Raw genomic sequence first — 57671 nt, forward strand, 5'->3', positions numbered from 1 at the left:
GTACCATTGGGTTTCAAATGCTTTACAGAAATCATCTACATGGCAAAACAAAGCATCTAAACTGAACATAGGGCAGGTTGCTGGATTTAACGCTATTTTCAGCTTACTACCTGTCTCTTTCCTTATCCCGAACTCAGGTTATTTACTGTTTCTGCTACAGTAATCCTAAAATTAATTGTGAGGAAATACGGGAATAATGAATAGGTGCAATTAAAACTAAATACAGAGTGTATCAATGTGGATACTATCGCTATGAGAGTTCATTGAAAACAGCCAAGACAAGCGTGAATTTTGATGGGCAATTGCAGCCAAAAAGCTTCTTGAAGGATATACTCATGTTGCCATTCAATTAATATTGGGTGTTTCATAGAGAGCATCCCAATTTTGCAAAAATTCTGGAGAAGTGAAAAGATAGGGTTGCAATTGAAGTAGCTTGTTGGATATACAGGCTGCTTGCAAAGTTTTGCGCTGGAATTGTGGTGTGGTCTAAGTTTGAGCAAATATGAAGTTCCAAGTGAATAGACTAAATATCTTTAATGTAGGAAATCATAGTGTAGAGCTTATGAAAGCCAACAGATTCGTAAAGCTGCAAAGCACCATTGGGATTATTTAAATCGACTGACAGCTTTATTATATCCATGCCAGCAGCTTGTAACTGGCGCATTCCGGAAAGCAACATCGCACGTCCAAGACCTATGCGGCGAAAACCACGTCTTGTACCAAGTTTTAAGATCCAACCTTGGTTGCGTCCAGTATGGGTATTATTCTCTAGGTTGATTTTGCACTCGCAGAACGCTGCAAAAGTACCATCAGGAGCGATTGCTACCAGATCCAAATCAGGTCTGTATGTGTGGTTACTCCAATGGTTTTTGTAATGTTCGACTTCTAAATCACGGTGATTAGGATGGTCAATAAACGACTGGTTGTACATCTCTACCCAAGCTTTGGCATCCTGTCCAGTTTTTACTTGGCGGAGAGTGAAACTAGTTGGTAACTGCGGTTCTGGGATGGATTCTTTAAGTGTTCGCCTCATTGTTAGCACATAACGATCGGACTTGAAACCACTACTTTCTAACGGAGCAATAAAATTTGCATTTTGATCATGAGCAGACGCACACAGTGTAGCATTCAAGCCCCGCTCCTGCTTAACCTCGCGCATGCGCTCCTTACCCCAGGTGATGATATGTCTTTCCAGATTCTCATTGCGGGCTCTAGGAGCAACATGGCACGATAAGAAGCCATTAATGACCTTACCTGATGTGGGAATCCATAAATGACCGATGCCAATTAGCTTGCCGTTGGCGTCTTCCCACAGACGGATATCACGCATTTTATCCAGGGATGGGTCATCAGATATTTGTCGCAGTTCGGAGACGGATACCCCTTGATCGAGTTGATCAACAGCTTCACATGCGTTCAGCAACTCAGAGATCGCTTGTAAATCAGTTTCGCCTTTATAAAGGCGGGTTGTTAGACTAATCATGGATTAAAGTCAGATATACAATTTAGAAAGTTTTTAAATTAAGTAAGCAAACAAAACTAAAGTACAATTTTTTAGATCAAAACTATCATCAGCTTAATAACGAATTTACGAATGCATAAAATTTTTATTACTGATGTTATATAAAGTTGTGAAAATTATCAATTTTCACATGTTAATGAGGTAAAAATCCTGCTTTCCTCACTTCCTCAACACTATCCTGAACAGCCCAAATTACACGTCTTATATCTTCATCTGTATGAGCTGTAGATAAAAAACCTCCCTGTCCTCGTAGCATAATTCCCCTATCAAGTAGGTGATAATATAACAAATCAAAAACTATAGAAGGTTGGGAATCTTCCGCAGCTTCATCACTTTTTGAAAAAGCAGATCCAAAAACTGAACCAAAATTCACCATTTGAATAGGTAATTCTTCTTTTTTAAAGTAAGTATTTAGTGTTTCAATAAACTGCAATGTCTTTTGATTCAACTTTTCTTGCAGAGTAACACCTTGAGTTTTTAAATGTTGAAGTACTGCTTTAGCAGCAGCTATAGCTAAAGGATGTTTACAAAAAGTACCTGCAAAAAAGGTAGTTTTTCCTTGAGGATAGGATGTATCACCATAATTCCACATTCCCCCGTCAATTCCATCCATGTAATTAGCTTTGCCAGCTATAATGCCAATCGGCATACCACCTCCGACTATCTTACCGTAGGTTGCAATGTCAGCTTCAACGCCAAACCACGCCTGTGCACCACCAGGATGAATTCGGAAACCAGTAACCATTTCATCAAAGATTAATATGATTCCTGATTCTTTGGTTAATTGCTTTAATTCTTGAAGCAATACTTGAGGTTGTAAGTCAAGTCGTCTGGTTTGTACGGGTTCAACTAAAACAGCAGCTAATTCTTGAGCATGGTGTTTTATCAACTCTAAAGATTGAGGATTGCCATAATTTAAAACTAAAACATCTTCAACAAAGTTTTGCAGTATTCCTGGAGCAATGGGTACTGTTTGTAGATTTCCATTTATCATTTTAACTTGAGCTAATGTGCCATCATAATGTCCGTGATAAGAGTCAGAAAATAAGGCGATTTTACTGCGTCCTGTTGCTGTCCTTGCCAAGCGAATCGCGGTCATTACAGCTTCTGTACCTGTATTACTAAAGGCTACCCGCTCCATTCCTGTAAATTCATAAATTAACTTGGCAACCTCACCAATAAATTCTGCTTGAGGGCCAATTTGTATACCTTGCTCTAGTTGTGCTATTAAAGCTTCTTTAATAAACTGTGGATTGTGACCAAACAAGTTTATGCCAAATCCCATGATGAAATCTATATATTCGTTACCATCAACATCCCATATTTTTGAGCCGAGAGAGGATTTAGCAACAATAGGATAGAATACTTCCTTGAGAGTAAGATTGAAGTTAACGAAGGACTTGTTATCAGCTAGAAACTGACGATAAGTTTGAGCAATCTGTTTTGATGTTTTAGTTCGCTGATTGTAGCGTTCAATCAATGTTTCTAAATACTGCTTTTGGCGTAAAATTAGGTTTTCTGCGGCTTGATTTTGGATAGTTCGCATTGTACTACCTTGAGGTAAGGATGGCTAGAATATTAAGCAAAAAACTGCTATGACTTAATAAGTGTTGGTGTACACAACTGCTTTTTTTCAAAAAAACATTTTATTCAGCTATTGTTTATCCAAAAAACCACTACGAATTAGGTATAAGAAGTAGGTACTCAATAATTTGCTATCGAGTGGCGGGCAGGTTATTGAAAATCCAGTGATAGTATTTTGGCAGTCGTACTGGTAGGTTGTTGAATCCTCAGTAGTTGTTTGCTCGGCAGATTTGCTTTCAGAAAAAATTGCTATCAACGGATACAGTGCATTATCAGTTGACATTAGAGTTGCATTGATAAGCTCCTCTTGCCACTCTTCATAGGGAATTTGCCGCAGTGGATAACCAAATGACTGAATACATTTGACAAACTCACTCCAATGGAGAGGCTGAGGATTGAGAATGTGAAAAACTTTCCCTAAAGAAGATTTTTGTTGCGATAAATGAACGATCGCTTTACTCATATAATCTACAGGGATTAAGTTTACCATTGTGTCATGATTAGGGACGCTTCCAAGTTGGATACAGCCTCGAATCATTCTGAAAGTGTGGTCGTTAACATTGCAAACACCTGTTTGGCTATGTCCTGAAATACGCCCCGGTCTGTAAATAGATACAGGAACTCCCCGCTCACGAGCAATTGTGACTAACTTTTCTGATACCCATTTACTTTGTGTGTAGCCGTTAGCGATCGCTTTCCAATGCTCTGGGTTATCCTGTTCCCGTATATGCAATCCAGAACTTACAGCAGCAGCTACACCAATCGTAGAAATGAAATGCACTGGCTTGACTTTTATTTGAGTAGCTAATCTCAACACTTCTTGAGTTCCTAAAACATTTGCAGCTTTGAGTGCAGAGTAAGGATAAGTAAAATTAACTAGCGCACCATTATGATAGATAAGATCGATTTGACTGGCTAGCAAACGAAACTCCTCATCTGACAATCCCAAAAGTGGTTGAGATAAATCTCCAACAACTGGGACAATCCTTTTAGCGAAACTGTCATTCCAAAGTAAATAAGTTTCCAAGCTGTCTTGCAGGCGCTGTTTGGCATCTGCTGCTGTTTGGGCACGTACCAAACAGTAAATATCCGAGTCAGGCGTTTGTTGCAGCAGTTCGGAGAGTAAAAAGGCTCCTAAAAAACCAGTTGCACCAGTCAATAAGATAGAGCGTGGTTCACTTTGATGTTCTATAGGTACAGTTGGAGGATGAATTGCCGGATCTAAGACGGCTTCTGCGTTGAGCTTAACACTCGTAGCGTGAACACTTAAATCTACTTTTTGTTTCTTCTCGATTGTCTTAGCTAAATTGGCTATGGTAGGGGTATCAAAGAAATTACGCAAAGGCAACTCCACCTGAAAAGCTTTTCGCACCTTTGCAAGCAATTGGGTGACTAGCAGCGAGTGTCCCCCCAAGTCAAAGAAGCTATCGTGGATACCCACCTGTTCCAAATCTAAAATTGTTGTCCAAATTTCAGCTAGCTGTTTTTCTATTAGGGTGCGTGGTGCCACATAAAGCTGTTCTAACTCAGGACGAGTGTGTTCAGGTGCGGGTAGTGCTTGGCGATTAACCTTGCCATTAGCTGTCAATGGTAGCGCTTTCAAGAACACGAAAACTGAAGGAATCATGTACTCAGGTAGTTTCTGCAAACAAAAGCTGCGTAGTTCACTTATAAGTGTTGAGTGAAGATTTTGTCTGAGGACTTGGAACTTAGAAGTGAGAACTATATATGCTACTAAGCTCTTGCCATCGAGAGCCTCTTCTGTTGCTAAGACTACAACTTCTTGGACTGCTGAATGTTGCTGTAGTGTTACCTCAATTTCTCCCAATTCGATACGGAAGCCGCGAATTTTTACCTGGTCGTCAACTCGTCCAATAAATTCTAGGTTTTTATCGTCTAAGTAGCGCACCTTATCCCCAGTTTTGTACAGCCGTGCCCCATGTTTCTGACTAAAAGGATTTGTTATGAACTTTTCTGCTGTTAATTCAGGACGATTTAGATACCCCCGCGTTAAGCCTGCACCGCCAATGTAAAGTTCACCAGGTATGCCAATGGGTACTGGTCGCAACCGCTCATCTAGCACGTAGATTTGTGTATTGGCTAAAGGATGTCCTAGTGGAACTGTCGAGGATTTGAGATTTTGGATTTGAGATTTGGTAGAAAGCTCAACCAGATAAGTTAAAACACCTACAGTAGTTTCTGTTGGCCCGTAATGGTTAAGAATCTGACAATTTGGTTTTTGTCGTTGGATAGTCTCAATCAAATTCCAGCTTAACGCTTCACCACCAAGGATGAGGCATTGGCGCGGCAAAATAGACTTTTCTGGAGAAGATGCTAGAAGAGCGGTAAGGTGAGAGGGAACAATCTTGAGACAGTCGATAGGATGGCGTTGAAAGTACTCCGCAAGTGCTTCTGGGTCAGATGCGCGCTCCTGAGATATTATATGAAGGCATCCTCCTGTAGATAAGGCAGGAAAAATCGCCGTGTTACCTAAGTCTGCTGCAAAGGTAGAAACAGTAGCGAAATTGACACCATTCTGCAGATTTAATTTCTGTAAGATGCCGTGCAAGTAATTGACGAGTTGCCAATGCTCAACGGCAACACCTTTGGGTTGACCTGTAGAGCCAGAGGTAAAAATCACGTAGATTAAGTTTTCACTTGTTACCTCGCTAGTCGGATTGGTATCGCTCTTTTGCACATTCGCTTGCCAATCTGTGTCTAAGCACAATACCTGCACACTTGTATTAGGCAGCGTTTCTATCAGCGAGTGTTGTGTCAACAGTATTGGTGCTTGGACATCTTGCAATCGAAAGGCTAAAGCATCTTTTGGTAGCGCTGGATCTAATGGTACGTATGCTCCACCTGCTTTGAGAATACCAAGCATAGCGATGATTGTATTTAGCGATCGCTCTACACATATCCCCACTAACACTTCTGGCCCCACACCAAGAGCCTGTAAGTAATGAGCTAATTTATTTGCACGAGTATTTAGCTGGCGGTAGGTCAGTTGCTGGTCTTCAAAGACAACAGCAATGTTGTTGGGTGTTTGCTCTACTTGTTCCTCAAATAGCTGGTGAATGCATTTGTCTTGTGGGTAGTCGGTCTGCGTGTTGTTAACTTCAACTAACAGTTGTTGTCGTTGGCGATCGCTGAGAATCTCTAACTCGCTGACTGTAGCTTCTGCGTTGTTAGCGGCACTTTCTACCAAAGTCTGAAACTGTTCTGCCAAGTATTCAATATCTTCTACTGAGAATAAGTTGGCATCGTAGTGAAATTCTGCTCTGAGAGAGTCTTCTGTTCGCACGCAGGAGAGTTTTACTTTAAATCGGTCAAAACAGATATACTGCTTGTACGGGGAAAATAAAACTCCACCAGCGCAAAATTTTGCAGGCCATTCCTCAAATTCAAAACTTATGGGGAAGTTGACAACATTGACAGCCGTTTCTGTACTTTCTTCCCAAATGAAGTATTCTTGCCATTTGTGATTATTGCGTAAAGCTTCGCTATTGTGCGACAAAATTTCACTGAATTTAAAATCATCCTGAAAAGTACAGTTAGTGGGTAGCCACTTGGCGAACAGCCCCATCGCTGTATGCAGTTCTTCATACTTCCTGCCACTATAGACAGTGCTGATGATAATATCCGATCTTCTTAATATCCGATAAAATAGTGTCTGCCAACAGGCAAGGAGAAATTCAGCAATTGTAGTGTTATGTAGAGGTGCGATCGCTTCTAACTTTGCTACTAAATCTGAATCTATTATTAAAGTGTGAACATCAGGAGAAAATTTTGTTTGTTCGTTGAACTTGCTTTCAAAAGGAAGGTTCAGAGCTGGAATTGACCAGAAGTTTTGCTGATGCCAGTATGCTCTTCCAGTTTCTGCATCCTCTTCTTCTAAAAGTTCGTTCTGCCATTCAGAAAATTGGATGTATTGTACTGGTTCATTAGATAATTCTTCACCTTTTAAGTATACGGCATAGCCATCACTAATTTCTTGAACCAGATTTTTGAGCGACCAACTATCCGTACATAACGATGGCAAAGTAATAAGTAAAATATACTGGGTTTCTGACAAAGTCAGTAGGGATAAACGCAAGAGTGAACCTTGCTCAAAATTGTAACTAAATTGCTTTTCTGCTTGAAATGCTTGCTCGATTCTGGCTGACTGTTCTTCAATAGATAAATCGCTCAGATCAATATTATTACATAAAATTGTGCTACTTTTAACTATTACTTGAATAGGAATTTTTACTCCCGGTCTTTTAATAAAATTTGTGCGAAGAATTTCATGGCTATTAACGACTTTATGGAAAGCTTCTTTTAAAACTTTTGTATCAAGTTTACCCTCAATACAAATGGCATATTGGGCGCGATAAGCAAAACTATCTTTTTGTAATAAGCAGAGATGCTTTTGCTGTGGTGAAAGCTGAAACCCTTCAATAGCGTAATTTTGCATAGATTGTTCAAATTATTGAAATATCTTTAAATGTCTTGACTACGAATCATTTCACCCATCGCTACGACAATTTTGCGTGAACCCTCATAGGGATTGCGTCCATGTGCGGTCAACATATTGTCTAGCATTAATACGTCCCCTTTCTGCCAAGGGAAACTGATTGTGGCTTGCTGATATACTGTCCCGATTTCTTCCATAACCGAGTCTTCAATAGCAGAGCCATCACCATAATAGACATTACGCGGCAGTCTTTCCTCACCAAACATTGACAACAAAGATTCACGGACACTTGACTCCAAACATGATATGTGGTGCAATTGCACTTGATTAAAAAACACTAATTCCCCCGTTTTCGGATGCTTAGAAACTGCTGGTCGAACTTTGCGAGTTACCAAATCATTGCCTGAGAGCCACTCAAAATCTATTCCAGCTTGACGGCAATAATCTTCAACAACTGTTTTGTCAGTAGTGTGAAAAAAATCTTGCCAACTTACATCTAGACCTTCAGTGTAATTGCGGAGGTACATTAATTGCTTTTGCTCAAATCTTGCTCGCAGTTTTGGGTCGAGTAGTTGGTAAACTCTTCGACAGTCCACAATTGGTGTTTCACCGCCAAACTTAGCTGGTTGTATGCAGAAAAACCAGATTTTTAAGGGCCAGCAGTGCATATGGGAACTTTCGTTATGAAATAGAATAGCTTGGTCGGGTGGATAAGGGGTGGAACCATAAACTTTATCGCCGATCCCAACTCTAGGCAAATCCCCATACTCACCAAACAAACTGGGACAAATAGCTTGAGCCAGATTTTCAAATGCTGACACGGAATCTAAATTGAAGCCTCTCAAGAGGATAGCACCATGCTTAAGCAACTTAGTTTCTATGAATTCCCGATTGCTTTGAACCCAATCTATTAAATCGAAATCGTTGAGTTCGGGTTTGAGTACTAAAGGGAGCGTTTCTCCAGGATGCAAATAATCTATCTTGATTAATTGTCCTTGTGGTAACTTCACCGCTTTGGGTTTGAAGTTTTTGAAATTTTTGAAGCTCTTTTCCTGTTTGACTTCTGTCTCTATTTGTTGCTTCTTTTCAGCTTTAGTAAGCATTTCTAAATTGTTAATCCGAGTATCAGGCTGTGCCACAATACTGTTTAGTAGTGCTTCAAAATGCCCGGACATACGTGTGATGGTGGTGGCATCAAAAAGGTCAGCATTGTAGCGCCAGTTTCCCTTGATTCCCTGCTCTGTTTCTGTCAAAAATAGCGATAAATCAAACCTTGCCGTATTGTTTCCCCAAACAAAGTCGCTAAGGGTCAGTCCTGGCAATTCTAGGCTAAGTTTCTCAGTATTTTGGAGGACAAATAACACCTGAAATAGCGGTGTGTGGCTGGAATTGCGTGCAGGTGCGAGAACCTCTACTAATTTCTCGAAGGGCAAGTCCTGATGCTCGTAGGCTTCTAACGTTATCTTCCGCACTTGTTTAAGCAACTCTCTAAAAGTTGGATTACCTCCAAGGTAAGTGCGTAAGACTAGCAGATTGACAAAAAAACCAATTAGTAACTCTGTTTCAGGCTGGTTACGGTTAGCAACATCAGTACCAACAACTATATCATCCTGGTTTGTGTAGCGCTGTAGCAGGATTTGAAAGGCTGCCAGTAAAGTCATGAACAGAGTCACATCTTCCTGGCGCGAGAGCAATTGGATATTTTTGGAAAGATTTGCAGGAATGACGAAGGAATTAGTTGCCCCTCGGTTGGTTGTAACTGCCTCTCGTGGACGAACTGTTGGTAACTTTAGCACAGGGAGGTTAGTACTTAGTTGTCGCTTCCAGTAGGTTAGTTTTTGTTCTAGCACTTCTCCTTGCAGCCAATGTTTTTGCCAGACAGAAAAGTCTGCGTACTGGATAGGAAGTTGTGGGAGTGGAGAGGGTTTTCCAGCACAAAAGGCTTCGTACAGTGCTGCCAATTCACGTACAAAAACACCCATTGACCAGCCATCTGAAACAATGTGGTGTGTTGTTATTAATACTACGTTCTCTTTCTCGCCAAGGTGCAACAGAGACACTCGCAGTAACGGTTTCCGTGCCAGATCGAAGGGTAATTGTGCTTCTTGTTGAGCTAACCGTTGAACAAGAGCTTCCTGCTCAACTTCTGGTAAATCGCGCAAGTCTACTATTGGTAATTTTACACTTACAGTTGGGGCGATCGCCTGAACGGGGTATCCATCTACTGTGGGGAAAGTGGTACGAAAAACTTCGTGACGACGCACGATTTCAACAAAGCTCTGTTCCAGTGCGGCGACATTGAGTTCCCCAACAAAGCGTAAGGCAGCTGGCTCGTTGTATGTGAAGCTTCCAGGATATAGTTGCTCTAATAACCACAATCGTTGCTGGGAAAAAGACAGGGGAAAACAGTTGGACTCTCGACTTTGAAACTTTATTTGTTCTTTTGAGAAAATGTCCCCCTTGCTTTTGTTAAGCCTTTGCAGAAAAAGCTCGCGTTTCTTAGGGGAAAGATTGGCGATCCGTTGCGAAAGGTCACTCATTTTAATCTCCTGCTTCAACCAATTGCTCTTTTGAGACAAGTATTGTCTGTGCTTCATCCTCTGAAAGGTTCTCTATTTCTGCTAGCATTTGAGCCTGCTGTTCTCGATCTGTCTGCTCGGCTAGTATTCGTGCAATAACCTCAGCTAGATCGGCCACAGTAGGTTTGTCAAAGAAGGCTTTGTAAGGTAGTTCGATCTTGAAGGTTTTGCGTAGCCGAGAAAGCACAATAGTCGCAAGTAAAGAGTCTCCTCCTAACTCAAAAAAGTTATCGTCAATACTTACCTGTTCAATCCCAAAGGTTTCTTGCCAGATGTCAGCGAGAGTAAGCTCGATTTCGTTACGTGGAGGAATATATGCATTACCTAAGTTAGGGCGCTTGTGAGTTGGTTTAACTCGACCAACTTTACTAAATTCCTCTGACAAAGAATTGATGGTATCTTTCAGATTAATCAAGTTCCGATTAATCAAGTTGTTCAAATCGCTATTTGAAACAACAACTTGAGGCACTGTGCTACTAGACAAAATACGCCTAAACGCTTCCATACCCTCTTCAGGCGTTAATGCTGCTTCTTCAAGTGTTAATCCTGACGCACCCTCTATATTTGTTTTAGCTATCCATTCTGAAGTCTTCCATCTATTCCAGTTCATAGCTCTAATGAACTTACCATGTTTAAGGTTACTGTAGCGAGCGAATGCGTCAATAAAAGCACACCTAGCAGTGTATTCTACTTGTCCGATTCCACCTGTGATTGAAGCTTGTGATGAAGTCAGTACAAAGAAATCCAAATCGGTGTCTTTGAAGAGATCGTGGAGTATTGACGTTCCTATGACTTTAGGTGTAAAAACAATTCCTTTTAAAAGCGTATTTTGTGCAATTAATTCTTGTTTATTTTCTGATGCATTATGGATTACTCCATGAATTGAACCAAATCGATTTTTTGCCTGAGCGATCGCTGCTTTCATGTGTTCTAAATTAATCACATCAGCGTTAATTACTAGAACCTCTGCACCCAAAGTCTCTAATTCTTGTAATTTCCGAATTTTATGGCTGACGCTATCTTGTTCATCATGAGTTGACAACCACTCTGACCACTCGTCTTTTTCGGGAAAAGCCGAACGTCCTATTAGTAATAGTTTGGCGCGTACAGTCTTTGCCAAATATTCTGCATTCAATAGACCAACGCCTCCCAATCCACCTGTAATCAGATAAACTCCCTCTTCCCTGAAGCGTGGTTTTCCTTCGACGGATTCATCCAATCGGACGGGTTCAAAGGTTTGCACCCAGCGATGATGTCCACGGTAAGCTACAACCCGGTCAGACGTTTGAGTATGTAGCTCGTCCAGCAACCGATCTATAAGTTTATCCTCTTGCCAACTTTCTGAAACGGGAATCACAACATCAATGCTACGACAGATTATGTTCGGGTATTCTTGGGAAATGACCTTACAAGGCCCAAGCACCATCGCCTTTTCAGGACACAGCATCTCTTCACCTGTTACGTCCTGCATATTATCTGAGACAATTACAATTTCAAGCGAATGTGTCTGGTGATTTTCACCGAGTGCTTGTGCCAGAAACACCAGGCTGTAAAAGCCTAAGTATTGAGACTTTTCAAGGGACTCAATTGATAATTCTGCATGATGGTTTGATGTAACACTCCATAGATGAACAATCGTTTTTGGGATCTTGTTCAGTGAAAGAAGTTCTTTGAAGAGTGCGTCGTAATCATCCGGCTGTCGAGGGTTAATGGTATATACCTGTTGCGGTGAATTGTTCTCCCTAGCAAATCGCTCTCCAACCTTGACTATAATCACATCGTGATCAGCAAGTTCGAGTTGTTGCACCATTTTCTCACCTAAGCCGCACTCATCAGCAAACACTAACCAGCATCTTTGCTGAGTTGTTTGCACTTTTGAGTTAAAAGGCTGTGGTGCCATTGAGCGTTTCCATGATGGAATGTAGAACCAATCGGCAATGTCGGGCTTTTTATCTAATGATACTTGACGCGTCTTGCTAGGATCTTTTTGCTCCAAGGTTGTGGTAAATGCTGAAGCTGATTGTAGTGCTGTTGACGAAGCTGCTTGAGCCAGCAAAATATGCTGCCCCAAAGCTTCAGTTTCAGGGAAAGCTGCTACCTCAACAAATCCATGAGTACGAAGTGCTTCACACCATTGCTGCTTTGATAAAAATGGATTACCTCGGCTGCGTTCATCATCCTCCAGGGGATTCATCAGCAAACCCCAGCTAATATCGAAAGCTGGTTCGGGTTGAGTTGACTCCCAGATTAGGAGCAAGCCTTCGGGAGCCAGTAGAGAGCGAATATGCTGGAGAGTTTTTCCTATGCTCTGGGTTACATGCAGCACATTGTAAGCTATGACTACATCAAAGTTATGGCTCTTGTACCCCTGCTCTTGAGGTGGCTGCTCAATATCTAGCAAGCGATATTCAATAAACGGATAGGCATTAAACTTTTGTTGGGCTTCATCCAAGAACAAAACACCTACGTCAGTGAAAGTGTAATTGGTTTGCTCGGACGGCAACACAGGTAACAATTCTGCAGTAGCGAGTCCCTGTCCAGCCCCAATTTCTAAAATTTTTAGGTTCACTTCTGATGACACTAACCTCACTACCTGTTGCAGAATAGTCTGCATGATTTCCTTGTAGTACTTATCCAAACTAAATTTTGGATTTGAATTTTCTGATTCCTTGTTTCTCAGAGCAACAAACAACTCCAATGGTTGTTTTTTACCAATCATTACATCTGCCAGATTTTCACCACAGATTTGGAGTTGATCTATGACCTGGGGTGTGTCTGCCCATCTGACTCTAACTTCTTGTGCAAGAACATTTATAGAGTCTGTTGAACATGGAAGCAGGTTTGTAAAGATCTCTTTATCTTGCTGTAAGTGACCTTGCTCTAACAGTACATCTAACCAGCGATATAACAATTGTCGGTACTGAGGAATAATCTGGCATTGCTCAAATAATTCCTCAATAGAATACTTTTGGTCTGGATTTTTAAAAGCTCCTAAACGCCTGAGCGTCAGATTTATGTAACCAGCACATAAACGATCCAACCACTGTTTGTTCGCTAGATAAGTTTGACGATCAAATCCCTTAATTCCGTCAGTTTCTTGTATGAGAGCAGTTTCTACTAGAGATTTCCAAAGCTCTGATGCTTTTAACTTTGGCTTGAACTGTCTTTCGGAAGGTGCTAGCTTTTGTGGTTCAATCCAGTACTTTTGTCGCTCAAAAGGATAAGTAGGTAAAGGCAGACGATGACGCCGTTCATGAGTATAGAATCCTGACCAATCAATATCTACACCAAAAAGCCACAACCGACTTAAAGTCTGCAACAACCAAGCAACATCCGATTCTTGTTCTTTAACATGGCGTAACGAAGTCAGTATCAGTTGTTTGGCACTTCTATCTAAATGCTGTTTTATTAGTGTGCTTAAAGTTTGTCCTGGCCCAACTTCCAGAAAAACGCCTTCAAACTGCTCTAACAGTTGCGATATTCCATCTGAAAATCTCACAGTTTGGCGCAAATGTTGACACCAATAATCAGGATCTGTAGTTTGTTCTTGAGTAATCCAACTACCAGTTACATTGGAAATAAAGCGAATGCGTGGTGAATTCAATTTCACCTTTTTCACCAACTGCACAAACTCTTCCAATATTGGTGACATCATCTGTGAATGGAACGCATGAGATGTATGCAACAGCCGACATTCAATTTCTTGAGAGGACAATCGCTCCTGGAAGGCTGCGATCGCCTCACAGTTACCAGAAACCACACAGGAAGATGGGCTATTAATGGCCGCTATTTGCACAGATGTCTCATCAACCAACAGCGATCGTACATTTTCTGCTGGCAATGGAATTGCTAACATACTACCTGTAGGCAATTGCTGCATTAATCGTCCCCTAATGGCGACCACAGCTAAAGCATCTTCTAGGGAAAATACACCAGCAATGGTTGCAGCCACATATTCCCCGATGCTGTGACCAATCATTGCCTCTGGATGTACTCCCCATTCCATCCATAATTGAGCAAGGGCGTATTCAATGACAAACAATGCTGGTTGGGTGATGGCGGTTTGTTGCAGTTGTTGGCTAGCTGTTTTCGGGTCTTGAGAGAAGAGTATCTGGCGGATGTCAAAATTCAGGTGGGGTTCGAGAATCTGAGCGCAAGTATCTACATGTTGACGAAATGTCGGTTCAACTTCGTACAGTTCCCATGCCATATTCACATATTGCGCCCCTTGTCCAGAAAACATGAATACGACTGGACAATGTCTGGATTTGTGGTGGTGAGTTAAAACGCGTTGTGGATTTTGACTACTCAACACCTCCACAGCATCATTTAGGTCACGGCATACTACTAGACGACGATGTTCAAATGCTTGGCGACCGATTTGTAGGGTGTAGGCAACATCCGCTAGGTTAATTTGAGGATGTTGTTGGAGATGAGTTAGTAGGTTGGCTGTGGCTGTTTCTAAAGCCGTGCTAGTTTTGGCAGACAGTAGTAACAATTGATACTTTCTTCCCTGCTCCCCTGCTTTCCTGCTCCCCTGACCCAAACCAGGGGCTTGTTCTAAAATGACATGGGCGTTTGTGCCGCCAATTCCGAAGGAGCTGACTCCAGCGCGGCGTGGTGTGCCGTTGGTTTGCCACGGTGATAGTTTAGTGTTGATGTAAAAGGGGCTGTTAGCGAAGTCTATTTCTGGGTTGGGTTTTTCAAAGTGCAGGCTGGGGGGTATTTGTTGATTTTTCAGAGCAAGAACTGTTTTGATTAATCCTGTGACTCCTGCTGCTGTGTTCAAATGTCCGATGTTGGTTTTTACTGATGCGATCGCACAAAAGTTTTTTTTGTTTGTGCTAGTACGAAAAGCCTGTGTCAGAGCCTTGATTTCAATGGGATCGCCTAACGCCGTTCCAGTACCATGTGTTTCTACATATGCGATCGTCTCAGGTTCGACTCCTGCTAAGGCAAGGGCTTCTAAAATGACTTCCCTTTGACCATCAATACTGGGAGCTGTATATCCAACCTTTAAAGAACCATCGTTATTGACAGCTGAACCTTTGATTACCGCATAAATCAAGTCACCATCAGCAATGGCATCCTCTAATCTTTTCAAAACTACTACACCCAAACCATTGCTACCAACAGTTCCTTTAGCTTTGGCATCAAAAGCTCGGCAGTGTCCGTCAGGAGAATGAATTCCCCCTTCTTGATATTGATAAGCAAATTTTTGTGGTAATAGTATGGAAACGCCACCAGCCAAAGCCATATCACTTTCACCATTGAGTAAACTTTGGCAGGCTAAATGGACAGCAACCAATGATGTGGAACAGGCAGTCTGAACATTGATGCTTGGCCCTTTCAAGTTTAATTTGTAAGAAACTTGTGTAGGCAGAAAATCCTTATCGTTTGCAATCAAAAGTTGGAAATTGTCTACTGATTCCATCAATTTCCGGTTGGGATATAAGTTAGAAAGCAGATAGTTACTTGCAGCGACACCAGCGAAAAGACCAATTTGACCATCATAAATTTGAGGATTATAGCCAGCGTTTTCTAAAGCTTCCCAAACACATTCTAAGAAAAGACGGTGTTGTGGATCTGTAATTTCGGCTTCTTTAGGTAGAAAGCCAAAAAATGAAGCATCAAATAACTCTATATCTTCTAGTACACCACCTGCTTTGACGTAACTAGTTTGATTTAGCAATACTGGATCTATCCCTGTTGATACTAATTCTTCATCAGTGAAAAAAGAAATAGACTCTACACCATCTCGAATATTTTGCCAAAAAATATCAACGTTTTTAGCTCCGGGAAAACGCCCTGCCATCCCGATTACAGCTATTTGATTTTGCTCATTTAAGTTGTGATGATTATTTAACATATTTATCAAAAAACCTTTTTGAATTGAACTTTTTGCAGCAATTTTAACTGTTAATTAAATCTATGTTTTTGTTTATTATTGTGTTGAAACACCCTTATACTTTTTTGCAGAGCGATGTTCTTTCCTAGCTTGTTTGCGTTGCTTTACTGAAGCGATTCTGCTTTCAGGGCGTTGAGAATGTTGTGTAAATGGTTGTTCGCTTGACTCTTGAATCAGATATTTAGCTAAATGGTTAATGGTAGGATACTGAAACATTTCAATCATAGAAAAGTCTCGCTGAAATGTTTTTTGCAATTTGCTATGAACTTGAACTAAAAGCAATGAATGACCGCCGAGTTCAAAGAAGTTATCATGAATTCCTATGTCTTCAACTTGAAGCACTCTTTGCCAAATATCAGCAATAGTTTGTTCTACTTCAGTTTGGGGTGGTTGATAAATTGCTTGCAATTGGGGACGTACTGTATCAGGCGCTCTTAATGCTTTGCGATCGACCTTACCATTAGGTGTTAGTGGTAGTGCTTCTAACATCATAAAAGCTGTTGGCAGCATATAGTTTGGTAACTTCGGCTCTAAAAAGCCCCAGAGTTCAGTAATCGTCAGTGTTTGTTCTGCGTGCGGAACTACATAAGCTACTAAACTTTGAGCATCTGCTGTCGCAACTACTTCACGCACTGCTGGATGTTGACTAATAGATGCTTCTATTTCTCCAAGTTCGATGCGGAAACCACGAATCTTCACCTGATAATCAATACGTCCCAGGTATTCAATCTCTCCATTGGGTAAATAGCGTGTCAAATCGCCTGTTTTGTACAAACGTGTCCCAGGTTGTTCGCTAAAGGGATTGGGGATAAATTTCTCAACAGTCAGTTCTGGGCGATTCAAATAGCCTCGTGCTAGTCCTTCGCCACCTATATGCAATTCGCCTATTACACCTATAGGAACTAACTGATTATATTGATCTAGAATGTAAAGTTGCGTGTTAGCGATTGGGTGACTAATGGGTATGAGTTTGCTATCAGTTTCTATCTGAGATGCCGCTGACCAAATGGTGGTTTCGGTGGGGCCGTACATATTCCATAATGAGCAAGACCGTTGCCGTAATTGATTGGCTAGGTGTGCGGGTAAGGCTTCGCCACCACAGAGGATTTTTAATTGATGATTACCACCCCAACCTGCAATTAGAAGTAACTGCCATGTCGCTGGTGTGGCTTGCATGACTGTAGCTTTTGAATTAGCCAGTGTTACTGCTAACTGCATTCCATCCGAGGCTACTTCCCTACTGACAATTACTAAGCGACCACCTACTATAATTGGCAGGAAAAGCTCTAATACCGCAATATCAAAGGAATAGGTAGTGATTGCTAGTAAGGTATCCTCCTTGGTTAATCCTGGGCTTTGCTTCATTGCAAACAAAAAGTTGCTTAAAGCACTGTGAGGAATTTGTACGCCTTTTGGTTGGCCTGTGGAACCAGAAGTATAGATGATGTAAGCCAGGTTTTCAGTATTTAGCTTACAGAATAAATTTTCTTTGCTTTGTTGTGCGATCGCCTGCCACTCAGTATCCAAACAAGTGACTTGGGCTTTGTGTTGGGTCATTGCTTCCAAGAGCGAGGCTTGAGTCAGCAATAACGGCACTTGAGCGTCTTCTAGTATGAAAGCTAATCGTTCTTTGGGATATGCTGGATCGAAGGGTATATATGCGCCACCTGCTTTGAGGATGGCTAATAGTCCGATTATCATAGAGAGCGATCGCTCTACACAAATCCCCACCAATACCTCTGGTTTTACTCCCAAGGAACGCAAATAATGGGCTAATTTATTAGCTCTGTTGTTGAGTTCACAGTAGGTCAAGTGTTCATCTTCAAACACAACTGCTACAGCATCAGGTGTGCGTTCTACTTGCGCTTCAAACAATTCGTGGATGGATGTTTGTGGATACTCAGTTTGCGTGTTGTTCCATTGGGCAAGCTGTGCTTTCTCGGTGGTCGTTAACAGTGGTAATTCTGATAAACGCTGCTGTGGATTGGCAACAATGCCTGCCAGCAACGTCTCTAAATGACGCAACGTTCTACTAATAGTATCACTATCAAAGCGACGGATATCATATGAAATGGATAAATTCAAGAAATCTGATTTAGGCATTACCCCCACAGTCAAAGGATAGTTTGTCCAGTTAAAAAATGACTTAGATTCCCCTAACAACTGAGACTGAACAATTCCTATATTTTGAGCCAGCGTTTCTTGATTGTAATCTACTAATTCATTATCAAAAACTAAAATACTATCAAATAGTTGTAAACCACGGGGTATCTCACTCCATTGTTGAATTTTGAGCAACGGGCTATATTCATATTCACGCATCTCAACTTCTTGGGCTTGCAGATTTTGCAGCCAAGGTATGAGAAAAGCGTTACTATCCACTTGTACTCTTAGGGGCAGTGTGTTGATAAAGAGTCCAATCATAGACTCTGCATCTGCTAGCGCCGTCGGTCGCCCTGAAGATGTAGATCCAAAAACTATATCTGACTCTTGACTAGAACGACTTAAAAGTAAAGCCCAAGCTCCTTTAATTAAGATATTTAAGGTCAGATAATATTTTCGTGCCAAGGATTTTAAGGCAGTTGTTAAATTTGCTGAAAATAAGACTTCTTGCCTTTGATAATCTTCTTTTTGCTCAGAAAACTTAGCAGAAGTATTACCTATAATTATTGGTGTTGGTGATGTAAAACCTTTAAGTTTCTGCCGCCAAAAAGCCTCTGCTTTATCCAAGTCTTGTTGCTGTAACCAAGCAATATATTCTCTATATGGACGGGGACGCTCTAGATGTAAATCTTGTCCTTGACAAAAAGCATTATAAAACTCATAAAATTCCTTCCATAACCAGTTTACAGACCATCCTTCCATTAATATATGGTGAAAGCTGAAAACAAATTCATAAGTGTCATCAGTCACTTGAATTAATGTCAGGCGGATTAATGGAGCTTGAGAAAGTTCAAAGCCGCGATCGCCATCTGCTTTTAAGAAAGCTTTTAGTTGCTTTTGTTGCTCTGGAAAAGATAATTTCCGCCAGTCTTGAAATTCCCAAGGTAAGTTTACTTGCTGATGAACAACCTGATAAGGTTTATCAAGATTATCCCAATAAAAAGAGGTACGCAAAATTGGATGGCGATCTACAACTCGCTGCCAAGCTTTCTGAAAGGCTGAGACATTAATTTGAGTTTGCAAGCTGAAGCAAACCTGCTCGAAATATACCACCGAATCGGGTGCAGCCAGTTTATGAAAAAGCATACCCTGCTGCATGGGAGAAAGTTCATAGATATCTTCAATATTATTTTGTTTCATAGGGATTAGGGATTGGGGATTAGGGATTGGGGATTAGGGATTGGGGATTGGGGATTGGGGATTGGTAAACTATATTTTTCTTCCCCATTACCTATTACCCAGTCCCTAGTCCCCTACCTGATTGACCAATCTGAGCCAGCAAGTTACTCAAATTTTCTTGATTAATATTTGCTGCTGCAAAATCTGAAGGGGTGTACTCTACAGTTTCCAAAGACTGACAATAGGCGATAATCGACTTGAGGGATTTGATAAACTTATCTGATAATTTTTCTATTGTCTCTAGGCGATGGACATTCTTGCTGTAGTACCAATCCAGTTGCAATTGACCTTCAACAACTGAGACAATCAAATGTAACTTATGAGGACGAGTGGCTTGGAGGCTGTTAGTTGCTTCTGGGAATGATTCACTCAATTGGAACAAAGAATCTTGGGGCAGACTTTTAGCTAGTTGACCGACATAAAGGAACGCTACTTCTGCTGAGGGAAGCGATGTCTTGCGACAAGCCGCTACGCGTCTACGCATTTTGTCTTGAACTACTGCATCTTTATTGAGATAACGTAGCACTCCATAATCAATACCCTGACCAGAGATGCTACGCAGTTGCTCCTTAACAACTTTCAATGCATCACCTGGATTGTCAGCTTTCTCTAATTCTAAAAGTACGGGATAGGTAGTAGTAATCCAACCTACAGTTCTTGATATATCAACATTATCTATACCACTAGTACTGACTTCCCGGCCATTTTCTTCGAGGTCAACTAAAAGTAAATTCTCTCCTGTCCATTGGGCAAAAGCCTGGGCAAAAGCAGTGAGGAGAACTTCTTGGGTATTAATGCGAAAAGTTGCTGGAACTTCGTGTAGCAGGGCTTGAGTATCTTGGGCATTCAGTGTGACTGAAACAATTTGTTCTGATGCCACATTATTAATACTATCAGAATAATCTATTGGCAGTGGAGAAACTTGCTGATAGCGATTGCTTAACCAATAATTTTGGGCTTTTTGTAAATTGGCTGAACGTGCATATTCTTCTAAGCGCAAAGCCCATTGTTTGTAAGAAGTTGTTTTTGGTGGTAGTTCAACTGGTTTACCTTGACAGATTTGCTGATAGGCTGTTTGCAAATCCTCTATCAAGACTCGCCAAGAACCGGGATCTGTGCCTAAGTGGTGGACAACGATCAACAAGCGGTTGAATTTATTTGCACCCAAGTGAAACAGCGCCACCCGGATAATCGGTCCTGCTGATAGGTCGAGACTAGCTTGTAGTTGCGCCGTATTTGTCTTAATTGCCAGTTCTTGATCTGCTGCTGACAATGCCGATAAATCTATATGTGTAAAAGATATATCTTCATACCCAGCATTCTTTGCTTGCCAACCAGATTCCGAGGGAATGAATCGCAGACGCAGGGCATCATGATGTAATAGTAATTGCTGCCACGCTTGTTTCAACGCTGCTGGATCGATAGTTGCTGGGGCTGCTAAAAAAATCGACTGGTTCCAGTGGTGCGGTTCTGATATATTCCGTTCAAAGAACCTGTGCTGAATTGGTGTCAGAGGTAGCGAACCAGTTACTAAGCCTTGTTCAGCTTGGACTACTTGGGTTGTGTTTACCACCTCTGCTAATTTGGCAATTGTCTGATGTTCAAATAATTGCTGAGGAGTTAACCTAAAACCTGCCTTAGCAGCTCTAGCGCTGACTTGAATACCCAGTACAGAGTCGCCACCCAATTCAAAAAAGCTATCGTGAATACCTATTTGCCCAATACCAAGGAGTTTTTGCCAGATATTGGCGATCGCTTGCTCGACTTCACTTCTCGGAGCAACATAAGCATGATCTAAATTCGGTCTTAAATAAGTTGCAGCACCACTGGTTTTGGGTGTGACTTGCGAATTTTGCCGAAATTCCAGATTAATCCATCTGTTGATGCTAGTTTGCAAGTCTACAGTTGATGTCACAATCTGAGTCAACTGACTTGCACATAAGGCACGTTGAAAAACTTCTAGCCCTTCTTGTCCTGTCATCACAGAATCTGCACCTTTTAATATATCGGCTGATTCTACGGATTCCTGCGTAATCCAATCACCATAATTGATACTCAACCAAGGAACAAGACTTGTTTGATTTTGTTTGTGTACAAAAGCATCTGTGAATACATGGGCTGATGAATAAGCAGCCATACCCATTACACCTAAAACCGATGCTAACGATGAAATGACTACGCAGAAATCAAGCTGTTTTCCTTGTAATATTTTTTCTAAAACTAATAAACCATGTCCTGTCGAGTGTAATTGAGTTGCACACTCAGGTTTACTGATCTGTTGGACAGTGTTGTACACTCTCACAGTTGCAGCATGAATCACACCATGAATCTCACCAAAGCATTTTGATGCTTGAGTTATGACTGCTTGCATTTGTTCGAGGTTGCCAACATCGGCGCGGCAAAGCAAAACTTCTGCACCCAATGCTTCTAAAGCTTGTACTTTTTGAATTTTGCGGCTGATGTCATCGTTTTGCTCGTGAGTTGCTAACCATTGCAACCACTCTTGTTTTGCTGGCAAACCGGAACGCCCTGTGAGAATGAGCTTGACACCGGCTGTTTGAGCGAGATATTCTGCCAACACTAAACCAACATTGCCCAAACCACCAGTAATTAAATATACTCCATTCTCTCTGATGGGAATTGTTTCGCGATTTGGCTCCTCAAGTTGTATTGGTTCAAAAGTTTGCACCCAACGATGTTTACCACGGTAAGCAACGATGTTCTCAGATGTTGTTTGCGTAAGTTCTGTTACAAGTTGGTCTACGAGTCGATTTTCTTGAGGTGTCCCTGATTCGGGAATGACTACATCAATGCAACGACAAGTGATGTTGGGGTATTCTTGGGGAATCACCTTACAGATTCCCATAACAGTTGCCTTTTGGGGGCATAAATTTTCGTCGCCGTTGACTTCTTGGACATTGTTGGTAACTACCAAAATTTGGACATCGTTAACTTCTTGTTTGCCCAATGCCTGCGCTAAGAACAGTAAACTATAAAAACCATGATTTTGACATTCTTCAAAGAACTGATGGAGTGATTCTGCTTGTTGAGGGATGAGACTCCAAAAATGATAGATGGCATTTAATTGAAAATCCCGTAGTTCCTGAAGCAAGTTATTATAGTCACACTGCGCTTGGGGATTAATTGCGTAAGAGCGATCGCCTAACTTGGTAAACTGCTCTCCAACCCTCACATTAACTACATCATGCCCTGCTAATTCCAGTTGTTTCGCAACTTGCAATCCACGAACTTTAGTATCAATAAAAACTAAGCATTTTAACTTTTGTGCTGATGGTGCGACGTGAGGAGAGCGTTTCCAACAAGGAATATAAAACCAGTCAGCAATATTTGCTTTTTTGTGTAATGTTTGTTGAGCTATTTGAGTTAAGTTAGCTTCTGGATGGGCATCAATCCAGTAACGCTGACGTTCAAAAGGATAAGTTGGTAAGGGGATGCGCTGGCGTTGTTCATGGGCGTAAAAGCTAAACCAATCTATTTTTACTCCTGCCAACCACAAGCGACCCAATGTATTCATTAAAAAGGCGATATCGGACTGTTGCTCGTAGGAATGACGCAAACAAGGCAAAATTACAGACTTGGCTCTCGCCTCATTTTCTAGACATTGGGACGCAAAACTGCTCAATGCTTGACCAGGGCCAACTTCCAGTAAAATGGGATTGTCTTTTTGCCATAATTGTTGTATACCATCTGCAAAGCGTACAGCTTGACAGAGATGCTTTACCCAATAACTAGGATCTGTGGCTTGGTCTGCTGTAATCCAAGTTCCCGTAACGTTAGATAAATAGGGAATTTTTGGGGGATTGAGGCTAAATTTATTAACTAAATTGTGAAAAGTTGGTGCGATCGCCTCCATCATTACCGAATGAAAAGCATGGAAAGTCTGTAAACGCTTACCAACTAAACCGCGGGCGCTCAACTTTTGTTCTAATTCTGCAACCGCATCTGGGAAACCTGCAACCACACACAAAGAAGATCCGTTAATTGCAGACATGGAGATGCGATCGCTCAATAGAGGCTGAATTTCTGACTCGGAAAGCCCAACTGCCAGCATTGCCCCGCTTGGTAGCTCTTGAATCATTTGCGCTCTTTTTGCTACCAAAGTCAAAGCATCTTCAATAGATAAAACCTCCGCTAGAGTTGCCGCTACATATTCACCGATGCTGTAGCCAATCATGGCGTGAGGCCGAATTCCCCACGATATAAATAACTGAGCTAAAGCATATTCAATGACGAAAATAGCTGGTTGGCTGAGAACAGTTTGATTGAGTTTTTGCGCGGCAATATCTGCTGGTTCCGTTTCCCTACCTAACATTTTTCGCAAATCTAGTTTAAGAGAGACAGTATTTTGTTGATTTCCCTTGTCACTGTGGCGATGGGGATACAACACATCTCGCAAATCTAAACCAAGATGTGGTTTGAGGAATTCGCAGCATTGATCAACACAGACGCGGAACGTTGGCTGAGTTTGGTAAAGTTCCACAGCCATATCGATATAGTGAGTTCCCAGCCCCGAAAACATAAAAGCAACAGAACGTTCCTGAACTTTCTCTGTATTCGTGAAAACTCGCTTTGAATCTTGAAGTGCGTTGATCGCATCTGGAATATCTCGGCAGACAACTGCTCGCCGATAGTCGAAAGTTCTGCGCCCAACCTGCAATGTGTAAGCCACATCAGCCAGGTTTAAATCAGGATGTGCTTGCAAATAATCAGCCAGATTTGTTGTCGCCGTTGCCAACGCCGATTCTGTTTTGGCAGATAGCATCAACAATTGCCAAGGACGAGAGGAACTAGAAGCTTGGACAATTGGCGCTTCTTCGAGAATCACATGGACGTTGGTTCCCCCTAAACCAAATGAACTAACTCCTGCACGTCGAGGAGTGCCATTTGTTTCCCATTCAGAAAGTGTGGTATTGACATAGAAAGGACTATTGGCAAAGTCAATTTCAGGATTGGGTTGCTGGAAGTGTAAGCTTGGGGGTATTTGTTTGTGCTTGAGGGCTAGAACGGTTTTGATTAATCCCGTTACACCAGCCGCAGTGTCCAAATGTCCAATGTTGGTTTTGACCGATCCAATGGCGCAGAATCCTTTTTTTTGGGTACTTGAGCGAAAAGCTTGTGTTAAGGCAGCAATTTCAATGGGATCTCCTAAAGCTGTTCCCGTACCGTGAGTTTCAATGTAAGTGATAGTCTCCGGTTCGACTTCGGCTACTATTTGGGCTGTTCTAATCACTTTTGCTTGAGTATCAATGCGGGGTGCTGTGTAGCTGACTTTGAATGAACCATCATTATTGATTGCCGATCCTTTAATTACAGCATGAATGCGATCGCGGTCATTGAGAGCATCTTCTAATCGTTTCAACACGGCAATGCCCACCCCCTCGCCACCCACAGATCCCTTTGCCCCAGCATCAAAGGCACGGCAATGTCCGTCAGGAGACATTATTCCTCCTTCTGTGTAGATGTATCCGTCTTTTCTGGATGCATTTATCGCAACACCACCAGCTAAAGCGAGATCGCATTCACCATTAAGTAAACTTTGACAAGCTAAGTGAACAGCAACCAATGAAGTCGAGCAAGCAGTTTGCACTGCATAACTTGGCCCCTCTAAGTTGAGTTTGTAAGAAACACGAGTGGTTAAGAAATCTTTATTACCTGCAAGAACGAGTTGCTGAGGGTCGATAGAGTTGATGATATTTGGATTTAAATAAATATTCAGTAAGTAGGTATTCAGACCAGAGCCAGCATAAACACCAATTGCACCTTGATAATTTTGTGAATCATATCCAGCATTTTCCAAAGCTGACCAAGCACATTCTAGAAACACTCGGTGTTGTGGATCTGTAATTTCGGCTTCTCTGGGATTAAAGCCAAAAAACTCTGCGTCAAATAATTCTGCGTCTTCTAATATAGCTTGTGCTCTGACATAGTTCGGGTCATTTAATAAAGATGAACTTACACCTGCTGATAATAATTCTTCGTCTGTAAAGAAAGAAACTGATTCTACGCCATTTTGGAGATTATGCCAAAATTCATTAATATTTTTAGCTCCAGGAAAACGCCCTGATAAGCCAATAATTGCTATTTCTGAACCAGTGAGAGAATTTGTTACTGTGTTAATAGTCATAATTTTAAATATTTTTTTAAATTAAATATTTCCGATAGATTTAAGTTTTTGCAGACGCTTTCTTTGTTGAGCTTTCCCATCTGCAATTTTTTCAGTAACAATATCTGTCACAGCAGCAGATGTTTGTTGATGATTAACTTGCTGGAAATAATTTGCTAAAGAGTTGATAGTCGGATATCTAAATAAGTCGAGGACAGATAAATCTCTGGTAAATACTTCACGTAATTTGCTATGCACCTGAACCAAAAGTAATGAATGACCGCCGAGTTCAAAGAAGTTATCATGAATGCCGACATTTTCCACTTGCAAGACTGTCTGCCAAATTTGGGCAATAGTTTGTTCGACTTCTGTTTGGGGTGGTTGATAAGCTGCGGTTAATTCAGGGCGGGCTGTATCAGGCGCAGGTAACGCTTTGCGATCGACTTTACCATTCGCTGTCAGGGGGAGTGCTTCTAACAAGACAAAAGCCCCTGGCATCATGTAGCTGGGTAACTTTGATTCTAAGAAGTGACGCAATGTCTCAACTGCCAGTGTTTGCTCCCTTTGCGGGACTACATAGGCTACTATGCGTTGAGATAATGCTACTACCACTGTTTCGCGCACTGCTGGGTGTTGGCTAATGATGGCTTCAATTTCTCCCAATTCAATGCGAAAGCCTCGAATTTTCACCTGATTGTCAATCCGTCCTAAGTATTCAATGTCTCCATTGGGTAGATAACGTGCCAAATCACCAGTCTTATACAGGCGTGCGTTTGGGCGATCGCTAAAGGAATTGTCAATAAATCTTTCGGTTGTTAATTCTGGTCGATTTAAATAACCTCGTGCTACACCAGCACCACCAACATACATCTCACCCTTGACTCCCATTGGTACTAGTTGCTGATAGCGATCTAATAAATAAACTTGCAAGTCAGGAATGGGACGACCAATAATACTTCCTAATCCGACTTCTAAGTCTGCCTTGGCCAGTGGACGATAGGTAACATGGACGGTTGTTTCTGTAATACCGTACATATTGACTAACTGCGGCAGTTGGTCGCCATGACGCTCAAACCAAGGTCTTAAGCTTTCCAGTTGCAGTGCTTCGCCACCAAAGATCACCAATCGCAGATTTAGCTGTTTACTAGTTCCCCAAGATGCTTCTACTTGGATGAGTTGCGAAAAAGCGGAAGGCGTTTGGTTGAGTACTGTTACTTGCTGTGTGACTAACAATTGATAAAAGTCTTCCGGGGAACGACTCAGCCAGTAAGGTACTATAACTAGTTTCCCGCCATACAGCAAAGCACCCCAGAGTTCCCAAACAGAAAAATCAAAGGCGATGGAATGGAATAATGTCCAGACATCATTTTGATTAAATTTATACCAACCTTCTGTGACCGTAAATAACCTAACTACATTGCTATGATTGACTAAAACACCCTTCGGCTGACCTGTTGAGCCGGATGTATAGATAATATAAGCCAAGTTAGCAGTTGTACATTTATTGGTTGGATTTTCTTGACTTTGCTTATTTATACTAACAATTTCAGTATCTAAATAAACAATATTAGTTTGATGTGACGGTAAATTCTCGATTAAATGCTGCTGTGTGAGTAGTACTGATACCTGAGCATCCTGCAAGATGAAAGCTAAACGTTCTGGTGGATATGCTGGATCTAGTGGTACATAAGCACCACCTGCTTTGAGGATGGCTAAGATACCGATAACCATGTAGAGTGATGCCTGCGGCAACGTCTTCGACGAACGCTCTACATAAATCCCCACTAATCTTTCTGGTTTTACTCCCAAAGCCCGTAGGTAGTGTGCTAATTGGTTGGCTTTAGCGTTGAGTTCGCAGTAGGTTAATTGCTCATCTTCAAATACTACTGCTACTGCATCAGGCGTGCGTTCTACCTGAGTCTCAAACAATTGCTGAATACATTGTTGTTGAGGATATGCAACTTCTGTATTATTCCACTCCAGCAGTAATTGATGTTTTTCAGATTCTGTTAATAGTGATAATTCTGAAAGTCGTAGCTGCGGATTTAAAGTAATTCCTTCCAACAAGGTTTGGAAATGTCCAGCCATCCGCTTGATAGTAGCTTCCTTAAATAAATCTGTATTAAACTCCAGATTAGCAAAAAGTTTTTGTGCTTTTTCTGTTATTTCTAGAGTCAAATCAAACTTTGCTGTACCATTGTCAACATCTAAAAGGCTTAAATTCAAACCAGTTACTTCTAACGCAGGCATTGGCGAATTTTGAAGCACAAACATCACTTGAAAAAGTGGTGTGTGGCTTAAACTTCGTTGTAATTGTAGTTCTTCTACTAGCTGCTCAAAAGGTAAATCTTGATGGGCGTAAGCTGCTAATGCCACTTTCCGCACACGAGTTAGTAACTCCTCGAAGGTAGGATTACCTGCCAAATTAGTACGTAGTACAATTGTATTGACAAAAAAACCAATTAATCCTTCTAACTCTGTACGATTGCGGTTAGCAACGGGCGAACCAACTACAATATCTTCACTACTTGTATAATGCCATAGAAGTGTTTGAAAGGCTGCCAGCAGAGTCATAAATAAGGTACTTCCATACTGTTGGCTCAGTTTATTTAACGCTACAGATAACTCACAAGATAACTCAAATGAATAGGTAGCACCTCGGAAACTGCCAATAGCAGGTCGTGGGTAGTCAGTGGGTAACTCTAATAATTTTGGTACGTCCTCTAATTGGTTTTTCCAATAAGATAGTTGTGATTGCAGTATCTCTCCTTTTAGCCATTGTTGTTGCCAAGCGGCAAATTCTACATACTGTATTGGTAGTTCTGAAAGTGGAGATAGTTGCTTTTTCAAGAAAGCTTTATAAAGTACTGCGACCTCTTTAATCAGTATCCCCATTGACCATCCATCCGAGATAATGTGGTGCATTGTGAATATCAGAATATGTTCTATCTCGCTCAGCCGCAGCAATGTAGCTCGTAGCAATGGAGCTTGCGTCAAATTAAAGGGTTGCTGTATTTCTTGTATAACTAACTTTTTAACTTCAGCTTCTTGCTCAACTTCAGATAATTCCTCTAAATTGATGGTAGGTAAAGTCAAGTTTAAAGTAGGAAGAATTAGTTGAACAGGTTTTCCTTCCATCGTTGCAAAAGTAGTTCGTAAAACTTCGTGGCGTTGCACGATTTCGTTAAGAGTTTGTAAGAATACAGCTTGATTAAAGAACCCCTTAAGACGCAAAGGTACCCATATGTGATTAGCAAAGTTACCAGGTTGCAATTGGTCTATAAACCAAAGTCGTTGTTGACCAAAAGAAGTTGGAAAAATCTGAAGCTGCCCAACTTTTTCTTGAAGTAGTTTTGCCAAAATTTCACGTTTTCTTTCTGGTGAAAGCTTATTAATATTATCGTGAGTATTCGTCATTGTTCAGCCTCTAATGTTAACATCTTATTAAGTAGTAATTCAACTTCTTGGTTTGAAATTCGATCGAGCCTAGCTAACACCTGCTGCTCGCTACTCCTCTCGATTCTTTCAATCATGTTGAGGTTATAGCATTCTTTTGAACTGTTGTTCTGTTCAACTATCAATGCTTGCTCTATGATAGTAGGTGCTTCAAAAAAACTTTGCAGTGACAGGTTTACTTTAAATTCTTGACGCAATCGGGAGAGAAGTTGAGTAGCTAATAGAGACTGTCCTCCTAAATCAAAAAAGCTATCATGAATACCTATCAGATTAATTCCAAGGATCTCTTGCCATATCCGAGCAATATTTGCTTCAATTTGATTGCGAGGAGCAACATAATCATGTCCTAAATTGGGGCGAGGATGGCTTGGTTGGGAGATACTAGCTGAAGCTGAGTTATCTTCCAAAATTTTTAATCCTTCTTCCAGATAGTTTAAAGAATTAGTACGTTCAATTAAAGCTTGGAAATTTTGTGATGACACAATAACATGAGGTAAAGCACTTCCCAAAACGCGCTCAAAAGCATCAATGCCTTCTTGAGGCATTATTCCTTGTTTTAGATGTTTTTGGAGTACATGTTGGATTTTGTCTGGTAAAATACTTTCCGTATCCACTGACATCCCTATCTCTTGCCAAGCACCCCAGTCGATTGATATTGTTAATCGTTCAGATTTAGAAGCGTGATTATATGCATATACATCAAGAAATGCATTAGCCGCACAGTAATCTACCTGTCCAAATTCACCCAGTATGGAACTTTGGGATGAACAAAGTACAAAGAAATCTAGATTAATATTCTGAAAAACTTGCTCTAGTAATATCGTTCCTCTAACTTTTGGTGCTAGTACCTCGGTTGCTATATCTTGCGTTTTAAATTGGATGAGACCACCACCAGCAATACCAGCTGAATGAATAACACCATTAATTTGACCAAATTTTTCTATTGACTGAGTAATCACAGCCTGCATTTGTTCGGAATTAGTCACATCGGCACTAATTACCAATACTTCTGCACCAAAGGTCTCCAATAATTGGACTTTACGAATTATACGGCTAACTCTATCTTGCTCATCATGAGTTGCCAACCACTCTTGCCAATTATTTTTTTCGGGAATACTTTTTCGTCCAACTAAAACTAATCTAGCTTGTACTGTCTTTGCTAGATGTTCTGCTAATACTAAACCAATGCCGCCTAGCCCACCAGTAATTAAGTAAGTTCCTCCCTCTTTTAACTTAGTTTTATCAACTATGCTCTGTTCCAAACGCACAGGCTCGAGGAATTGAATCCAGCGATGATACCCACGGTAGGCAACTATGTCATCGGTTTGATCTACTGTAAATTCTGTGATGAGATTGTCTAAAACTTTTTGTAGTTGTGGAGTTTCTAAAGAATAAATTATATCAATAGTATAGCAATTGATATTTGAATACTCTTTTGGAATTACTTTACATGGCCCTAATATAGTTGCCTTAGAGGGGCATAATTTTTCCTCACCAGTTACATCATATAAATTACTAGTTACGACCATTAATTTGAGAGAATTCTTAATATCTTGTTTTCCTAATGCTTGTGCTAAAAAAAGCAGGCTCCAGAAACCAAGATACTGGCAATCTTCAAAAAATTGATCTTGCGTTTGTTTGTCTAGCTCTTGATTGGATAAAATATCGTCGGGAGTAATGCTCCAAAAATGAGCGATCGCTTGGGGAACCCAATTCTGTTGTTGTAGTGCTTGCAGCAAGCGATCGTAGTCATCTTTTTGTTGGGGATTTATTGCATACGTACAGTCGCTAAGTTTGGCAAATTTGTCTGCAACTCTCACAAAAATTACATCTTGACCTTCTTGCTTGAGTCTTTCAGCAATTTTTGCTCCTACTCCATAGGTATCTATAAATACTAACCAATGTGACTTTTGTTCTACTAATTTTTCCTTTTGGAAAAGCTGAAATGGTGTAGATTGTTTCCAGCGAGGAATGTAGAACCAGTCAGCAATATCTGGTTTTTTGTCTAAGTTGTCTAAGGTTTTTTGCGACTTCAGTGCTAGAGGTGCATTTCGATTTACTTTTAGCCAATAACGCTTACGCTCAAAAGGATAAGTAGGTAAGGGTATACGATGACGTTTTTGGTTTGCGTAAAAACCTAACCAATCAATTTTAACTCCTACTAGCCACAACTGACCGAAGGTGTTAAGTAAAAACGCGACATCTGATTGTTGTTCTTGAGGATGCCGTATAGAGTTAAGTGCTATTAGTTCATCTGTTTGATATTGTTTAACCAAGCTACTTAACGTCCGTCCCGGCCCAACTTCCAATAATATTCGTTCTGGCTGGAGGAGTAACTCATTTATCCCTTGACTGAAGCGTACTGGTTGCCTCAAATGCTTCGCCCAATAGTTAGGGTCTACCGCTTCGGCTGCGGTAATCCAAGTGCCGCTAACATTGGACACAAAAGGAATTTTTGGAGGATTGAGTTTTACCAGTTGTAATGTTCGGGTGAAAGTCTCAATTATGGGTGACATCATTTGAGAATGAAAGGCGTGGTTCGTATGCAACCGCCGACAATTGACATCCAGTTGTTGGAGTTTTTGTTGCAATTGGTCTATTGCTGCTTCTGAACCGGATACTACACATTCTGAAGGTGCATTGCTCGCAGCTAAAGAGATTTCGTTTCCTAGCAGTTGTTGTACTTCTTGTTCTGGCAGCCCAAGCGAGAGCATGGCACCACTTGGTAACTGCTGCATGAGTTTTCCGCGTGTTGCTACTATTGCCAAAGCATCTTCCAAAGAGAAAACTCCAGCTAGAGTAGCAGCTACATACTCTCCTAGACCGTGACCAATCATCATCTGTGGGCGCACGCCCCACGCCATCCATAATTTTGCTAAAGCGTATTCAATCACAAACAAAGCTGGTTGAGTAATTGCGGTTTGCTGCAAATTTTGGGTTGCTATTAATGCTTTTTCTTCACTGGGATAGAGGACTGTACGCAAGTCTACTTCCAAGTAAGGTTTGAGCAATTCGCAGCAGTAATCAACTTGCTCTCTAAATATGCTTTCGCTCTCGTATAATTCTCGACCCATATTTACATACTGCGAACCTTGCCCAGAAAACATAAAGACAATCGGGCGATTACAAGGTTCTTGATAATGGGTAAAAGTTCTTTGAGGATCTTGCAGTGCTTTTATGGCATCTTCTTGGTCTTGACAAACTACCATGCGGCGATGATTTAATGTCCAGCGACCAACTTGCAAAGTATGAGCAACATCGGCGAGATTTAAATCTGGGTGTTCCTGGAAATAATTAACTAAATTTTCTGTAGCAGTTTCTAATGCTGTATTCGTTTTGGTGGAAAGTAATAATAACTGCCAAGGTCGAGAAGGACTAGAAGGTTGAATTATCGGTGCTTCTTCTACAATTACATGGGCATTTGTGCCGCCAAAACCAAAGGAACTAACACCTGCACGGCGAGGAGTGCCGTTAGTTTTCCACTCAGATAGTGTGTTGTTGACATAAAAAGGACTGTTAGTAAAATCTATCTGAGGATTTGGTTCTTCAAAGTTCAAGCTAGGCGGTATCTGTTGATGTTTGAGGGCTAAGACGGTTTTGATTAAACCTGCAACTCCAGCAGCTTCGTCCAAATGTCCAATGTTGGTTTTCACAGAACCAATTGCACAAAAGTCCTTTTTGGGAGTTTTGCTGCAAAAAGCTTGTGTTAAAGCTGCAATTTCCACGGGATCGCCTAGATTAGTTCCAGTTCCATGAGCTTCTATGTAAGTAATCGTTTCAGGTTCAACCTCAGCCATTATTTGAGCTGCTCTAATCACTTTTGCCTGACCATGAATGCCGGGTGCAGTGTAGCTAACTTTGTCTGCTCCATCATTATTAATAGCGGAACCTTTGATAACCGCATGGATGCAGTCACCATCTGCGATCGCTTCTTCTAAGCGTTTTAAAACTACAATACCTATACCCCTTCCTCTGGGACATCCCTTGGCCTTGGCATCAAAAGCACGGCAATGTCCATCAGGAGAAGCAATTCCTTCTTGCTGATACACATAACCCACTGCTTCTGATATTGAGACTCCAGCAGCCAAAGCAACATCACACTCACCACTTAGCAAACTTTGGCAGGCTAAATGTAAAGCAACCAATGAACTTGAACAAGTGGTTTGAACTGCAAAACTCGGCCCCTGCAAGTTTAATTTGTAAGAAGCAAGTGTAACAGAAGCTGGAGAGACTCCTTTTTCTATTTGTTGTTGACCAACAGAGTCTACAATCTCGGAATTTGAATAAATATTAGGTAAATAGCCACCAAAACCAATACCAGCGTAAACTCCAATCGGCTTATTGTAAGCCTCACAACTGTAGCCAGCATTTTCAAGTGCTGCCCACGCATATTCCAAAAAGAAACGGAGTCCGGGATCCATAATTTCCGCTTCTCTAGGATTTATATCGAAGAATGAAGCATCAAATAAATCTATATTTTCAATTACACCTTCTGCCTTGACATAATAAGGGTTTGTCAGGTCAGCAGAATCTACACCTAAATCTTTTAGTTCTTGATCGGTGAAAAAATGAATTAATTCCACCCCGTCTCGGAGATTTTGCCAGAATTTTTCAATATTTTGAGATTTAGGAAAACAGCCACTCAGACCAACAATAGCTATTTCCAGACCAGTTTGATGACTGAAATATTCGGAATTTTTCATAACTAATTGACTGAATGACTGTTAAGTAATTTGTGCTTTTTTCTGTAAAAGGCGTTGCTTTAATCTAGCTTTACCAGCTTCTAGTTGTTCATTTAATCCCTGACTTTGATTAGCAAAGCTATCGTCTTTTTCTTGACTTAAATAGCGGGATATAGAACTGATGGTTGGATATTTAAATAGGTCTGTTATTGCTAAGTCTGCTTTAAAAACTTCCCGCAGCTTGCTGTAAACCTGAAGTACATTTAGTGAATGACCACCAAGGTCAAAAAAGTTATCTTGAATGCCGACTTTCTCTACTTTCAGAATTTTTTGCCAAATATCGGCAATTGTGTGTTCCATCTCATTTCGCGGCAATACGTAAGCTGTTTCTAATACTGGGCGAAGATTATCTGGCTTAGGCAAAGCTTTACGATCTACTTTACCGCTAGGTGCTAAGGGTAGATTTTCTAGCATCACAAAAGCCGAAGGTAACATATGATCAGGTAATTTTTCTTTTAGGAAATTCCGCAATTCACTAATACTAGGAACTGGTTCTGTTTTTGCAACCACATAGGCAACTAACAGCAAATGACCAAGTTCATCTTCATGAACTATGACTACATTTTCACGTACATTCGGGTGCTGATTCAAAAATGTTTCAATTTCCCCCAGTTCAACCCGGAAGCCACGAATTTTTACTTGATGGTCAATGCGTCCGAGGAATTCAAGATTACCATCAAAAAGCCACCTGCCTAAATCTCCAGTTTTATAAATTAAATCTCTACGATTTGGTGGTAACTTGTGACTCGCTTCCGAGAACGGATTAGGAACAAAACTTAAATTAGTTTTTTCCTCGTTTTTCCAATACCCCGCACCTACACCAATTCCCGATACACAAATCTCTCCTGGCGCGCCAATCGGTAATAGTTGCATTTGCCCATCCAGAACGTAAATATTCAAGTTGGCTAATGGTTTACCAATTGGCACAGTGCGCTGATTTTCAGCAAAAGGTTTGTTAACAATAAATTGAGTAATATCGTCAGCCGCCTCTGTAGGGCCATAGGCGTTAACGATTTTGATTTGTGGATAGATTTCTAGCCACTTATTTACCCAACTGACTGATACTGGTTCTCCCACCACCATCATCCATTTGAGATCGGGTAATTCTCTTTGGTGAATTCCTAGCTCTGAAGTATATTCAAGTAAGCCCCCAAATAATGCCGGGACTAATTCAACAACCGTAACTTTATGGTATTTAAGTGCTTTAAACAGTTGTTCAGGAATCGCCACCGTTTCAATATCTGCTATGACTGTCCTACCACCAATTAAAAGTGGTGCCAAAAATTGCCAGACAGAAATATCCGTGGAAGAAGGAGCACTTTGGAGAAAACAAAATTCTTCTGTTAACTGCAATTCATCAAATTGAGCATAAATATGATTAATTGCACCATCATGTCTAACAATTGCCCCTTTTGGTAATCCTGTAGACCCAGAAGTATAAAGCATATAAGCTGGGTCAGTAGCATCATTGATAAGTTCTAGATTATCATGAGGCAACTGCTCGAAATCAAATTGATTATATATTTTTAAATGTGCTTGATTAGCAAGTTTTGTCTGCTCACAAAGTCCTTGATCTAAACAAATGATAGATGAAAGTCGAAAACAATCTTTTACTAGTTCTGCTAAGACATCTAACAGCGAATAATCTGTTAATAAAAATCTCACTTCGCTATTAGATAGCATATATTTGATGCGATTTGGTGGATAAGTACTATCAATAGGTACATAGGCTCCACCTGCTTTATAGATAGCAAGGATAGCAACAAGGAAATTAATATCGCGGTCTTTAAAAATGCCTACAAACTCTCCCTGCTTAACTCCTAATTTCCGCAATAATCCAGCTAACTGATTAGCTTTATGATTTAGTTCTTGATAAGTTAATTGAGTTTGTTCGTGAACTACAGCTATATTGTTGGGAGTATGAGATACTTGTTTTTCAAATAATTCGTTTATTGTCTGCTGAATCGGATACTGTTTAATATTGTTGTTATACTCCTTTAATAATGTGTATCGATCGGAGTCTTTTAAGAAAAAAATATCAGAAATTTTAAGATTAATTGTGTTTAAACAACTGTCTAGTACATTGACATAATATCTGCCGAATAATTTGATATTTTCATCTTGAAACAGATGTTCGCTGTATTCTATCTCAGCACTAATACTTTCTCCATTAACTCTAAAAGAAATGGTGATATCATTATTGAGTTTATGTAAATTATTTTTATTATGAATATTTTCTAATAAAACTACTATGTCAAAAATTGGACAACGATTAGGAGTTGTAGGTATTTCTAATAATTTAATTAATTCATCAAAATTATAATTTTGATGACTATAATTACTGATGACAGCATCTTTTATTTGTAAAAGAAAATCTTTGAATGAAACCTGAGAATTTACTTGGGTAGGCAAAGGAATTACTTTGCTATTTATTTCATGTGTTTCAATCTTATCATATATTGGTATGCCAACAACAATATCATTATTTCTAGTATATTTTTGCAGCAAAATCTTTAACGCTGATAAAAGTATCAAGTAAATTGAAAAATAAGAACCTTTAGCTAACTTAATGAGGGCTTGAGATGAATTATTTGATAAATCAAAGCTCAAAGATTTATTATTACCACTAGTAAATAAAGGTCTTACATAGTCCTGCATCAAATTTGTTTCTGGCAATTCTCCTGATAATTTATTTATCCAATAATTTTTTTGAGAGAATGTGTCAGCCGAGTGTAAATGTGTACCCATAGTTTTTTCCTGATAATTAATTGCTCTGCAAGTTAACTATTATGTTCTTCTACATACAATCATCAAAAGCTATTTTGATAATTGAACAACCCTTTTGCAAAGTAGGTATATCAATTATTAAAGGTGGCAAAATTTTAATTACGGTATCATTTCTACCTGCTCGTTCTACTATTAATCCTAGTTCAAAACAGCGTGATATGATTTTTTTAGATAAAGTGCGATCGCCAAAATCTTTGAGATCAATTCCCCAAATCATCCCAATTCCGCGTATGGCAATTTTTTCACTAATTGATGCTATTTGCTCTATGAGAAATTTTCTCAGAAAAAACTCTTTAGCTTTCACATCCTGCTCAAAATCATAGCTTTCTCGATACTCTAAAGCAGCAGTTGCTCCTATAAATGCTAATTGATTACCTCTAAAAGTACCATTATGTTCGCCTGGTTCCCATATATCCAATTCTGGCTTAATTAATAATAGAGACATGGGAAAGCCATAACCACTAATAGATTTAGAAAGAACTACCATATCAGGAACAATATCTGCTCTTTCAAAAGAAAAGAAAGACCCTGTTCGACCACAGCCGACTTGAATATCATCGCATATTAATAAAATATCATACTCGTCACACAACTTTCTTAATCTTTGCATCCAGTCAATCGGAGCTACAATAACTCCACCTTCTGCTTGTACTGTTTCAAAAATGATTGCGGCTGGTTTTTCAATTCCAGAATTAACATCATTTAATATCGATTTTATATATTCTATTGTGTCAAAATTTTCCATGAATCCATAAGGATAAGGCATAAAAGTTACATTACTTGATGTACCAATTGCACCTGCTCGGATACCTATATTACCACTAATGGATAAACTCCCTAAAGTCATGCCATGATATGCTCCCATGAAGGAGAATATACCTGGTCTTTGTTTAATTTTTCTAGCTAACTTTAAAGCTGCTTCTACTGCATTTGTTCCTGTAGGTCCGCAAAATTGAACACGATAATCTAGTTGCTTTGGACTTAGCACTACTTCGTCAAATTTAGCTAAAAACTTCTCTTTAGCTGAAGTATACATATCCAAGCCATGTGCAATTCCATCGGCATCTAAATATGTTATGACTTTTTGTTTTATATAGTCATGATTGTGTCCATAATTTAAAGCACCTGCTCCTGCAAAAAAATCAATATATTCTTTACCTGATTCCGAATAAATTATAGAATTTTTAGCTCTATGAAATATGTCGGGAAAAGTACGGCAATAGCTTCTGACGTTGGATTCACACTTGTCAAATATATTCATAAGATTTATTCCACTTGAAAATTAATGGATTATTTTTAAGAGACATAATTGAGATAGGTTTTATAAAACTTAAAAATAATTTGAGGAGGAACTTTAAATACTAAACCTAGAGTTAATAAGAAGTTATAGTATGAGTTTTGAATTGGCATCCCTTTTGTAATAGCTGCTAAAGCCTTTAGAGAACTTTTTGGAGTATGCCAATCGACATTAAAGGAAATCGACATATCTAAACTTCTAACATGATGTAGTGTTCCGGGAGGCATATATAAAATATCTCCAGAATTTACAATAAATTTGATTGGTTTGGCATTCTTATATTCAGGATATTTATCAAAATCTGGATTTTCAGGATTGACAAGAAACCATCGCCAACCTTTGCGATAACAATGTTTAGCATTTTCAGGTAATAAGATGGTAAATTGTTTGCGTCCAACAATTTGAAAGAAAATATTATTAGTGAGCAGGCAATCAAAATGTAGTGGTGTGACGCTGTTAGAACCACCCAAGAAAAATTGGCAGTAACGCCACCACTCATGCCAATACCATTGTGGTAAATATTCTAAAGGAAATGATTGAGCGTCTTTTATTAATGAAGGTATTAAGCTAAATAAAGGTAGGTCGTGACAATAGGGTGGTAGAGGATGATTTTGAGGATCTTGTTCATAATTTTCTATTAATTCTACATACTTTTTCATTGTCAAGGTACATATTTCAATTTCCTTATTGCTGAATTTTTTGGCATAAATATTTAGATTAGGAGATAGATTTTTGAAGTATTGTAAAGACCATTTATCAAATCCGGCTTTGTTAGAAAATACTCCAGAAATTACGACTGGCTTACCTAATTCAACATAATCTTTCTTGAATTCCTCACTTGAGAGTTTATATCTTCTTTCTATTGCAGATGAAACAATCATAAGTAAGTGTAAATCTTTTTAGTAAGAAGGGTCAAGAGTTGAATTTCCGTTAAGATATTGGAGTAAATTCCCAATCAAATGTTGCTTCTTTTTCTAAGATTGCAGCAGTCTCTTGTTGTTCTGGTGTCAGCAAGGGTAAATTTTTAATTTGGAAATGAGAATTAGTTATTAACCCTTGCAATACCATTTCAATATCTTTGAGGATGCTAGTAATGGTAGTAGTCTCAAATCTTCTAGAATCATAGGAAATAGCTATTAATAACTCTTTATTGGGGTAGACAACCAAGTTCAGAGGATAGTTATTTCGGTAATATATCTCTGTATGTTGAAATTCAATGTTTCCTTGCCAATCTCGGATAAATTCGCTGACTGGGAAGTTTTCAACCACAACGATACTTTCAAACAAAGTTAGTTTTTGAGGAATTTCACTCCATTTATGAATTTCTGTTAATGGAGTGTACTCATAATCGCGGACTTCAACTAATTGCAATTGAAAACGCTGTAGCCATGACAAGAAAAGTTGTTCGGTATCGATATTGACATGGATGGGCAAGGTGTTAACAAACATACCCACCATTGATTCTACTCCCTGCAAATCTGCTGGTCGTCCCGTAACTGTGCAACCATACAATACATTGTTGCAACAAGTATAACGACTCAGAAGAACAGCCCAAATACCGTTGATTATCGTAGCAAGGGTAAGACGATGTTGTGTAGCAAAGGACTGTAGCGCCTGTGTAGTTATTGCTGATAGTTGAATTATTTCCTCACTATACCTGACTTCTTGGGTAGACGCTCGCTCACTTTTTTCTACTTTTTCTATGTAAGTCAGAGGAGTTGGTGTTTTGACATCTTGTAATGCTTGTCGCCAGAAATTTTCGGCTTTTGTTATATCTTGCTGCTGTAACCAATCAATGTAGTCTCTAAAAGGACGAGTAGGTGCAAAACTGGTTTCTTTATCTTGACAAAGCGTTCCATAAGTTTCTACAAACTCTTGGAATACTAATGAGCCACCCCAACCATCGATAATGATGTGGTTAAAGCTCCAAATATATAGATACTTGTCATCAGTAAAGCGAATTAAAGTATGACGCATCAGACATGGTTGGGAAAAGTCAAAACTTTTTTGGCGATCGCTTACAATAAAAGAGTCAAGTTGCGCTTTCTGTTCTGCTGAATTGATGTTAGACCAATCATAACAATTCAGAGGTACTTCTACTTGTTTGTAGACAATTTGTAATGGATTTTCTACTTCTTCCCAATAAAATCTAGTACGTAATATGGGATGTCTATCCATTACTAATTGCCAAGATTTTTCAAACGCCTCTATATTCAGGTTGCCACGCACAGTAAAGATATGTTGGAAAAAGTACAAGGATAATTCACTATCAAACAGACAGTGGAATAGCATCCCTTTTTGTACAGGTGTGAGTTCGTAAATGTCTTCAATATTTTCTAATAAATGGGGGTCATCACATACTCGCTGTATTTTCAGCAATAAAGACTGCTGGAAATTATCTAAATCGCTCTGATTTTCTTCAAGGAAGCTATGCTGAATCGATGTACTGTCTAACTCTTCGGGTTGGATAGTTGGAGTAATAGATAAATCTGTTGCTAATTCAGCAATTGTCTGGTAGTGAAAAAACTGTTGAGATGTTAATTTCAAACCTGCTTGGTTAGCTTTGGCAGCAATTTGAATTGTGTTGATAGAATTTCCGCCTAACTCAAAGAAGTTGTCGTAAATACCTATCTTGTCAATTCCCAGAATTTCTTGCCAAATATCAGCCAGTATTTGCTCGATTTCGGTTTCGGGAGCAATGTAATCGTTACCTAAATTGGGACGAGGATGTTTTGCTTTTGAGAGATTAACTGAAGAGAATTTGTCATCTAAAAGCTTTAGTTGATCTTGCAAATACTGAGGAGAATTATTCTGTTTAATTAACGCTGGTAAATCTTGTGTTGAAACAACAACATGAGGCAGCTTACTTGCGAGAATCCGATTAAAAACATCAATGCCTTCTTGAGGTAATATGCCTTTTTTGATAATTTCTGCACGCTCTTGTTGAATTTTATCTGGTAATACAGTTTCTACTGCAAACCCAACTTCTTGCCATGTATCCCAGCTAATTGATACTGTTAAGCGATCGCCTATAGAATTACTATGAGCGTAAGCATCGAGAAAAGCATTAGCTGCACAATAATCTATCTGTCCAAATTCACCCAAAATAGAACTTTTGGACGAACAAAGTGCAAAGAAATCTAAATTTATATCCTTTAAAACTTCTTCTAAAACTAATGTGCCTTGGACTTTTGCTGCTAAGACATTACCGGCCATATCCCGCGTTTTGAGTTGGGTAACACCACCACTAGGAATTCCAGCCGCATGAATTACACCATTAATTTGACCGAATTTTTGTAATGCTTGAGCGATTGCTGCTTGCATTTGTGCAGAATTAGTGACATCGGCACTTATGACTTCAACTTCTGCACCTAATTCTTCAAGCGATCGCACTTTTTGGATCTGACGACTAATAGCATCTTGGCTATCATAATTTACTAGCCATTGTTCCCATTCGGAGCGTTCTGATAATCCCTTTCTACCGATGAGGATTAACTTAGCTTGAAATGTCTTTGCTAAATATTCTGCTAATACTAAACCAATGCCTCCAAGTCCGCCAGTAATTAAGTAAACTCCACCTTTGATTAACTTAGTTTTGCTTGCAATGCTGTCTTCCAAAGAAACTGTATCAAAGGTTTGAATCCAACGGTGAGATCCACGGTAGGCAATTATTTCATTAGTTTGTTGTAATGTTAATTCTGCTACTAATTTATCTATGATTTTTGAAGATAAAGGAGTTTGGGCAGAATGCATGACTAAATCAACAAGACTGCAATTGATATTACGATATTCCTTGGGAATTACTTTGCATGGGCCTAGGATTGTAGCCTTTTGTGGACATAGATTTTCATCGCCAGTTACATCATGTAAATTACTAGTGACGACCATCAGCTTCAGGGAATCCCAAATATCTTGTTTTCCGATTGCTTGTGCTAAAAATAACAGGCTATAGAAGCTGAGATCCTGATGCTCGTTGTTGAGCGAAATATCGTTTGGCGTAACGCTCCAAAAATGGGCAATTGTAGTTAGTTTAAAATTTTGTTGTTGCAATTCTTTCAGCAACGCATCATAATCATCTGGTTGTTGAGGATTGATGCAATATATCCGGTCATCAAGCTTACTAAAATGTTCGCCCAACTGCACGGTGATGACATCTTGATTTTGTTGTGCAAGTCGTTTGACAAATTCAATTCCCACTCCGTAATTATCCACAAAGACTAAGCAATGCAACTTTTGTTTGCTTGGTTCTTCTTGGAAAAACTCAAGTGGCATGGACTGTTTCCATACTGGAATATAAAACCAATCAGCGATATTTGGCTTTTTATCTAATAATTGTTGTGATGTTGTTGCTGAGGTAGATGAATCTAGCTCAATAGAATAACGCTGATTTTCAACGGAACGATCCGATATTTGCTTTAATGATTCTTGGGAAGCTGTTGATTCAATCCAATAACATTGGCGCTCAAAAGGATAGGTTGGTAAGGGAAGACGATAACGGCGTTCATTGGCGTAAAAACTTGACCAATCAATCTTTATTCCCAACATCCATAGTTGACCCAAGGTGTTGAGTAAAAATGCTACATCTGAATGCTGCTCGTGGGGACTGGGTATTGAGGTCAGCACAGTTGATTCTTCAGTACTCAAAGTCTTTCTAAAACCGACTTTTAGCATAATTCGCTGATTGTCTTTGAGTAACTCTGCAATTCCTTCATTAAAACGTTCTAGTTGCTGTGGTTGTATCCAAGAGTTAGGGTCTGTTGCTTGGGCTTGAGTAATCCAAGTCCCACTAACATTGGATATGAATGGAATTGTTGGAGGATTAAGTCGGACTTTTTGTAAAAACTTAGTAGAAGATTCATTCGCCACTAATGCCAGGGCATCTCCAAGAGAAAAAACTCCGGCTAAAGTAGCAGCAACGTATTCTCCAACACCTTGACCAATCATTGCTTGAGGAGAAATACCCCAGGAAATCCACAATTGCGCCAAAGCATATTCGATGATGAACAAGGCACTTCGAGCGAAGCGAGTTTGTTGGAGTTTCTCTACTGCGGTTTCCCGTTGGGATTCGGTGGGATAAATTACGGAACGTAAATCTAACTCTAGATGTGGTCTTAATATCAGACAGCACCGTTCTATCTGGGCGCGAAATACTAACTCAGTTTCGTAGAGTTCTTTGCCCATGTTTGCATATAGTGCATCTATCCCAAGAAATATGAAAGCAACGGAGCGAGTTCTTGACTCTTGAAGTTGAGTTACAACTTCTCGTGAGGCTGGCTGATTTAATGCCCCAATTGCATCTTGGGTATCGGCACAAATCAATATTCGCCGATGACTAAAGTCTCTGCGTCCAACTTGCAAAGTATAAGCTACATCTGCAAGATTAATATCAGGATGTAGTGTCAGATGTTGGCTAAGATTTTGCGCGGTAGTTGCTAACGCAGACTCAGTTTTCGCAGAGAGTAACAACAATTGATATTTTCTCCCCTGCTCCCCTGCTCCCCTGCTCCCCTGCTCTACAACTGGAGCTTCTTCTAGCACTAGATGGACATTTGTTCCCCCCATTCCTAAAGAACTTACACCAGCACGGCGGGGAGTTGAGCCTTTCCATTCCCTTAGCTTGGTGTTGACATAAAAAGGACTGTTGGCAAAATCAATTTCAGGATTAGGCTGTTCAAAGTTAAGGCTTGGTGGAATCAATTGATGTTTTAAAGCCAAAGTCGTCTTGATTAACCCTGCAACTCCGGCGGCTGCATCTAAATGACCAATATTCGTTTTGACTGAACCAATGGCGCAGAAATTCTTTTTCTCTGTACTGGCACGAAAAACTTTAGTCAGCGCGGCAATTTCAATCGGGTCGCCTAAAGCTGTACCGCTACCGTGGGCTTCAATATAGCTAATTGTTTCCGGTTCTACCTCTGCTAACATTATCGCTTCGGCGATCGCTTCTGCTTGTCCATCGACGCTAGGCGCTGTGTACCCAACTTTCATCGAACCATCGTTATTAATAGCAGCACCTTTAATCACAGCATATATGCAATCACCATCTGCGATCGCATCTTGAACTCGCTTGAGAACAACTACTCCCACACCATTCCCAACAGTTGTACCCTGGGCTTTGGCATCAAAAGCATGACAATGGCCATCAGGAGATAGTGGTCCTCCTGGTTCATAGAAATAACCAGTTTTTTGCGGCAAGCGAATAGAAACACCGCCCGCCAAAGCCATATCGCATTGATAATTTTGCAAACTTTGGTAGGCGAGAGTAGTAGCAACTAATGATGTCGAACAAGCTGTTTGAACAGTAATACTTGGCCCGGTAAGATTTAATTTATAAGAAACACGAGTTGAAAGAAATCCTTTATCATTACCAATTAACTTTTGGTATGATTCACCCGACCCTAATTGGTCTTTTTTTAAATCAAAAGATAAATAATTATTTAAACTAGCACCTGCATAAACACCAATTCTATTTTCACATTTGGTTGAATCATAACCAGCATTTTCTAGAGCCGACCAAGCGCATTCCAAAAATAGCCGATGTTGAGGATCTGTAACTTCCGCTTCCTTCGGATTCAGATCAAAAAATGCCGCATCAAATAAATCAATATTATTTAAAACACCACCGACTTTCACATAATTACTATCATTTACCAACGCCGCAGGTACACCAGCAGCAATTAACTCTTCATCTGTAAATAGAGATAACGATTCCACGCCATCTTGTAAATTCTGCCAAAAAGATTCTATGCTGATGGCTCCAGGAAAACGCCCCGCCATCCCGATAATAGCAACCCCCTCCATTAACTCATAATTTTCACTCATATCATTAAACCTTTATTGCTTTTACTCTCTTCCAAATACTCTCTGCGACTCTGCGTGATAATTTTTTAATAAAATTAAGCGCAATCGAAACTTAATCAATCACTTGAAAATCTACATACCCAGGCACATCTTGAATGCGACTTAAATCATTTTCAAAAATCACCAAATCGCCATTTTTATCAACTTCCCTAAACCCAGCAAACTTATAAGATATATACATCATTCTGTTGCGATCGTTTGATACAAACTCTGCCAAAAGACGAACATTACTACTTTTAGCCAGACTCATAACATGATTCAACATAATCGTTCCCACACCCCTCGACATCACCCGACAAGACATCAGCAACAGCTTAATTGTCCATGACTGAGGCTGACATTCAATCAGAATCAACCCTATCTTCCCGTAGCAACCATACTTATCTTCCAGACTTGCAATCAGCAATTTATGGTTTTTGGAACAGCGAAAATGATTCAGTTCGTCGTAGGAATAGGTATAACCAGTTGTATTCAATTGGTTAGTTCTTAGTGTTAACTCTTCTGCACGCTGCAAATCTTCTTCTTGAGCAGAAGATATGGTGAACTTCATCTGGAGAGTAGCTAAGAATTCATCTGCTGTGCCAACAAATTCCTTCTCTGCATTTTGTCGCTCAATATCGCTAAGATACATCAACCTTCTAATTCGTGAATCTTCCGTAATAAACCGGGGATTCATCACAGGCATATCTAAAATATTCTCTATTTCATTTGCGTTGATACAGAGAATTTCCGGCAAGGAAAACTTGACTTCTTCTAGTTCAAATAATTGGTCATCAATGAAGGCGATCGCATCCAAACTAATATTAAGTAACCTAGCGATTTCTTTAAGAGAAGCAGCCTTAGAATTCCAATTAATTTGGGGATATAAAAAATACTCTTTCAATCCAAACTCTTTTAGTTTAGCTATTGCTGTAGTAGGTTCGTTTTTACTAGCTATAGATTGTAGAATACCACGATTATCTAAAGTTTGAATTAAATTAACTATATTTTCTCGCAAAGTAACTTTTTCGTCTTCCAGCAAAACTCCGTGCCATAGGGTATTATCTAAATCCCACACAACACATTTAACAAAATTTTTATCTTTTCGTTTACTATTTATATTTTCCTGTTGAATACTAATCATATATTAAGTTCTCTCTGCTAATTTCTTTTCTAAGTCAGTAGTCACAGTTGCAAAAAGATAATCTTGATAACCTGACTCGGCGATCGTAATTTCTTGAATTTGAGTACTACCTTCAATAATTTCCATAATTTTCGAGTCGCGTAAATACCTCTCAACAGGGTACTCGTTACTACAACCATTACCGCCATGAATTTGCACGGCATCATTTGCTATTTTGGTGGCTACTGTAGATGCGAAATACTTAGCAATAGAAGTATCGATAATTGAATTAGGGTCGTTAATATCTTTAAGATAACCAGCTTGATAACATAACAGTCTCGCTGCTTTTGTGTTAGTTATCATCTGAGTAATCTTTTGGCGAATTAATTGATGTTCTTTTAGATAAACGCCAAACTGTTTTCGCTCGTTTGTATACTTGATACAAGCTTCTAAGCAAGCTTGAGCAATACCGACACATCCCGATGCCACACTATATCTACCATAATCAAGGGCAGAAGCAGCAATGTAGGAAAATCCAAAACCTAATCTACCAACTAAGTTTTCTTGAGGAATTTGACAGTTATGAAACTGTAATTCTGCTGACATTGAAGCCCTAACACCTAAAATGCCAGACATTGGTTTGACTGAGAATCCTGGGCTATTTTTTTCAACTAAAAAAGCAGTAGCTTTACCCTCGCATTTAGCAAAGACCAAAAATACATCTGCTATTTGTCCATAGGTAATCCATTTTTTTTGCCCATTTAAGACATAAGCATCAGCAGTTAAAGTTGCTGTTGTTTCTACACTTTTAGCATCGCTGCCTACATGAGGTTCGCTTAATGCAAATGCAGCGATTATTTCTCCAGATGCAAACTTGGGAAGCCAATATTCTTTTTGAGATTTATTACCCCATTTACACACCGCCTGAGAAACCATGTTGTGAACTGTCAGCAAACTTCTAACAGAAGAACATCCACGTCCTATTTCTTCGTTGAGAATACCGTAGGTAATCATGTCCATTGCTTTACCACCATATTCTTGGGGTAATATGGCACCGAGAAAACCGCGTTGAGCTATTTTGTGAATAACTTCTGGTGGGGTATATTCTTTTCTATCCCATTCCCCAGCATTAGGATATATTTCCTCATTAACAAAAGCTCTAAATTCTGCTTGAGTGTTTTTTTGTTGAGCAGATAGTTCTATTTTCATGAATATGACTATATATCAAAAAATAAAGAATGCTCAGAAGGAGCAATTTTAGTAAAAATACTCTATGATATAACACCTTTAAAAAAGTTCATAGTATGCATTAAACCTTGTTTAGAAGAAATTGCATGACGAAGATAATGAGGTGCAATATTTAAGAAAACTGATAAAATTTTTTTCTGTTGAAAGAAATCTTGAATTTTAATATCGTACCAAAACGATAATGATATATTCTCATCTACTGCTGTAACATGATGCCACCAAAAAGGCGGTATATAAAGCATTTCTCCAGGCTGAAGTATAATTTCAATTTTTTCTTGCCAAGGAAACTTCGGAAATAATTCTAAATTTAGAACATCCGGATTTACCTTACTATTATGTCCAATACCGGAACTGTCTTCAAGAGGGGGATAGAATGACAAATAATTTGAAGGTGGAAATAAAAGTATTCTTTTTCTACCTCGAACTTGAGCAAAAATATTATGTACTCGATCGAAGTGAAGAGTACTAGCCGAAGTATAGTCCTTACTTGAAAAACCATGCCATAAGCTAACAAACGGTTTACTGTTTAAGTATTCTGGATAAATTATATCTCCAATAATTTCAGGAAAATATTCCTCAAAATCTACTTGAGATAAATAACATTTTAAATCAGAATTATTCTTGCTTTCATTAAGTTTATTCTCTATATAATCCTTTATATAATCCTTGTATCTCATTTTTTTTGCAGGAACAGAACCATCTTCATAAGCAAATTTTTTATAATTATCCAAAAAACCTTGTTTAAAAAACCAAATAGGAACTATATTATTTCCACACTGTTCGATCAAATAATCATTAGACCACTTATTACAAGCTTCCCAATGTTTAACAACATCTTCAATTAAAAAAGGCTGATATTTATCCCACATCTCTAAAAACTGTTTTGTACTAGGTTTTTTAATTTTTGAAATTGAGTCAATAGCTTGAGCTTTCATATGTTTAATAGCGAGTTACAGAAAGAGTTTCAATATTAATTTTGTCATTTGACTGTAAATTTTGCTAAATTACAGCATAAATTCTCTTTAAAGAGTAATTCTCTTTTAACCTGGCAACCTGTCATCTACCAATTTGCCCTTAATAAAAGACATAAAATTCTTGAAAGTTCTTGGAGAAGAAATTGCATGATATAGAAAATAAGGTGCAATATTTAGAATAGTTGATATCATATTTTTCTGTCTGAAAATATCTCCCATTTTAATATCATAGAAAAATGATAATGATATATTCTCATCTACTGCTGTAACATAATGCCACCAAAAAGGTGGTATATAAAGCATTTCTCCCGGTTGAAGTATAATTTCAATTTTTTCTTGCCAAGGAAACTTCGGAAATAATTCTAAATTTAGAACATCTGGGTTTACCTTACTAAACTCTGGTATACCAATACTCTTCTCAAGAGGGGGATAGAATGACAAATAATTTGAAGGTGGAAATAAAAGTATTCTTTTTCTACCTCGGACTTGAGCAAAAATATTATGAAATCCATCAAAATGAAGGTTAGTAGTTGAAGAAAAATTATTACTTGAGAAACCTTGCCATAAAAATACAATTGGCTTTCTATTTAGATATTGTGGATAAGCGATATCTGCAATAATTTCAGGAAACCGCTCTTCAAAGTATGCTTGAGGTAGATAGCATCCTAATAAATTAGAATTATTATTCTGATTCTTTATGTGTTCTACATAGCCCTTTACATATTCTTTGTATTTCATTTTCTTTTCAAGAGTATCGTAATCACCACCTTCACAAGCAAAGTTATGAAAATCATTAAAAAAACTTTTTGTATAAAAACGAACAGGGATTATATTATCTCCACACTGGTCGATCAGATAATCATTAGACCACTTATGACAAGCATCCCAATGTTCTGCAACACCTTCAATTAAAAAAGGCTGATATTGCTTCCATATCTCTAAAAACTGTTCTGTACTAGGATTTTTGATTTTTAAAATCGATTCACTAGCTTGAATTTTCATAAATTTCCTAACATTCTAAACTTCTGTAACTATAAATTTTGTGTCACTTTGTAATTATTGCTACTATTTATGCATTATTACAGCAGTCTTACGTTCAACTAAATTGGTAATAGAATTTATTGTCCGAAAATTTTCAAACTCTAAATCCTCATTTTCAATAGCAATCTGAAACTCTTGCTCTACGAATAAAACAAGTTGCATGGCAAACATAGAATTGACAAAACCTAGAGCAAAAATATCTTCATCTGGTTGTAAGTCATGATTGCCGAAGAATTTGGAGAGAAAAGTTTTGATTTTAGTTTGAATTTCATTCATAAATTGTGATATTTCCTATTGATATACGTAAAAACCTTTACCACTTTTTCTACCATGTAGTCCTGCATCCACCATTTTTTTCAGTAAAGGGCATGGTCTATACTTGCTATCGTTAAAGTTTTCGTACAAAACTTCGATAGAAAATAAAATGGTATCTAGTCCAATCAAATCTGCTGTTTCTAAAGGCCCCATTTTGTGACCGAAACAGCCTTTAAAGATTTTGTCCACATCTTCTGCTGTAGCTACTTGGTCTTGCAACAGAAACACAGCTTCGTTAATAGTTAACATCAACACGCGGTTGGAAACAAAACCCGGCGAATCATTGACAATGATGCATTCTTTACCCATCTGAGCCAACATTTGTTTTGCTGTCTCAATTGTTGCTTCAGAGGTGTGATATCCACGAATCATCTCCACCATCGGCTTCATTGGTACGGGATTCATAAAGTGGATACCAAGGACTCTATCGGCGCGTTTGGTAACTGAAGCTATGCGGGTAATGGGAATTGCTGATGTGTTAGCGGCGAATACGCAATCTGGTGGGCAAATGGAATCTAGCAAGGGATATATCTCCTTTTTAATATCCCATTTTTCGGTAACATTTTCAACTACAAAATCTGCATTTTCTAAAATTTTATAGTTTGTTGAAAGTTCTATTTTTTCAAGAATACTATCTGGAGTTTCTATATTGTTGCTTTTTTTAAAAAAACTCTGGAAGCGGATATTATTCCTGATTTCGTGTTTAGCTTTATCTAGGATATCTTCAGAAATATCTACCAGGATAACTTGATGCCCTGTTTGAGCGAGGTTTTGTGCAACCCCTATTCCCATTACACCCGCACCGATAACACCTACTGTTTGAATGTTCATAGTTTTACATAACTTGGAAAAACTAACCACAAAGATACTAAGAACACAAAGTAAAGATTTTTGAAAAACCTTTGCGCTACTTTGCGCGAACCTCTGCGCTACCTGCGTTTAAACAGATAAAGGAATAGAAGGACGAGACTCCTGAGCATAAAATCCCGCCCAATCTATTTGCACTCCTGTTAACCACAACCTACCTAATGTTTTCAGTAAAAATGCTAAGTCTGGTTTGCGATCGTATGAATATCTAAGAGAAGGCAAGATAATTTGACTGACTGCTGAATTATTTTCTATACATTGCAATGCAAAACTACCTAGAGTTTGTCCAGGACCTACTTCCAATAAAATCGGATATTGTTGTTTCCATAACTCTTGTATACCTGGAGCGAACAACACAGGTTGACACATATGCTTAACCCAATAATCAGGATTTGTAGCTGATGCTGCTGTTATCCAAGTTCCTGTGACGTTAGATATATAAGGAATTTTTGGGGCTTGCAGGTTAAATGTTGTTACCAACTCACGTAAGTCAGAACTAGCACTCTCCATCATATGAGAGTGAAAAGCATGAGAAGTTTCCAGACGACGACAAGCTAAACCTTTTTTAGTTAACTGTTGTTCTAAAACTTCTATAGCATCAGTTTCACCTGCGATTACACCCATAGATGAGCCATTCACCGCAGAAAGTGAGAGTTTGTTATTGAGTAGGGGAGATATCTCTGTTGGCGAAAGTGGAACTGCAAGCATTGCTCCACTTGGCAACTTTTGAATCATCTCCGCTCTAGCAGCAATCAGTTTTAAACCCTCGTCTAAAGATAAAACCTCTGCCAAAGTCGCTGCTACATATTCACCAATGCTATAGCCAATCATTACCGCCGGACGAATTCCCCAGGATATCAATAGCTGTGCTAAGGCATATTCAATGACAAAAATGGCTGGTTGAGCGAGGTGAGTTTGATTAAGTAAAGATGTTGCAGCTACAATCTTTGCGTCGGTTGGTGTCTGGCTGCGACCTAACATTTTTCGCAAGTCCAGACCTGAAGAATTTTCTTGAGGCGACTGTTGGTCTTGTTGAGAGGCTCTGTTTGGATAGATTACATCTCGCAAATCTTCACCGAGAAGAGGTTGGAGAAATTCACAACAGTAGTCAACTGAGGCGCGAAATACGGGTTCAACTTGGTAAAGTTCCCAAGCCATGTTGACGTAATGAGTACCAAGTCCAGGAAACATAAACGCAACAGGACGTTCTGCTGTTTCTTGGTTGTTGGTAAGTACTCGCCTGGGATCTGCAAGTGCAACTAGAGCATCTTCTATATCCTGACAAACAACCATCCGCCGATGCTTAAAAGCTTTTTGTTCGCGTTGCAATTTCTGAGCAATATCTGCAAGGTTAAAGTCACGATGCTGTCTCAAATAATCTGCAAGGTTTACGGTAGCAGTTTTTAGTTCTGAGTCAGTCTGAGCAGAAATTACTAATAACTGCCAAGAACGAGAATGGCTAGTAAGCATTTTTGATAAATTCCCAAATTATTACTTTCTGTTAGTGAAAATTATTTCTTGATTTCCTTATAATTTTTTTTGTTCTATGATTCGCTACTTTTTATTTTTCGATGCGTTGGCGCAGGCTCTCCAAAGGAGAATCGCACATTGTTTGCTAAACAGATTTTTCTCTTGTCTTTTGACTAACTCTAAGATTACCTATCTTCTGGCTTCGCGTTTTTTAATAGGTATTCTTCAAAAGAGAAGTGATTAAGGATACTATTCATGGTCGGAGAATAATTAAGCGTTGCGACCACAATTCTATAAGTTCATGAATTATGTCTTTCGCTTTTCCTTCTTCTGCTTCACCATATTTATTGAGAAGGCTTTCTATCGTCTTCTCACTATTCGCTAACTTCAAAATATCAAATACTTCTGCTGATACCTCTCGCTGAAATTCATGATTATAGCTATTCTTAATATAGAACAAGTTGTCAAACTTTTCCTCGGAATTAAATTTCTTAACCTCATGCAACGAAATATGAAGCGGAAGAAAAAGTCTCAGAGGCATATAATGCCACCATGATACATCCTTCTTTCTAAGCAGATAATCTCCTACAACAGTATAGTCTAATCCTGTAGTTAAAAAACAAACTACGGCATCTTCAACAGAATCTACAATTGGTTCAACATTATTGTTGAAGGAAGTATTAAGCAAAATTGGAATGCTTATCAATTGTTTAAATGAATTAATCAAATCCCAATATCTTTTATTTGTTTTTTGTGATACTGTCTGGATTCTAGCTGTTCCATCAATGTGAGTTATTGCGCCTAAACTTTGACGTTTATCTTCTTTAACATTAACTACAAATATCATGAACGGGAGGTGTTTTTGATTATGTGGAACTTCAAAAAATTCATCCACATCCTCTTCTAAAACTGACGGAGCAAAAGGTCTGTAACCTTCCCGCTTCTTAATCATTTTGTTAATCCGAGTTTTATTTTCTTCTGGGCGCGGATCTCCAAGAATACTTCTGTTACCCAAAGCTCTTGGGCCAAATTCAGAACGACCTTGAACCCATCCTACAACAGAACCATTTGCTAATAACTTTGCTGTTTGTTCGGGAACATTGTCCAATTTCTCGAACGCAATAAAATCTTGCCATTGCATCAATTGGTTCACAACATCAGAAGAATTCCCGATATCTGTTCCCCAATAAACATGTTCAAGCTGAGAAGGCTTCTGAGCCGTTGGATTGGCCTGATAATAGGCATATAAAGCAGCTCCTAAAGCACAGCCGGCATCATGAGCCGCAGGCTGAACAAATATATTTTCAAACATTCCAGAGCGCAATATTTTCCCATTCAGAGTACAATTATGTGCTACTCCCCCTGCCAGACAAAGGTTTTTATGCTTTGTTTCTTGTTTTTGATGTTTAATTACATGAAAAATTATATCTTCTAGAGCTTCTTGAAGTGATGCAGCGATATCCTTATGAGTTTGTGTGAAAGATTCTCCTTTTCGACGCGGTATCCCTAAATCAAAAAGTGAAATTAACCTTTTTGGAAAAATTTCATAATCTCCATTAGGAAGTAACGTGTAAAATGTTTGAAATAAATCTCTATACTTTTCTGGGTTTCCATAAGGAGCTAACCCCATCACTTTATATTCATCAAATTGGTTATACCCCAAAAAAGATATTACATTAGTATAGAAACTACCAAGAGATTTAGGGATAGGAATATCAGCTATCTGCTTAAGCATTGTTCCCTTGCCCTCAAAAATCATACCAGAGCTGTTATCCCCTGAACCGTCAAATGTGGTAATCAGGCTACTGTCATAACCAGATAAGGCAAAAGCACTCATTGCGTGTGCATAGTGATGATGAACAAAACAGAACTTTTCTGGATCTATTTCGCAGCCTAATCCTCTACGAAAAAGATTTTGAAACACTATTTTTGGATCAATTGTTGTTAACTGAGGATGATTTAAAAAAAGTAGTTTAAGCCAAATTTCAGAATATTCAATTGAACTGTAAAATGCAATTAAGTCTACATCCTGTAGTTGTATACCATGAGTCTTTAAGCAAAAACGAAATGATTCTAAAGGAAACTTATTGGTATGCTTGATTCGATTGAGCCTTTCTTCTTCAATCGCACAGACAACTTTTCCATCTTCAATCAAAACACACGCTGCGTCGTGAAGCCAAACATCATCATATCCACGTCGTTCTTCGGAAATAAGCTCAAGTCCTCCAGTAAACCCTAAAACTAGCATTATATTTACCTCTGTATTCTGAAATTAATTACATCCACATCATTCACAAAAATTTTGCTAGCAAGAAGTTTTCGGTTGCTTCATAAGTAACTGCTTTTGTTTCTGACGTGCTGTTTTTTGTTTTTGGATACGTTGGCGCAGCCTCTCCAAAGGAGAATCGCGTACCATTTCAAAAGCTAATTTATCCTCTGTTATTTGACTTAAATATTGCGCTAAAGAGTAAATAGTCGGGTTCTGAAATAGAGTCACAACTGATATATCTCGCTGCAAAATTACCCGCAGTTTATGATTAACCTGAAGCATTAATAGTGAATGCCCGCCAAGATCAAAGAAATTATCATGAATACCTACTTTATCCAGATGTAACACCTCTTGCCAAAGCTTCGCTATCTGCTGTTCCATTTCTGACTGGGGTGCTTGATAAGTAGTCGTTAATGTTGAGCGCAAGACTTCTGGTGCAGGCAAAGCACGACGATCTACTTTTCCATTAGGCAATAGTGGTAAGGTCTCTAGGAAGATAAAAACACCAGGAACCATATATTCAGGTAAGAGTTCTTTGAGATAGGTTCGCAGCTCGTTAATTGTGGGTATTTGTTTTAGCAAACAAACAACATAAGCCACCAATTGCTTATCTTCTCGCGCCAAAACTACAACTTCTCGCACTGCTGGATGTTTGAGCAATGCATTTTCGATTTCACCCAGCTCAATCCGAAATCCTCTAATCTTAACCTGACGATCGATTCGTCCTAAATACTCTAAATTTCCATCTGGTAAATAACGAGCTAAATCTCCAGTTTTATATAGCCATGATTCAAATTTATTACTAAATGGATTAGATATAAACTGTTCCTTTGTTAACTCTGGTCGATTTAAATAGCCTCTAGCTAAACCAGCACCACCAATATAAATTTCTCCTGGGACACCAATTGGTACAGGTTGCAAATTAGTATCCAACAGATAAATTTGTGTATTGGCGATGGGACGACCGATAGTTACTTTATCATCTCTATTTACTTGAGTAAATGTAGAATAGGTCGTGTCTTCAGAAGGGCCGTAAAGATTGAAAACTTTCTGAATATGATGATTTTGATAAATCTGCTGTACAAGCTGATTTTGCAGTGGTTCGCCTGCAAGATTAACTGTCCTGACACAAGCAGGTATACCATTCACTTGCAATAATTCTGTAATGATGCTTGGGACTGTGTTCACCAAGCTGACCTCAGCAGCCAACGAGGGTAAGTGCAAAGCATTTTCTACAAGAATCACTTTCCCACCCCAACTGAGGGGGACAAACAGTTCAAATACCGATAAATCAAAGCAAATGGAGGTTGATGCTAAAACTCCAGCAAGTTCGTTATCTGTAAAGACCTCTCTTGACCATGTCAATAAAGCAACACAACTTTGATGTTCTATCGCAACACCTTTTGGTACGCCGGTAGAACCAGAAGTATAGATGACATAAGCTAGGTGATTCGGTTTTCCTTCACTAAGCAGATTTTCTCTACTCTGTTGGCTAAGTAAATCTGAATCTCTATCGATACAGACAACATGGAGATTCGATTTAGCAAACAATTCAACTAAATGGCTTTGAATCAACAGTACCTTTGCTTGACTGTCTTCTAGCATGAAAGCTAAACGCTCTTGGGGATAGGCTGGGTCTAGTGGTACATAAGCCCCACCTACTTTTAAAATAGCCAGCAATGCAATTAGCATTTCTGGACTGCGCTTCATGCACACACCGACAATGACTTCTGGCTTTACTCCTAGTTCTTGTAAGTAGTGTGCTAGCTGATTTGCTCGGTCGTTCAACTCTTGGTAGGTTAATTCTTGGTTGTCAAAAACGACTGCAACAGCATTTGGTGTTTTTTCTACCTGTGCTTCAAACAGTTGATGAATGCACTTATCTTGTGGGTAGTCTGTCTTAGTATCATTCCACTCAACTAATAACTTTTGTATTTCAGATGAAGTTAGTAGTTGCAAGTCTGCTACACGCTGTTGGGGATCGCTAACTATACTTGTCAATAAAGTCTGCAAGTGTCCCAACATCCGGGTTACTGTATCTGCATTAAATAAATTCGTATTGTACTCACAAGTTGCAACCAATCCTTGCTCGGAATCCTCCATAAACAATGTCAAATCAAACTTAGATGTGCCGTTGTAACTTTCTTCATAAGTAATTGATACATCCGTGAGATTTAGATTAGGCTTTGGCACATTTTGAAGAACAAACATTACTTGAAATAGCGGATTGTAACTTAAGTCTCGATTTGGCTGTAGTTCTTCTACTAACTTCTCAAAAGGTAAGTCTTGATGAACGTAAGCTTCTAAAGCTGTTGACTTCACCCGCGCTAGTAACTCCTGAAAACTCAAGTCGCCAGATAGGTCTGTACGCAGAACTAAAACATTGACAAAAAATCCTATTAATGACTCAATTTCTGCTCTGTTACGATTGGCGATTGGCGAACCTACTAATATATCAGTCTGACCTGTGTAGCGGTAAAGCAAGGTTTTAAAAGCCGCCAACAAGGTCATAAACAAGGTTACACCTTCTTGATGGCTTAGTTTCTTCAGTGCTTTTGTCAGAGTTTGAGACAGAACTAATTTCGCTTGAGTGCCATTGAAAGTTTGAACTGGCGATCGCGGTCGGTCTGTTGGTAAATTCAGTACAGGAAGTTCATCCTGCAACTTTTGTTTCCAATAGCTCAATAATGATTGAGTGCGTTCGCCATCAAGCCATTTTCGTTGCCAATTAACAAAATCTCGATACTGAATTGGTAATTCAGGAAGTGGTGAGAGTTTGGCTGTTGAGAATGCTTCATATAGTGCAGTTATTTCTTTAATCAGAATACTGATAGACCAACCATCCGCAATTATATGATGCAGAGTCACAAGCAATTGATAATTTATATCATTTAATTGGAAAATTTTACTACGCAAAAGCGATTGGGCAGATAAGTCAAATGGCTGTTGTGCAAACTCTGTAGCCAAACGTTGTGCTTCTTGGATACGCTCGTTTTCTGATAGCGAACGCAAATCTTCAACCATTAAAGTTAAGGGTACAGCTTCATTTACAACTTGGACGGGTTGTCCATCCACCACTGTAAAGCTTGTGCGTAATACTTCGTGTCGTCTAATAATCTGGTTAAGACTATCTTGTAAAGCTGTGAAGTTAATGCAACCTTTGAAGTTAATAACTATAGGAATATTATATGTAGGAGTATCGGGAGTTAACTGATTGATAAACCATAATCCCTGCTGGGAAAAAGATAGAGGATAATGTGATGTGTTTTTATCTTGTTGAATAAAGGATAATGACGGTAGTGCATCTGTTGTCATTTGAGCAAGTAATTTGGTGACAAGCGATCGCCCACTCATTCCTTCAAAAAAATCTGCTACAGATACTTCTACTTCTAAATCAACCTCAATCCGATTCTTCAACTCAAATACTTTTAAAGAATCAAGTCCCAGCGTACTTAATGGTTCTTGTAGATTAACATCATCTACTGCAATTGAAAGTACTCCCGCCAACAGTTCAGTTAAATAACTTTCTAGGAGTGGTTGACATTCTCTTGGAGGAAGTGCCAACAGTTCAGAACGCTGTAATTGAGTCTCCTTTTTGACAATATCACTAATTTTCAGAATGTCACTTTCAACTATATTCAATTCGCTATTTTGAAACTGAGCGCGAGTTGCACGTCGTTGAATCTTACCACTAGAAGTTTTGGGGATACTACCTGGTTTAATCAAA

Annotated in this window: 22 protein-coding genes and 1 pseudogene (1 of these 23 running past the window's edge); 1 reads left to right on the top strand and 22 read right to left on the bottom strand. The window is 39.2% G+C overall.

Annotated features, from left to right (window positions below; all coding sequences use genetic code 11):
- Positions 1-262 precede the first annotated feature (262 nt).
- Positions 263-367: pseudogene (locus RMY31_RS33200) on the top strand (IS630 family transposase); the annotation flags it as partial.
- 156 nt (positions 368-523) lie between these two features.
- Here RMY31_RS33200 and RMY31_RS33205 read toward each other — a convergent pair.
- The 22 genes from RMY31_RS33205 to RMY31_RS33310 all read right to left on the bottom strand — a co-directional run.
- The gene (locus RMY31_RS33205) at positions 524-1483 is read right to left on the bottom strand and encodes a GNAT family N-acetyltransferase (RefSeq protein ID WP_322661362.1); all 960 of its coding nucleotides are present in this window, start codon (positions 1481-1483) and stop codon (positions 524-526) included.
- A gap of 172 nt (positions 1484-1655) precedes the next feature.
- Positions 1656-3068 carry an aspartate aminotransferase family protein gene (locus RMY31_RS33210; RefSeq protein WP_322661360.1) on the bottom strand — a complete coding sequence of 471 codons (1413 nt, stop codon included), beginning with the start codon at positions 3066-3068 and terminating at the stop codon, positions 1656-1658.
- Positions 3069-3176: 108 nt separating this feature from the next.
- Entirely contained in the window at positions 3177-7562 is a 4386-nt protein-coding gene (locus RMY31_RS33215; protein WP_322661358.1) for an amino acid adenylation domain-containing protein, read from the bottom strand.
- Between the two features lie 26 nt (positions 7563-7588).
- Positions 7589-10102 carry a condensation domain-containing protein gene (locus RMY31_RS33220; protein ID WP_409879183.1) on the bottom strand — a complete coding sequence of 838 codons (2514 nt, stop codon included), beginning with the start codon at positions 10100-10102 and terminating at the stop codon, positions 7589-7591.
- A gap of 1 nt (position 10103) precedes the next feature.
- Positions 10104-16010 (bottom strand): polyketide synthase, encoded by a 5907-nt coding sequence (locus RMY31_RS33225; protein WP_322661356.1) that lies wholly within the window; start codon positions 16008-16010, stop codon positions 10104-10106.
- 75 nt (positions 16011-16085) lie between these two features.
- Complete coding sequence (locus tag RMY31_RS33230; RefSeq protein ID WP_322661354.1) at positions 16086-19352, bottom strand: amino acid adenylation domain-containing protein; 3267 nt, start codon at positions 19350-19352, stop codon at positions 16086-16088.
- A 94-nt stretch (positions 19353-19446) separates the two neighbouring features.
- Positions 19447-25536 (bottom strand): SDR family NAD(P)-dependent oxidoreductase, encoded by a 6090-nt coding sequence (locus RMY31_RS33235; RefSeq protein WP_322661353.1) that lies wholly within the window; start codon positions 25534-25536, stop codon positions 19447-19449.
- Positions 25537-25557: 21 nt separating this feature from the next.
- Positions 25558-28932: an amino acid adenylation domain-containing protein gene (locus RMY31_RS33240; protein WP_322661351.1), complete on the bottom strand. Its 3375-nt coding sequence runs from the start codon at positions 28930-28932 to the stop codon at positions 25558-25560.
- The gene (locus RMY31_RS33245; RefSeq protein ID WP_322661349.1) at positions 28929-33674 is read right to left on the bottom strand and encodes a type I polyketide synthase; all 4746 of its coding nucleotides are present in this window, start codon (positions 33672-33674) and stop codon (positions 28929-28931) included. The genes RMY31_RS33240 and RMY31_RS33245 overlap by 4 nt, the downstream gene beginning before the upstream one ends.
- 21 nt (positions 33675-33695) lie before the next feature.
- A complete protein-coding gene (locus RMY31_RS33250) occupies positions 33696-36461 on the bottom strand; it encodes an amino acid adenylation domain-containing protein (RefSeq protein WP_322661347.1) in 2766 nt (921 codons plus the stop codon).
- 49 nt (positions 36462-36510) lie between these two features.
- Positions 36511-37761, bottom strand: coding sequence for a diaminobutyrate--2-oxoglutarate transaminase (gene ectB, locus RMY31_RS33255; RefSeq protein WP_322661345.1), 1251 nt, complete (start codon positions 37759-37761; stop codon positions 36511-36513).
- Positions 37762-37796: 35 nt separating this feature from the next.
- The gene (locus RMY31_RS33260) at positions 37797-38678 is read right to left on the bottom strand and encodes a cupin-like domain-containing protein (RefSeq protein ID WP_322661343.1); all 882 of its coding nucleotides are present in this window, start codon (positions 38676-38678) and stop codon (positions 37797-37799) included.
- 49 nt (positions 38679-38727) lie between these two features.
- The gene (locus RMY31_RS33265) at positions 38728-44619 is read right to left on the bottom strand and encodes an SDR family NAD(P)-dependent oxidoreductase (protein ID WP_322661341.1); all 5892 of its coding nucleotides are present in this window, start codon (positions 44617-44619) and stop codon (positions 38728-38730) included.
- Positions 44620-44710: 91 nt separating this feature from the next.
- On the bottom strand, positions 44711-45781 hold the full coding sequence (locus RMY31_RS33270) for an HAD-IIIC family phosphatase (protein ID WP_322661339.1): 1071 nt from the start codon (positions 45779-45781) through the stop codon (positions 44711-44713).
- Positions 45782-45784: 3 nt separating this feature from the next.
- Complete coding sequence (locus RMY31_RS33275; protein WP_322661337.1) at positions 45785-46969, bottom strand: acyl-CoA dehydrogenase family protein; 1185 nt, start codon at positions 46967-46969, stop codon at positions 45785-45787.
- 62 nt (positions 46970-47031) lie between these two features.
- Entirely contained in the window at positions 47032-47943 is a 912-nt protein-coding gene (locus RMY31_RS33280) for a cupin-like domain-containing protein (protein WP_409879188.1), read from the bottom strand.
- A 105-nt stretch (positions 47944-48048) separates the two neighbouring features.
- A complete protein-coding gene (locus tag RMY31_RS33285) occupies positions 48049-48984 on the bottom strand; it encodes a cupin-like domain-containing protein (protein ID WP_322661333.1) in 936 nt (311 codons plus the stop codon).
- 63 nt (positions 48985-49047) lie between these two features.
- Positions 49048-49299 carry an acyl carrier protein gene (locus RMY31_RS33290; RefSeq protein ID WP_322661331.1) on the bottom strand — a complete coding sequence of 84 codons (252 nt, stop codon included), beginning with the start codon at positions 49297-49299 and terminating at the stop codon, positions 49048-49050.
- Between the two features lie 15 nt (positions 49300-49314).
- On the bottom strand, positions 49315-50169 hold the full coding sequence (locus RMY31_RS33295) for a 3-hydroxyacyl-CoA dehydrogenase family protein (protein ID WP_322661329.1): 855 nt from the start codon (positions 50167-50169) through the stop codon (positions 49315-49317).
- Between the two features lie 108 nt (positions 50170-50277).
- Complete coding sequence (locus RMY31_RS33300; RefSeq protein WP_322661327.1) at positions 50278-51675, bottom strand: acyltransferase domain-containing protein; 1398 nt, start codon at positions 51673-51675, stop codon at positions 50278-50280.
- A gap of 253 nt (positions 51676-51928) precedes the next feature.
- Positions 51929-53923, bottom strand: a complete 1995-nt coding sequence (locus RMY31_RS33305) for a carbamoyltransferase (RefSeq protein ID WP_322661325.1) — start codon at positions 53921-53923, stop codon at positions 51929-51931.
- A 57-nt stretch (positions 53924-53980) separates the two neighbouring features.
- Positions 53981-57671: the 3' portion of a non-ribosomal peptide synthetase gene (locus tag RMY31_RS33310; RefSeq protein ID WP_322661323.1), read on the bottom strand. Its footprint extends 1634 nt past the window's final position; 3691 of the gene's 5325 nt are visible here — the last part of the coding sequence; the start codon falls outside the window, past its right edge; the stop codon is at positions 53981-53983.

Source organism: Dendronalium sp. ChiSLP03b, from assembly GCF_034531165.2.
Classification (GTDB): domain Bacteria; phylum Cyanobacteriota; class Cyanobacteriia; order Cyanobacteriales; family Nostocaceae; genus Dendronalium; species Dendronalium minutum.

Coding starts and splice junctions, on each gene's coding strand:
- RMY31_RS33245 (WP_322661349.1), bottom strand. CDS start 33,674: ATGAAAAATTCCGAATATTTCAGTCATCAAACTGGTCTGGAAATAGCT.
- RMY31_RS33290 (WP_322661331.1), bottom strand. CDS start 49,299: ATGAATGAAATTCAAACTAAAATCAAAACTTTTCTCTCCAAATTCTTC.
- RMY31_RS33305 (WP_322661325.1), bottom strand. CDS start 53,923: ATGCTAGTTTTAGGGTTTACTGGAGGACTTGAGCTTATTTCCGAAGAA.
- RMY31_RS33215 (WP_322661358.1), bottom strand. CDS start 7,562: ATGCAAAATTACGCTATTGAAGGGTTTCAGCTTTCACCACAGCAAAAG.
- RMY31_RS33205 (WP_322661362.1), bottom strand. CDS start 1,483: ATGATTAGTCTAACAACCCGCCTTTATAAAGGCGAAACTGATTTACAA.
- RMY31_RS33230 (WP_322661354.1), bottom strand. CDS start 19,352: ATGAAACAAAATAATATTGAAGATATCTATGAACTTTCTCCCATGCAG.
- RMY31_RS33240 (WP_322661351.1), bottom strand. CDS start 28,932: ATGACGAATACTCACGATAATATTAATAAGCTTTCACCAGAAAGAAAA.
- RMY31_RS33285 (WP_322661333.1), bottom strand. CDS start 48,984: ATGAAAATTCAAGCTAGTGAATCGATTTTAAAAATCAAAAATCCTAGT.
- RMY31_RS33210 (WP_322661360.1), bottom strand. CDS start 3,068: ATGCGAACTATCCAAAATCAAGCCGCAGAAAACCTAATTTTACGCCAA.
- RMY31_RS33295 (WP_322661329.1), bottom strand. CDS start 50,169: ATGAACATTCAAACAGTAGGTGTTATCGGTGCGGGTGTAATGGGAATA.
- RMY31_RS33265 (WP_322661341.1), bottom strand. CDS start 44,619: ATGAGTGAAAATTATGAGTTAATGGAGGGGGTTGCTATTATCGGGATG.
- RMY31_RS33225 (WP_322661356.1), bottom strand. CDS start 16,010: ATGTTAAATAATCATCACAACTTAAATGAGCAAAATCAAATAGCTGTA.
- RMY31_RS33275 (WP_322661337.1), bottom strand. CDS start 46,969: ATGAAAATAGAACTATCTGCTCAACAAAAAAACACTCAAGCAGAATTT.
- RMY31_RS33220 (WP_409879183.1), bottom strand. CDS start 10,102: ATGAGTGACCTTTCGCAACGGATCGCCAATCTTTCCCCTAAGAAACGC.
- ectB (WP_322661345.1), bottom strand. CDS start 37,761: ATGAATATATTTGACAAGTGTGAATCCAACGTCAGAAGCTATTGCCGT.
- RMY31_RS33250 (WP_322661347.1), bottom strand. CDS start 36,461: ATGGGTACACATTTACACTCGGCTGACACATTCTCTCAAAAAAATTAT.
- RMY31_RS33280 (WP_409879188.1), bottom strand. CDS start 47,943: ATGAAAGCTCAAGCTATTGACTCAATTTCAAAAATTAAAAAACCTAGT.
- RMY31_RS33270 (WP_322661339.1), bottom strand. CDS start 45,781: ATGATTAGTATTCAACAGGAAAATATAAATAGTAAACGAAAAGATAAA.
- RMY31_RS33300 (WP_322661327.1), bottom strand. CDS start 51,675: ATGCTTACTAGCCATTCTCGTTCTTGGCAGTTATTAGTAATTTCTGCT.
- RMY31_RS33235 (WP_322661353.1), bottom strand. CDS start 25,536: ATGACTATTAACACAGTAACAAATTCTCTCACTGGTTCAGAAATAGCA.
- RMY31_RS33260 (WP_322661343.1), bottom strand. CDS start 38,678: ATGATTGTTTCATCTGCAATAGAAAGAAGATATAAACTCTCAAGTGAG.